49 protein-coding genes and 1 pseudogene (1 of these 50 cut by a window edge) are annotated in these 57,181 nt (G+C 64.4%); 24 read left to right on the forward strand and 26 right to left on the reverse strand.

The features are described from left to right. A pseudogene (locus CO664_RS00005) lies at positions 1-347 on the reverse strand (ABC transporter substrate-binding protein); the annotation flags it as partial. Positions 348-551: 204 nt separating this feature from the next. Here CO664_RS00005 and mepA point away from each other — a divergent pair. From mepA to CO664_RS00035, 6 genes are all read left to right on the forward strand, one after another. Beyond that, a complete protein-coding gene (gene mepA, locus CO664_RS00010; RefSeq protein ID WP_097537626.1) occupies positions 552-1,619 on the forward strand; it encodes a penicillin-insensitive murein endopeptidase in 1,068 nt (355 codons plus the stop codon). Positions 1,620-1,751: 132 nt separating this feature from the next. Beyond that, positions 1,752-2,132 (forward strand): methylglyoxal synthase, encoded by a 381-nt coding sequence (locus tag CO664_RS00015; RefSeq protein WP_037422647.1) that lies wholly within the window; start codon positions 1,752-1,754, stop codon positions 2,130-2,132. A 43-nt stretch (positions 2,133-2,175) separates the two neighbouring features. Next, the gene (locus CO664_RS00020; protein WP_097525411.1) at positions 2,176-3,195 is read left to right on the forward strand and encodes a glucokinase; all 1,020 of its coding nucleotides are present in this window, start codon (positions 2,176-2,178) and stop codon (positions 3,193-3,195) included. Between the two features lie 102 nt (positions 3,196-3,297). Beyond that, positions 3,298-5,103, forward strand: a complete 1,806-nt coding sequence (locus tag CO664_RS00025) for an ABC transporter ATP-binding protein (protein WP_037422641.1) — start codon at positions 3,298-3,300, stop codon at positions 5,101-5,103. Between the two features lie 18 nt (positions 5,104-5,121). Next, positions 5,122-5,940 (forward strand): 4-hydroxy-tetrahydrodipicolinate reductase, encoded by an 819-nt coding sequence (gene dapB / locus CO664_RS00030; RefSeq protein WP_037422638.1) that lies wholly within the window; start codon positions 5,122-5,124, stop codon positions 5,938-5,940. Positions 5,941-5,968: 28 nt separating this feature from the next. Continuing rightward, positions 5,969-6,604: a 2,3-bisphosphoglycerate-dependent phosphoglycerate mutase gene (locus CO664_RS00035; RefSeq protein WP_037422635.1), complete on the forward strand. Its 636-nt coding sequence runs from the start codon at positions 5,969-5,971 to the stop codon at positions 6,602-6,604. A gap of 53 nt (positions 6,605-6,657) precedes the next feature. On the opposite strand, the gene CO664_RS00040 is transcribed toward CO664_RS00035, so the two are convergent. Together CO664_RS00040 and CO664_RS00045 are read right to left on the reverse strand one after the other, a co-directional pair. After that, the gene (locus tag CO664_RS00040; RefSeq protein ID WP_097537627.1) at positions 6,658-7,530 is read right to left on the reverse strand and encodes a bifunctional helix-turn-helix domain-containing protein/methylated-DNA--[protein]-cysteine S-methyltransferase; all 873 of its coding nucleotides are present in this window, start codon (positions 7,528-7,530) and stop codon (positions 6,658-6,660) included. 64 nt (positions 7,531-7,594) lie between these two features. Continuing rightward, positions 7,595-8,092: a DUF2244 domain-containing protein gene (locus tag CO664_RS00045; RefSeq protein ID WP_097537628.1), complete on the reverse strand. Its 498-nt coding sequence runs from the start codon at positions 8,090-8,092 to the stop codon at positions 7,595-7,597. Between the two features lie 22 nt (positions 8,093-8,114). Between CO664_RS00045 and nth the strand changes: the two genes are divergently transcribed. After that, positions 8,115-8,891, forward strand: a complete 777-nt coding sequence (gene nth / locus CO664_RS00050; RefSeq protein ID WP_097537629.1) for an endonuclease III — start codon at positions 8,115-8,117, stop codon at positions 8,889-8,891. A 12-nt stretch (positions 8,892-8,903) separates the two neighbouring features. On the opposite strand, the gene CO664_RS00055 is transcribed toward nth, so the two are convergent. Then, entirely contained in the window at positions 8,904-9,497 is a 594-nt protein-coding gene (locus CO664_RS00055; protein ID WP_097525415.1) for a TetR/AcrR family transcriptional regulator, read from the reverse strand. A gap of 65 nt (positions 9,498-9,562) precedes the next feature. Between CO664_RS00055 and CO664_RS00060 the strand changes: the two genes are divergently transcribed. Both CO664_RS00060 and CO664_RS00065 read left to right on the forward strand, forming a co-directional pair. Then, positions 9,563-9,988: a VOC family protein gene (locus CO664_RS00060; protein WP_097525416.1), complete on the forward strand. Its 426-nt coding sequence runs from the start codon at positions 9,563-9,565 to the stop codon at positions 9,986-9,988. Between the two features lie 129 nt (positions 9,989-10,117). Further along, on the forward strand, positions 10,118-11,110 hold the full coding sequence (locus tag CO664_RS00065) for an adenosine kinase (protein ID WP_037422586.1): 993 nt from the start codon (positions 10,118-10,120) through the stop codon (positions 11,108-11,110). Between the two features lie 10 nt (positions 11,111-11,120). Here the strand turns inward: CO664_RS00065 and CO664_RS00070 are convergent, their stop codons facing one another. Further along, a complete protein-coding gene (locus tag CO664_RS00070) occupies positions 11,121-11,660 on the reverse strand; it encodes an SH3 domain-containing protein (RefSeq protein WP_037422623.1) in 540 nt (179 codons plus the stop codon). A 300-nt stretch (positions 11,661-11,960) separates the two neighbouring features. Between CO664_RS00070 and CO664_RS00075 the strand changes: the two genes are divergently transcribed. Continuing rightward, positions 11,961-12,965, forward strand: a complete 1,005-nt coding sequence (locus CO664_RS00075; RefSeq protein ID WP_037422583.1) for a D-glycerate dehydrogenase — start codon at positions 11,961-11,963, stop codon at positions 12,963-12,965. Positions 12,966-13,054: 89 nt separating this feature from the next. On the opposite strand, the gene CO664_RS00080 is transcribed toward CO664_RS00075, so the two are convergent. The 3 genes from CO664_RS00080 to recF all read right to left on the reverse strand — a co-directional run bounded on the left by CO664_RS00080 (position 13,055) and on the right by recF (position 15,482). Then, a complete protein-coding gene (locus CO664_RS00080; protein ID WP_097537630.1) occupies positions 13,055-13,525 on the reverse strand; it encodes a GNAT family N-acetyltransferase in 471 nt (156 codons plus the stop codon). 8 nt (positions 13,526-13,533) lie between these two features. Further along, positions 13,534-14,295 (reverse strand): molybdopterin-synthase adenylyltransferase MoeB, encoded by a 762-nt coding sequence (gene moeB / locus CO664_RS00085; protein ID WP_097537631.1) that lies wholly within the window; start codon positions 14,293-14,295, stop codon positions 13,534-13,536. 62 nt (positions 14,296-14,357) lie between these two features. Then, entirely contained in the window at positions 14,358-15,482 is a 1,125-nt protein-coding gene (gene recF / locus CO664_RS00090; RefSeq protein ID WP_097537632.1) for a DNA replication/repair protein RecF, read from the reverse strand. 215 nt (positions 15,483-15,697) lie between these two features. Between recF and CO664_RS00095 the strand changes: the two genes are divergently transcribed. The 4 genes from CO664_RS00095 (at position 15,698) to CO664_RS00110 (ending at position 19,031) form a co-directional block, all read left to right on the forward strand. After that, positions 15,698-16,342 carry a DUF47 domain-containing protein gene (locus CO664_RS00095; RefSeq protein WP_097537633.1) on the forward strand — a complete coding sequence of 215 codons (645 nt, stop codon included), beginning with the start codon at positions 15,698-15,700 and terminating at the stop codon, positions 16,340-16,342. Then, positions 16,342-17,346, forward strand: coding sequence for an inorganic phosphate transporter (locus CO664_RS00100; protein WP_037422568.1), 1,005 nt, complete (start codon positions 16,342-16,344; stop codon positions 17,344-17,346). Before CO664_RS00095 ends, CO664_RS00100 begins: the two co-directional genes overlap by 1 nt. Before the next feature lie 139 nt (positions 17,347-17,485). Then, positions 17,486-18,121 (forward strand): DUF1326 domain-containing protein, encoded by a 636-nt coding sequence (locus CO664_RS00105; protein WP_037422565.1) that lies wholly within the window; start codon positions 17,486-17,488, stop codon positions 18,119-18,121. 4 nt (positions 18,122-18,125) lie between these two features. Further along, positions 18,126-19,031 carry a DUF2182 domain-containing protein gene (locus CO664_RS00110; RefSeq protein WP_097537634.1) on the forward strand — a complete coding sequence of 302 codons (906 nt, stop codon included), beginning with the start codon at positions 18,126-18,128 and terminating at the stop codon, positions 19,029-19,031. 169 nt (positions 19,032-19,200) lie between these two features. Here CO664_RS00110 and dnaJ read toward each other — a convergent pair whose 3' ends face one another. From dnaJ to CO664_RS00125, 3 genes are all read right to left on the reverse strand, one after another. Continuing rightward, the gene (dnaJ, locus tag CO664_RS00115; protein WP_097537635.1) at positions 19,201-20,340 is read right to left on the reverse strand and encodes a molecular chaperone DnaJ; all 1,140 of its coding nucleotides are present in this window, start codon (positions 20,338-20,340) and stop codon (positions 19,201-19,203) included. 287 nt (positions 20,341-20,627) lie between these two features. Then, positions 20,628-22,553 (reverse strand): molecular chaperone DnaK, encoded by a 1,926-nt coding sequence (dnaK, locus tag CO664_RS00120; protein WP_097537636.1) that lies wholly within the window; start codon positions 22,551-22,553, stop codon positions 20,628-20,630. Between the two features lie 264 nt (positions 22,554-22,817). Further along, positions 22,818-25,040 (reverse strand): transglycosylase domain-containing protein, encoded by a 2,223-nt coding sequence (locus CO664_RS00125; protein WP_097525422.1) that lies wholly within the window; start codon positions 25,038-25,040, stop codon positions 22,818-22,820. A 317-nt stretch (positions 25,041-25,357) separates the two neighbouring features. Between CO664_RS00125 and CO664_RS00130 the strand changes: the two genes are divergently transcribed. From CO664_RS00130 to CO664_RS00140, 3 genes are all read left to right on the forward strand, one after another. After that, the gene (locus tag CO664_RS00130) at positions 25,358-25,834 is read left to right on the forward strand and encodes a pyrimidine dimer DNA glycosylase/endonuclease V (protein WP_097525423.1); all 477 of its coding nucleotides are present in this window, start codon (positions 25,358-25,360) and stop codon (positions 25,832-25,834) included. Between the two features lie 224 nt (positions 25,835-26,058). Then, positions 26,059-26,946 (forward strand): DMT family transporter, encoded by an 888-nt coding sequence (locus CO664_RS00135; RefSeq protein WP_097537637.1) that lies wholly within the window; start codon positions 26,059-26,061, stop codon positions 26,944-26,946. Positions 26,947-27,051: 105 nt separating this feature from the next. After that, positions 27,052-27,546 carry a hypothetical protein gene (locus CO664_RS00140; RefSeq protein ID WP_097537638.1) on the forward strand — a complete coding sequence of 165 codons (495 nt, stop codon included), beginning with the start codon at positions 27,052-27,054 and terminating at the stop codon, positions 27,544-27,546. 134 nt (positions 27,547-27,680) lie between these two features. On the opposite strand, the gene CO664_RS00145 is transcribed toward CO664_RS00140, so the two are convergent. The 3 genes from CO664_RS00145 to CO664_RS00155 form a co-directional block, all read right to left on the reverse strand. Next, positions 27,681-28,631 carry a YbhN family protein gene (locus CO664_RS00145; RefSeq protein WP_037422550.1) on the reverse strand — a complete coding sequence of 317 codons (951 nt, stop codon included), beginning with the start codon at positions 28,629-28,631 and terminating at the stop codon, positions 27,681-27,683. A gap of 268 nt (positions 28,632-28,899) precedes the next feature. Beyond that, entirely contained in the window at positions 28,900-30,291 is a 1,392-nt protein-coding gene (locus CO664_RS00150) for a M20/M25/M40 family metallo-hydrolase (RefSeq protein WP_097537639.1), read from the reverse strand. A gap of 97 nt (positions 30,292-30,388) precedes the next feature. After that, on the reverse strand, positions 30,389-30,832 hold the full coding sequence (locus tag CO664_RS00155) for a MarR family transcriptional regulator (RefSeq protein WP_097525647.1): 444 nt from the start codon (positions 30,830-30,832) through the stop codon (positions 30,389-30,391). Positions 30,833-31,288: 456 nt separating this feature from the next. On the opposite strand from CO664_RS00155, the gene polA reads away from it, so the two are divergent. Continuing rightward, complete coding sequence (gene polA / locus CO664_RS00160; protein ID WP_097537640.1) at positions 31,289-34,303, forward strand: DNA polymerase I; 3,015 nt, start codon at positions 31,289-31,291, stop codon at positions 34,301-34,303. Between the two features lie 118 nt (positions 34,304-34,421). Here polA and CO664_RS00165 read toward each other — a convergent pair whose 3' ends face one another. After that, complete coding sequence (locus tag CO664_RS00165; protein WP_097538543.1) at positions 34,422-35,432, reverse strand: chemotaxis protein CheB; 1,011 nt, start codon at positions 35,430-35,432, stop codon at positions 34,422-34,424. 251 nt (positions 35,433-35,683) lie between these two features. On the opposite strand from CO664_RS00165, the gene CO664_RS00170 reads away from it, so the two are divergent. Beyond that, entirely contained in the window at positions 35,684-39,172 is a 3,489-nt protein-coding gene (locus tag CO664_RS00170; protein WP_097537641.1) for a chemotaxis protein CheB, read from the forward strand. Beyond that, positions 39,156-39,542, forward strand: a complete 387-nt coding sequence (locus CO664_RS00175; RefSeq protein ID WP_037422544.1) for a response regulator — start codon at positions 39,156-39,158, stop codon at positions 39,540-39,542. Before CO664_RS00170 ends, CO664_RS00175 begins: the two co-directional genes overlap by 17 nt. 14 nt (positions 39,543-39,556) lie before the next feature. On the opposite strand, the gene CO664_RS00180 is transcribed toward CO664_RS00175, so the two are convergent. The 9 genes from CO664_RS00180 to CO664_RS00220 form a co-directional block, all read right to left on the reverse strand. Continuing rightward, entirely contained in the window at positions 39,557-40,189 is a 633-nt protein-coding gene (locus CO664_RS00180) for a TetR family transcriptional regulator (protein WP_097537642.1), read from the reverse strand. 51 nt (positions 40,190-40,240) lie between these two features. Further along, complete coding sequence (locus CO664_RS00185; protein ID WP_097537643.1) at positions 40,241-43,387, reverse strand: efflux RND transporter permease subunit; 3,147 nt, start codon at positions 43,385-43,387, stop codon at positions 40,241-40,243. 10 nt (positions 43,388-43,397) lie between these two features. After that, positions 43,398-44,603 carry an efflux RND transporter periplasmic adaptor subunit gene (locus CO664_RS00190; protein ID WP_097537644.1) on the reverse strand — a complete coding sequence of 402 codons (1,206 nt, stop codon included), beginning with the start codon at positions 44,601-44,603 and terminating at the stop codon, positions 43,398-43,400. Positions 44,604-45,001: 398 nt separating this feature from the next. Continuing rightward, positions 45,002-46,012, reverse strand: a complete 1,011-nt coding sequence (locus CO664_RS00195) for an ATP-binding cassette domain-containing protein (RefSeq protein WP_037422535.1) — start codon at positions 46,010-46,012, stop codon at positions 45,002-45,004. Positions 46,013-46,029: 17 nt separating this feature from the next. Continuing rightward, a complete protein-coding gene (locus CO664_RS00200) occupies positions 46,030-47,094 on the reverse strand; it encodes a Gfo/Idh/MocA family oxidoreductase (RefSeq protein WP_097537645.1) in 1,065 nt (354 codons plus the stop codon). Next, positions 47,091-47,930, reverse strand: coding sequence for a carbohydrate ABC transporter permease (locus CO664_RS00205; protein WP_097537646.1), 840 nt, complete (start codon positions 47,928-47,930; stop codon positions 47,091-47,093). The genes CO664_RS00200 and CO664_RS00205 overlap by 4 nt, the downstream gene beginning before the upstream one ends. Positions 47,931-47,942: 12 nt before the next feature. After that, positions 47,943-48,890: a sugar ABC transporter permease gene (locus CO664_RS00210; protein ID WP_097525432.1), complete on the reverse strand. Its 948-nt coding sequence runs from the start codon at positions 48,888-48,890 to the stop codon at positions 47,943-47,945. Between the two features lie 239 nt (positions 48,891-49,129). Next, complete coding sequence (locus CO664_RS00215; RefSeq protein WP_097537647.1) at positions 49,130-50,389, reverse strand: ABC transporter substrate-binding protein; 1,260 nt, start codon at positions 50,387-50,389, stop codon at positions 49,130-49,132. Positions 50,390-50,444: 55 nt separating this feature from the next. Next, positions 50,445-51,341, reverse strand: a complete 897-nt coding sequence (locus tag CO664_RS00220; RefSeq protein ID WP_097537648.1) for an N-acetylmuramic acid 6-phosphate etherase — start codon at positions 51,339-51,341, stop codon at positions 50,445-50,447. 198 nt (positions 51,342-51,539) lie between these two features. Between CO664_RS00220 and CO664_RS00225 the strand changes: the two genes are divergently transcribed. From CO664_RS00225 to nagA, 4 genes are all read left to right on the forward strand, one after another. After that, positions 51,540-52,424 carry an N-acetylglucosamine kinase gene (locus tag CO664_RS00225; RefSeq protein ID WP_097537649.1) on the forward strand — a complete coding sequence of 295 codons (885 nt, stop codon included), beginning with the start codon at positions 51,540-51,542 and terminating at the stop codon, positions 52,422-52,424. After that, positions 52,421-53,185, forward strand: coding sequence for a GntR family transcriptional regulator (locus CO664_RS00230; RefSeq protein WP_037422515.1), 765 nt, complete (start codon positions 52,421-52,423; stop codon positions 53,183-53,185). The genes CO664_RS00225 and CO664_RS00230 overlap by 4 nt, the downstream gene beginning before the upstream one ends. Before the next feature lie 69 nt (positions 53,186-53,254). Further along, a complete protein-coding gene (locus tag CO664_RS00235) occupies positions 53,255-54,277 on the forward strand; it encodes an SIS domain-containing protein (protein WP_097525650.1) in 1,023 nt (340 codons plus the stop codon). After that, positions 54,274-55,434, forward strand: a complete 1,161-nt coding sequence (nagA, locus tag CO664_RS00240) for an N-acetylglucosamine-6-phosphate deacetylase (RefSeq protein WP_097537650.1) — start codon at positions 54,274-54,276, stop codon at positions 55,432-55,434. Before CO664_RS00235 ends, nagA begins: the two co-directional genes overlap by 4 nt. Before the next feature lie 193 nt (positions 55,435-55,627). Here nagA and CO664_RS00245 read toward each other — a convergent pair whose 3' ends face one another. Both CO664_RS00245 and CO664_RS00250 read right to left on the reverse strand, forming a co-directional pair. Continuing rightward, entirely contained in the window at positions 55,628-56,365 is a 738-nt protein-coding gene (locus CO664_RS00245; RefSeq protein ID WP_097537651.1) for a copper homeostasis protein CutC, read from the reverse strand. After that, positions 56,362-57,181: the 3' portion of an ROK family protein gene (locus CO664_RS00250; protein WP_097537652.1), read on the reverse strand. Its footprint extends 92 nt past the window's final position; the window shows 820 of its 912 coding nt (coding positions 93-912); its start codon lies off the right edge, out of view; the stop codon is at positions 56,362-56,364. The genes CO664_RS00245 and CO664_RS00250 overlap by 4 nt, the downstream gene beginning before the upstream one ends.

Raw genomic sequence — 57,181 nt, forward strand, 5'->3', positions numbered from 1 at the left:
TCGGCGAGTAAGCCATAGGCTGTTGAAATTTCATCATCGGCCGGCTTCAACAGCGTATCGAAGACAAGCGACAGTCCCACGGCCGGCTCCCCCTTTGTCGCCAGGAGCGGATTGAAGCTGTCGAAGGTGCCGGTCTGCGAGAGTCTGATATCTCCCCCCTTCGGGGCATCGGGATTTGCATAGTCGAAATGCTTGAAACCGGGCGGATATTTGAGTTCGCCGATGAGCGATAGACCATGATGCCAAACGGGCTCTTCTTGAGCCTCTGCCAAGGGCACTGTGAACAGGGATATCGCCAGGAAAGCGGCTGCCAGCTTCATTCGTCCAAAACCGCCACAGTCCAGCATCCCGTCGTCTCTCCTCGTATTTTCAGTAATCCTTGAAACCAGAATAGGCCAAATCTGGGCAATTGACAGGACTTGCCCAAAATCAGGCGAAATTATTCAGTCACATCCGGGTGAGTCGCAAGGCTGATGCAACCGCGGCGAATCAGGATAGTATCGGCGGGATCGAGCCCGCCTGTTGCGCGTCGCTGCCGATGGGGGAATGGAATGGGATTTGACACGCGTGCCGCGCTTCGACGCTGCGGCTCCGCACTGCTGGCGCTGATGACGAGCACGGGTCTTCTCGCGACCGATGCCGCCTCGGCCGACGGCACGCCTGCCAAGGAGCTCTTCGGTGCCAGGGCCTTGCCGACCGCGGCGGCGCCGACGTCCTACGGCTTCTATTCCAAGGGCTGCCTTGCCGGCGGCATCGCCATTCCGACCGACGGCCCCACATGGCAGGCCATGCGTCTGTCGCGCAACCGCCGCTGGGGGCACCCCGAGATGATCGCTCTGATCGAGCGCTTCTCCAACGACGCGGCCGAAAAAATCGGCTGGCCAGGGCTGCTGCTCGGCGACATCTCGCAGCCGCGCGGCGGCCCGATGCTGTCCGGCCATGCCTCGCACCAGATCGGCCTCGACGCCGACATCTGGCTGACGCCGATGCCGCAGAAGACGCTCAGCTATGAGGAGCGCGAATCGATTTCCGCGACCTCGATGCTCGACAAGAGCAAGTTCCTGACGATCGACCGCTCCGTCTGGACGCCGTCCCATGCGCGGCTGATCATGCTGGCGGCGAGCTACCCCGAAGTCGAGCGCGTCTTCGTCAATCCGGCGATCAAGAAGAAACTCTGCGACACCTGGCGCGGCGATCGCGCAGCACTCGGCAAGGTGCGACCGATCTACGGCCACGACTACCATTTCCATATCCGCATCAAATGCCCGGCCGGCTCGCAAGGCTGCAAGGACCAGGCCGCAGTGCCCGCCGGCGACGGCTGCGACAAGTCGCTCGCCTGGTGGTTTACCGAGGCACCCTGGGCGAAGCCGAAGAAAAAACCCGGCGAGAAGCCGCCGAAGCCGAGGTTTGCGACGCTTGCCGACCTGCCGAAGGCCTGCGCGCTGGTGCTGAACGGCCCGGCTCCAGCCTCCGAGCAGCAGGCGACCTTCGGCACGGCCTACCGTGCTCCGGCCGCCATTCCCGCCGCCGCGACGAGCATCGAAGCCGTCATTGGGGCCGCGGCCGAGACGCCGTTTGCCGAGATCCCCGTGCCGCTGCCGCGTCCGGCGCTGCAATAAGGAAACATGTAGCAGTGTCTTTGCAATTTCACGGCACTCCTGTATAGCCGTTCAAATCGATTTAAATCGGGATCGAAGTGGGATTGCGCCGTGCTCTCCGCTCTGGCCCCGTGAGCTTGCCGGGGACGCCGCATGGCCGATCGCAGATGTCTCGCCCTGATCGCCCACGATCAGAAGAAGGATGATCTCGCCGCCTTCGCCAAGACGCACGAGGCCACGCTTTCTAGTTGGAAGATCGTCGCCACCGGCACGACCGGCGGCCGCGTTCTCGACGCCTGCCCCGGCCTCGACGTGACGCGGCTGAAAAGCGGGCCGCTCGGCGGCGACCAGCAGATCGGTGCCTTGATCGCGACCGGCGACATCGACTGCCTGATCTTCTTCGTCGACCCGCTGACCGCCATGCCGCACGACGTCGACGTCAAGGCGCTGATGCGTCTAGCCATCGTCTACGACATTCCGATGGCGCTCAACCGGGCGACCGCCGAGCAGTTGATCGACTTCAGGCGCAACTGATACATCTTCGGAAATTGTACGCGCGAGCCGGGACGAATCTGCCATGCTGACTGCGAATGACCAGAGCTTCTCCTTTCCGATCTTGATCGGCGATATCGGTGGCACGAACGCCCGCTTCGCACTGCTCGCCGACCCGTTCGCCGAGCCGCTGCAGCTGCCGCCGATCAAGACGGGAGACTTCGAGACGATTGAGGAGGCGCTCAAGAAGAGCATTCTCGATCATGTCTCCGAAAGACCCCGTTCGGCGATCCTCGCCGTGGCGGGGCCGATCAAGAGCGACGAGATCCCGCTGACCAATGCCGGCTGGGTGATCCGGCCGAAGGACATGCTGGCGAAGCTCGGGCTGCAGGACGTGCTGGTCATCAACGACTTCGAGGCGCAGGCGCTCGCGATCGCCGCTCCGGCCGAAGAGGATGTCGTGCAGATCGGCGGCGGCAGCGCCCGGCCGCGGAGTTCCCGCGCGGTGCTCGGCCCCGGCACTGGCCTCGGCGTCGCCGGTCTCGTCTTCGCCCAGGACACCTGGATCCCCGTACCGGGCGAAGGCGGGCATGTGGATATCGGTCCGCGCAGCGAGCGCGATTTCCACATATGGCCGTTCCTCGAGCCGATCGGAGGCCGCATGGCGGGGGAGCAGATCCTTTGCGGACGCGGCATCATGAATCTCTACCGCGCCGTCTGCGCGGCCGATGGCCTGGAGCCGTCGCTCAAGGATCAGGCGGAAGTGACGACCAGCGCGCTTTCCGGGCAGGATCCGGCGGCGGTCGAGACGGTGTCGCTGTTCTGCACCTATCTCGGCCGCGTCGCCGGCGACATGGCGCTGGTCTTCATGGCGCGCGGCGGCGTCTATCTCGCCGGCGGCATTTCGCAGAAGATCTTGCCGGCGCTGATGAAGCCGGAATTCCGCGCCGCCTTCGAGAATAAGGCACCGCATTCGGCGCTGATGCAAACCATACCGACCTTTGCGGTCGTCCATCCGATGGCGGCGCTTTCCGGGCTTGCCGCCTTCGCACGCGCGTCAAGAGACTTCGGTGTTGCAATGGAGGGACGGCGCTGGCGAAGCTGAGCGGCGGACCGATGCAAGGACTCGCCAAAGCAGCTTCAAACCACTATAGACCCCCGACACGTGGCGCCGACGTGCCACAGCAGGCCAGGGAAAACGGGCTTCTTGAACGCCACGAACAGAAAACAGCGCGCGATGGATTCCGAGACGATCACCGGAATTCTGCGGCGCGTCATCGCTGAGAACGGTCGCGACCACATCCGGGGCTATGCCTTCGCCATTTCCTGCCTGATCGTCGTCGCGGCAACGACCGGTTTCACCGCCTGGATCATGGAAACGGTCGTCAACGAGGCCTTCGCCAACAGGCGGGCGGATATCGTCCTGGTGATCTGCGCGGCCATTTTCGCCGCCTTCGTCCTGCGCGGCCTGGCGACCTACGGTCAAGCCGTCGCGCTGTCGAAGATCGGCAACAACATCGTGGCGCGCTATCAGCGCCGGCTTTACTCCCACATCATGGCGCTCAGCGTCGGCTATTTTCACGAGCATCGCTCGGCGCAGCTTGCGGCGAAGATCAGCCAGAACGTCAGTGGCATACGTGACGTGCTCAACATGACGGTCACGTCGATCGCCCGGGACTTCCTGACTCTGATCGGCCTGATCGGCGTCATGTTCAGCAAGGACTGGCTGCTGTCGCTGATCGTCTTCTTCGTCGCGCCGCCGCTGTTTCTCGGCCTGCGCTACATATCCAGACGTCTGCGTCTGGCGACACGCGAGGCCATCGAGGTCAACAGCCGGGTTCTCGGGGCGATGCAGGAAACGATCCAGGGCATCACCATCATCAAGGCCTTCACGATGGAGAACGAGCTCCGCCGCAAGGTCGAGACGATCATCGATCGGGCCGAGAACCGCGCCAACCGCATCGCACGCCTGAGCGAACGCACGGCGCCGATGACCGAAACCTTCGCGGGCCTCGCCATCTCCAGCGTGCTTGCCTATGCCGCCTTCCGGACGATCTACGGCAACGTGCCCCCGGGTGCTTTCTTCGCCTTCGTCACGGCGCTCTTGATGGCCTATGATCCGGCCCGCCGCCTCGCGCGGCTGCAGGTGTCGATGGAGCGCGCCGCCGTAAATGCCCGCATGATCTACGAGATCCTCGACACGATACCGCATCAGCGCGATCGCCCCGATGCGACCGAGCTCAAGCTCGGTGGGGCGACCGTCGAACTGCGCGATGTCCGCTTTTCCTATGCCAATGGCGACGAGATCCTTAAGGGTGTGAGCTTCCGCGCCGAGGGCGGTAAGACGACGGCGCTCGTCGGACCCTCCGGTGCCGGCAAGTCGACCATCATCAGCCTCATTCCGCGCTTCTACGATCCGCAGTCGGGCGAGATCCTGATCGACGGCCAGAACATCGCCGGCGTTACCAAGCAGTCGCTGCGCAACGGCCTCGCCTATGTCTCGCAGCAGCCGTATCTTTTCGAAGGCTCGATCCGCGACAATATCCGTTACGGCCGTCCCGATGCCACGGATCAGGAAGTCGAGGAGGCCGCACGGCTTGCCTATGCGCACGATTTCATTCTGGCTCAGCCGCAGGGCTACGACACGCCGGTCGGCGAGCATGGCGTGACGCTCTCCGGCGGCCAGCGGCAGCGCCTGTCGATCGCCCGGGCGCTGGTGCGCAACGCGCCCATCCTGCTTCTCGACGAGGCCACCTCGGCCCTCGACACCGAGTCCGAGGCCGCCGTGCAGAAGGCGCTCGATCAGGCGATGAGCGGGCGTACCGTGATCGTCATCGCCCACCGGCTCTCGACCGTCGTCAATGCCGACAAGATCGTCGTGATGAAGGACGGCAAGGTCGTCGAGGAGGGATCGCATGAGGAGCTTGCGCGGCGGCCGGACGGTCTCTACGCTCGCCTCCACAACCTCCAGGGCAACGGCGCGGACCTGCCTGACGAAGCGAAAATCCTGTAGATACGAGGAAATCTGGCGATGAGCGAAACGGACATGAAGCTCGTGGTGGTCGGCGCGGCCGGTCGAATGGGCCAGACGCTGATCCGGATCGTTCACGAGACGGCCGGCGTGCGGCTGCATGCCGCGATCGAGCGCTCGAATTCGCCTTTCATCGGCCGGGACGCCGGCGAGCTTGCCGGCCTCGGACCGATCGGCGTCCCCGTCACCGACAAGCCGCTCGAAGCCTTTGTCGAGGCGGAGGGAGTGCTCGATTTCACCGCGCCGGCGGCTAGCGTCGAATTCGCCGGCCTCGCGGCACAGGCGCGCATCGTTCATATCGTTGGCACGACCGGATGCTCCGCAGACGACGAGGCGAAGATCCGCGCGGCCGCCCGCCATGCACGCATCGTCAAGTCGGGCAATATGAGCCTCGGCGTCAATCTCCTGGGCGTGCTCACGGAGAAGGCGGCGCGCGCGCTAGGCCCTGCCGATTGGGACATCGAGATTGTCGAGATGCACCACAAGCACAAGGTCGACGCGCCTTCGGGCACGGCGCTCCTCATCGGTGAGGCAGCGGCGAAGGGACGCGGCATCGATCTTGCGGACCATTCCGTCCGTGTGCGCGACGGCCATACCGGCCCCCGCGCGCAAGGTACGATCGGCTTTGCGACCCTGCGCGGCGGCTCGGTCATCGGCGAGCATTCCGTGATTCTTGCGGGCGAAGGTGAACTGGTGACGCTGTCGCACAGCGCCACGGACCGCTCGATTTTCGCGCGTGGCGCCGTCACGGCGGCTCTGTGGGCGCGCAGCCAGAAGCCCGGCTTCTACTCCATGCTCGATGTTCTCGGGCTCAACTGACACGTCAAACTGCTGAAGGGAAATCGAAATGAGCGGCACTCTCGTCCTCGTCCGGCACGGCCAGAGCGAATGGAACCTGAAGAACCTTTTCACCGGCTGGCGCGATCCGGACCTGACCGAGCTTGGCGTCGAGGAAGCAAAGGCAGGCGGCAAGGCGCTCGCCGAATACGGCATCAAGTTCGACATCGCCTTCACCTCCGATCTCGTCCGCGCCCAGCGCACCTGCCAGATGGTGCTCGACGCCGTCGGCCAGTCGTCGCTGGAAACGATCCGCGACCAGGCGCTCAACGAGCGCGACTACGGCGATCTCTCCGGCCTTAACAAGGACGATGCCCGCGCCAAATGGGGCGAGGAGCAGGTGCATATCTGGCGCCGCTCCTATGACGTGCCGCCGCCCGGCGGCGAAAGCCTGCGCGACACCGGCGCCCGCGTCTGGCCGTACTACCTGACCGAAATCCTGCCGCGCGTGCTCGCCGGCGAGAAGGTGCTGGTCGCCGCCCACGGCAACTCGCTGCGCTCGCTCGTCATGGTGCTCGATCGCCTGACCAAGGAACAGGTCCTGAACCTCAACCTCGCGACCGGCGTGCCGATGGTCTACAAGCTGAAGGCGGATTCCACCGTCGCCTCCAAGGAAGTGCTCGGCGACATGTCGGCCGCGCATTGAGCGCCCACATCCTCGATCGAAGCAAAAGGGGCGCCGCGGCGCCCCATTTTGTTTCATGCCTTTCCCGCTTCCCAGCCGAGGATCGCCCGCTTTCGCGTCAGCCCCCAATGATAGCCGGTGAGTTCGCCGCCCTTGCCGAGCGCCCGGTGGCAGGGCACGACAAAGGAGATCGGGTTGCGGCCGACGGCCGCTCCGACGGCGCGCGACGCGGTCGGTTGGCCGATTTCGCCGGCGATCTTCGAATAGGTCGTCGCCTTGCCGAGCGGAATGTTCAACAGCGCCTGCCAGACCCGGATCTGGAAGTCCGAGCCGATCAGCACGATGTTGAGCGGCTCGTCGGCGCACCAGCGCTCCGGGTTGAAGATGCGGGCGGCATAGCGTGCCGTTGCCGCGCTGTCCTCGAAGTAATTGGCGTTCGGCCAGCGCCGGGCCATGTCCTCGAAGCTCGCCCGCTCCTCGCCGGCGTCGGCAAAGGCAAGGCCTGCGAGGCCGCGCTCGGTCACCATCACCAGCGCCGTGCCGAAAGGGGAAGGGTGGAAGCCGTAGCGGATCGTCAGCCCCGCGCCGCGCGCCTTCCACTCGCCGGGCGACATCGCCTCATGGGTGACGAAGAGATCGTGCAGCCGGCCGGGGCCGGAGAGCCCGACCTCGATGCTGGTCTCGAGCAGCGGCATCTCCTCCTGGCGCAGAAGCCGCTTGGCATGGTCGAGCGTCACCGCTTGCAGGAAGGCCTTTGGCGAAAGACCGGCCCAACGGGTAAAGACCTTCTGGAGCTGCGTCGGCGACTGGCTGAGGCGGCGGGCGATCGTTTCCAGCGACGGCTGGTCGCGGTAATCCTCGGTCAGCATCTCGATGACATGGCGCACCGTGTCGTAATCGGTGCCGTCCGGGGTGATGTCGGTGGGAATGGTTGTCACGACGTTCATGGATCATCTCCTGTCATGCCGCAGAAAACCATGCGGGAGACCGGATAACCACCCGATTCTTGATTCATCTCGACCGGGCCGTGGCGAGCGCGCGGGAGAAGGCGAGGGCGAAGGTTTCGCGATCGTCGCGGTTGAGGAACGAACCGATCTCAGTCTGCCGGCCGTCGCCGCTGATCCTCATCGAGACGATGCCGATCTCCTGGTGGCGCTTGATGCTGAAGCGCGCCCAGAAGGGGTTGAAGCGATGCTCGATCATGTTTCCCGATGGCGCGAACTTCCTCACCGACACGTCGGTGCGCGAGACGCTGACCTCCTCGCGGGCGCGCGCCGAATGGTAGTTGAGCCAAAAGGCGCCGAAGAGCAGCACGAAATCGAGGCCGAAGAAGAACACGATCGGCCAGGCGCCGATGACCAGGAACACCAGGACATGCACGGCGCTCATCGCAGCCGCGATCATCAGCAGGATCTTGAACCCTTTGAGGCCGAGCGAGCGGTAGGGGGTGAGTTCCGCCGAAAAGATCGGCGCGTCGTTGATGCTTGTCTCGGCGTTGCCTTCGGTCATAACCAATGACTATAGATGCAGCATGAAAAACGTGAAACGCAAATTGTCGCCGGGACCCGCGAAACCGCGCGCGGCAACGGCTGCCCGCCGATCCACGCGGCAGCGCAGTGTCTATAGCAAGGCGGAGATCGAGGAAATCTTTCGCCGCTTCTCGGTCCAGCGGCCGGAGCCGAAGGGCGAGCTCGAACATGTCAACGCCTTCACGCTGCTGGTGGCGGTGGCGCTTTCGGCGCAGGCGACGGATGCCGGCGTCAACAAGGCGACGCGGCCGCTCTTTGTCGTCGCCGACACGCCCGAAAAGATGATGGCGCTCGGCGAAGACAAACTGCGCGACTATATCAAGACTATTGGCCTTTACCGCAACAAGGCAAAGAATGTCATCGCGCTCAGCCAAAAGCTGATCGCCGATTTCGGCGGCGAGGTGCCGAAGACGCGCGAGGAGCTCAGGACGCTGCCGGGCGTCGGCCGCAAGACCGCCAATGTGGTGCTGCAGATGGCCTTCGGCCAATCGACCATTGCCGTCGACACGCATCTCTTCCGCATCGCCAACCGCATTCGCCTCGCACCCGGCAAGACGCCGGACGAGGTTGAGGCCAATCTGATGCGGGTCATCCCGGAGACATATCTCTACCACGCCCATCATTGGCTCATCCTGCACGGCCGCTATGTGTGCAAGGCGCGCCGGCCGGAATGCGAGCGCTGCATCATCGCCGACATCTGCAAGTCGCCCGAAAAGAGTTGCGACATTCCGGCGCCGCTTGTCGAATTGCCGCCACAGGTCCTTCCGGTCGCCGGCTGACGACCCAGCTCTTCATGGGTCGATCAAGCGATCGATCAGCCTGTCGATCGCATAGGCATAGTCGGCCCGCGCCGCACCGGCATCGATCTCGAGCGCTGCCCGGTCGAAGGCGGCGGACAAGAGGAAGGCCATCGCCTTGACCGCCTTCTCCTCGAGGCGGTGGGGAGCCATGGCCGCGCTCAATCCTTCTTCGAGAGTTCTGCCGCCATGCGCGGCGTCGATCGCCGCCATCTCGGTGACGCCGAGGACGGCCGGGCCGTCGAGCAGCAGCAGGCGCACCCGGCCGGGAACCGCCATCGCGTCGAAATAGGCGGCTGCCCCGGCGAGCAGCGCCTCGCGCGGCGCGAGGCCGTCGGGAGCGAACTGCTCGATCGTTGCGGCGACTTCGCGCGCCTCCCTTTCTATCACCGCCCGAAACAGCGACTTCTTGTCCTCGAAATGGTGATAGAGCGCGCCGCGCGTAAGCCCCGCCGCGGCGACGATCTCCGGCGTCGCCGTGTCGGCATAGCCCTTGTCGACGAAGAGTGCGTGTGCCGCGTCGATGATGGCGGCGCGGGTCGTGTCCGAGCGTTCGCGATTCGACCGGCGGCTTCTTTCCTGTTGCATACATGCAGCCTGTATGTTAATTAGATACATACAGATTGTATGATAATGATCGATGGAGGAAAAGCATGAAAACCACGAGCTACTATCCGGTGATCATGACCGCCGATGTGCGGGCTACAGCCGATTTCTATGTGAAGCATTTTCGCTTCGAGGCGCTTTTCGAGAGCGACTGGTACATGCATCTGCAGTCGAGCGAGGACGAACATGTCACGCTTGCCGTCCTCGACTACCGCCACGAGACCGTTCCGGAGCAACGTCGCGCCCCGGTTCAGGGTCTGCTTTTGAACTTCGAAGTCGAGGATCCCGACCGGCTCTATGCCGAGATGCGAGACGCTGGGCTTCCCATTCTCAAGGCCCTCTGTGACGAAGACTTCGGCCAGCGGCATTTCATCACCGCCGATCCGAACGGCGTGATGATCGATGTGATCAAGCCGATCCCGCCGAGCGCCGCCTTCGCAGACGCCTATGATGAAAGGGCGCTGCCGGCGTGATGGCGGCATTTTCGCAGCATTGTTAGAGCTCCGGCGCTACTCGCGCGCCTCAAAGGCGGTACGGCTCTTCCAAATGGTCGGAAAACCGCTATTAACGAACACCGGCCATTCAGGAACCGGACGGAGCTCATGACGAAATTCGATGTACTGACGATCGGCAATGCGATCGTCGATATCATTGCGCGCTGCGATGACAGCTTTCTCGTGCACAACGGCATCATCAAGGGCGCGATGAACCTCATCGATGCGGAGCGGGCGGAACTCCTTTATTCGCGCATGGGCCCGGCTGTCGAAGCCTCCGGCGGCAGCGCCGGCAACACCGCCGCGGGTGTGGCGAGCCTCGGCGGCCGCGCCGCCTATTTCGGCAAGATCGCCAGCGACCAGCTCGGCCAGATCTTTACCCACGACATCCGCGCACAAGGGGTGCATTTCCAAACCAGGCCGCTCGACAGCCTGCCGCCGACCGCGCGCTCTATGATCTTCGTCACCGAGGACGGCGAGCGCTCGATGAACACCTATCTCGGCGCCTGTGTCGAACTCGGTCCGGAAGACGTCGAGCCCGACGTCGTCGCTCAATCGACGGTCACCTATTTCGAGGGCTATCTCTGGGACCCGCCGCGGGCCAAGGACGCGATCCGCGAGGCGGCAAAAATTGCCCATGCGCACGGGCGCGAAACGGCGATGACTCTGTCGGACAGCTTCTGCGTGCACCGCTATCGGGACGAGTTCCTCGACCTGATGCGTTCCGGCACCGTCGATATCGTTTTCGCCAACAAGCAGGAGGCGCTGGCGCTCTACGAGACGGAGGATTTCGATGAGGCGCTTCGAATGCTCGCCGGGGACTGCAAGCTCGCCGCCGTGACCCTCAGCGAGGAAGGCTCGATCGTCGTTCGCGGCGAGGAAAGGGTGCGGGTCGGCGCGACGGCCGTCGCGCAGGTGGTCGACACGACCGGCGCCGGCGACCTCTATGCGGCCGGCTTCCTCTACGGCTACACGACCGGCAGATCGCTCGAAGACTGCAGCAAGCTCGGCAACCTGGCTGCCGGCATCGTCATCGGCCAGATCGGCCCGCGCCCAATGGTCTCGCTTGCCGGTGCCGCAAGGGAAGCCGCTCTTCTCTAGGGTTGGACAGCTACTTGAAGGCCTCGCCCGGATAGGCGCCCCAGATTTCGCTCTGGGCGATCCAGCCTTCCACCCCTTGCGTCTCGGCATGGCACCAGTCGCCATTGCACTCGCCGATATGCAAAAGCACGCCCGGCTGCATGCGGGCGACGATCGGTGCGGTGCTCTGCGGGTCGCGTCGCAGGTTGACGAAGACGCCTTCGCCCTTGCCGCGCATCCACGGTGCGGCAACGGCGGTGCGATCGCCGGAAAGCAGCGCCTGGTTGACCCAGCCTTCCGTGCCGTCGGCGTCCCGGATGCGGCGCCAGTTGTCATATTCCTGGATGATCTCGACGGGAACGCCGTTCTTCAGATAGCGGAAGGCGACGGCGTAGTCGAGGCTCGGCCCGATCCTGAGATTGACGCTCTTGGACTTGAGGCTGACGAAGCGGGGGAGCGGCAGACCGCTCGGACCCTTGGCCGCCTGGGCGAAGGCGGCGGAATTCATGCTGGCCGTTGCGAGGACCGTGGCCAGCAGCAATAGAGAGGCTTTGGAAATGAAGTGACGCATGACGAAGCCCATGTTCCGATCCTAAGCGAAGCCTTGCGGTGTCTCAGCGGAGCCGTTCGCCTTCTCAGACGCACAAGGCTCGCTGTGGCACGTTGAATTGCCGCATATTCCAAACCTCGGGTCGGTTCCGATCCGAAGAAGCACCCAGAGACGCGCCTCGCCGGGCGCGCGCCGCGAATCCTTTACCCGGACAGCGACTTTCAATTGTCTTCCCCACCGGGTCTGGTAGAAATTGCGGCTATAGGGGAGAACTATCACCCAACTTGGTTAAGGACCCGTCAACGAGGGCCGCTCGCAGGAATGACAAGCAAGAAGAAGCCAACCGTCTACATCACCCGGAAACTGCCGGAAGTCGTCGAAACGCGCATGCGCGAGCTGTTCGACGCGGAACTCAACATCGACGATACGCCGCGCAGCCAGCCGGAGCTGGTTGCTGCGGTGAAGAGGGTCGATGTGCTGGTTCCGACGCTGACGGACCGGATCGATGCGGCGCTGATCGAGCAGGCGGGCCCGCAACTGAAGCTCATCGCGGCCTTCTCGAACGGCGTCGACAATATCGATGTCGATGCCGCCGCCCGCCGGGGAATAACCGTCACCAACACGCCGAACGTGCTGACGGAAGACACCGCCGACATGACCATGGCCTTGATCCTAGCGGTGCCGCGCCGGCTTGCCGAGGGCGCGCAGGTGCTGACCGACCGCAAGGGCGAATGGGCCGGCTGGTCGCCGACCTGGATGCTCGGCCGGCGCATCGCCGGCAAGCGCATCGGCATCGTCGGCATGGGGCGGATCGGCACGGCGGTCGCCCGCCGCGCCAAGGCCTTCGGGCTGTCGATCCACTATCACAACCGCCATCGCGTCAAGCGGGAGACCGAGGAGATGCTGGAGGCGACCTATTGGGACAGCCTCGACCAGATGCTCGCCCGCGTCGATATCGTCTCGGTCAATTGCCCGTCGACGCCCGCCACCTATCATCTGCTCTCGGCGCGCCGGCTGGCGCTGATGCGCCCAGACAGCTACATCGTCAACACCGCCCGCGGCGACGTGATCGACGAGACGGCGATGATCAAGAGCCTGCGGGAGGGCAAGATCGCAGGGGCCGGCCTCGATGTCTTCGAGAACGAACCGGCCGTCAATCCCAAGCTCATCCGGCTTGCCGGCGAGGGCAAGGTCGTTCTCTTGCCGCATATGAGCTCGGCGACGCTCGAAGGCCGCATCGACATGGGCGACAAGGTGGTGATCAACATCCGCACCTTCTTCGACGGCCACCGCCCGCCGGACCGGGTGCTGCCGGGGCGGGATTGAGGCGGCTACCGGGTGTTTTCGGGTGCAGCCGCCGCGCAACGCCCCCACAAGGGGATCGTTGTGGGGAGCGGCAATACGGGACGCCGCCCTTATCGCAGCATCTTCCGCATCTCGATCGATGTCGGGCGGGTGAAGCCCGGATGGGCGGAGCGGCCGGTCTCGACGAAGCCCCAGGCCGCGAAGGTGGCGTGATTTTCGGTGAGTTCGATCCGCGTCTGGAGCCTCAGCGCCGGCAGTCCGAGGCTTCGGGCGGTCTCCTCCGCGGCGGTAAGCAGCTGTCGGCCGAGACCTTTGCCCTGATGGCCGGGATCGATGGCGAGCTTGCCGATATAGAGGCAGTCCGGTTCGGGCTTCAAGAACACGCAGCCAAGAAGATCGGCGCCGTTGGCGACGACGAAACCGACCTCGTCCCTCGATTTTTGGCGCAGGGACTCGACCGTCAGCGCATGGGCGGAGGAGGGCGGGTCGATCCGCCCGTCCATGGAGGCAAAGGATTTCAGGATCAGCGCCAGGAGCTCCTCGTAGCGATCGAAGCCCGGGTCGAGGCGGAGCGTTTCCATTCCGTCGCTCAAGCCCGGCCGCGCCGGTAGCGGATCGTGTTGAAAGTGGCGGCGAGGCCGTCATAGAGCAGCAGCCGGCCGATAAGCGGCTCGCCGATGCCGGTGATGAGCTTGATCGCTTCCATCGCCTGAAGCGTGCCGACGACGCCGGTCAGCGCTCCGACCACGCCGGCTTCGGCGCAGGCCGGCACCGCGCCCGGCGGAGGCGGCGTCGGGAAGAGATCGCGATAAGACGGATTGGGGTGCCCGCCGGCATCCGCCTCGTAAGGCTTCAACACGGTGACGGAACCGTCGAACCGCCCGACCGCGCCGGTGACGAGCGGAAGGCGCGCCGCCTCCGCCGCATCGGCCGCGAGGTAGCGCGTATCGAAATTGTCCGAACCGTCGACGACGAGGTCGTATTGCTGGAAGATCGCCTCTGCATTTTCGGATGCGAGGCGCAACGCGTGCGGCGCGACTTCCACATGCGGGTTGAGATTGGCAATTGCGGCGGCGGCGCTTTCGACCTTCGGCCGGCCGACATCGCCGGTGGCGTGGATGACCTGGCGCTGCAGGTTGGACAGCGACACGGCGTCATCGTCGACGATGCCGAGCCGGCCGACGCCAGCCGCGGCGAGATATTGCAGCACCGGGGCGCCGAGCCCGCCGGCGCCGATGACCAGCACGCGCGCGGCCTTCAGCTTCTGCTGTCCGGCGCCGCCGATCTCAGGGAGCACGATATGGCGCGCGTAACGGGCGATTTCCGATGAGTCGAGTGCTGCTGCGGTCATGTCCGTCTCCGTGGATGCCTGTCGGCGCCTTTTTTTAAAGCACGCCATGGAGCAGGCGGATGTCACTCCGAAACGCGGCCGTTTGCAACCGTCAGATGGCAGGCCCGTCCGCCGAGCGCCTCGAACATCGCCCGGTCCGTCCCGGTCATGAAGGCCTGACCGCCGAGCTCGTCGACGCGGTCGAAGAGAGCCGCCCGCCGCCCCTGATCGAGATGGGCGGCGATCTCGTCGAGCAGCAGCACCGGCGCGTGCCCGGTCAGGTCGCCGACGAGCCGCGCATGGGCGAGCACGAGCCCGACGAGCAGCGCCTTCTGCTCGCCGGTCGAGCAGCGTTCCGCCTCCATGTCCTTTTCCCGGTGGCGAATCAGGAGATCGCTGCGGTGCGGCCCTTCGAGCGTTCGCCCCGCCGCCGCATCGCGGATGCGGCCGTCGCTGAGCATCGAGAGATAGCGTTCTTCGAGGTCGTAGGCGGGCAGGCCGTGACAATCGTCGAGAAAGCCGGCAAGCGAAAGACCGGCGGACGGGAAGCTGCCGCCGCCTTGGCTGCGTTCCACAAGTGCCGTCAAAAGCCCAAGCATTTCCAGCCGCGCAAGCGCCATCGAGACGCCCAAGCCTGCCATTTCGCGCTCGATCGCGGTCAGCCAGGCGGGATCCGGCCGGAATTCCGAGAGCAGCCGGTTGCGGCTGCGCATCGCTCGGTCGAACTCGCTGGCGCGCCGGCCATGCTCGGGATCGAGCGACAGCACCAGCCGGTCGAGAAACCGCCGCCGATCCGAGGATGGACCGGTGAACAGCCCGTCCATCGCCGGCGTCAGCCACAACACGCGCAGATGGTCGGTGAGTTCGTCGACGGTGCGGGTCGGCGTGCCGTTGAGCCTCAGGCGGCGCGACTGCCCTTCCTCCGCACCCGCCGTGCCCGTGCCGATCTCCACCGGCCCGTCCATGCCCTCGACCGCCGCGAAAACCGAAAAACCGTCCGCCGCGCCCACCCGGGCGACATCCGCATAAGCCGCGCGACGCAGCCCCCGCCCCGGCGAGAGAAAGGAGATCGCCTCCATAAGGTTGGTCTTGCCCGCGCCGTTCTCGCCGGTCAGCACCACATGGCGCTGGTCGAGCTCGAGCGACAGCGCCGCGTAGTTGCGAAAATCACTGAGTTTCAGGCGGCTGAGATAGACCTTATGGGGCATTGCGGGTCCGCGTTCGACGTGCCTGTCAGGTAGGACGAAAGCCCGGCCGAGGCAAGCCGAAAGGCTCTCGCCCGAGGCGTGGACCGGTCACGTGGCCGGGCCCTGCGCCAAACCGCTGTGGGAAAGCCCCGTTTTTCCGCTGCTTCGGAACTTTTCACGGGCGTGCAGGTACAATATGACAGCGGCATGACAATCGACAACCGTATGGATCGCTGATGCTCGGCCTGTTTCGCAAGCTCCTCCCCCGTGAAGACCGGTTCTTCGATCTCTTCGAGCAGCACTCGCGCACCGTCTTGGAGGCGGCGGAGGCGCTGAAGGCGTTGCTCGCCGGCGGACCGGACATCGAACGTCATTGCGACCGCATCGTCCAGCTCGAGGACGAGGCCGACGGGATCACCCGGGAGGTCCTGCTCGCTGTGCGCCGCAGCTTCATCACACCCTTCGACCGCGGCGACATCAAGGATCTCATCCAGTCGATGGACGATGCGATCGACATGATGCACAAGACGGTGAAGACCATCCGGCTCTACGAGCAGCAGAGCTTCGATCCCGGCATGCGGGCGATGGGCGCCGCAGTCGTCGAGGCTGCCCACCTTGTCGCCGAGGCCATTCCGCTCCTCAACCGGATCGGCGTCAATGCGCATCGCCTGAGCACGATCGCAGAAGAGGTCACCCGCGTCGAAGGCCGTTCCGACGAGCTGCATGAGCAGGGCCTGAAGGACCTCTTCAAGCGCCATGGCAGCACCAATCCCATGGCCTATATCATCGGCAGCGAAATCTTTAGCGAGCTGGAGAAGGTCGTCGACCGCTTCGAGGATGTTGCCAACGAGATCAGCGGCATCGTGATCGAGAACGTCTGATGGACGCCACACTCGCCTTCCCGCTGCTTGTGGGCCTCATCGGAGTCGCCCTGTTCTTCGACTTTCTGAACGGATTGCACGATGCGGCGAATTCGATCGCAACGATCGTGTCGACGCGGGTGCTGCGGCCGCAATATGCCGTCATGTGGGCGGCTTTCTTCAACTTCATCGCCTTTTTGTTTTTCGGCCTGCACGTGGCCGAGACGCTCGGGAAGGGGATCATCAATCCCGGCATCGTTACGCCGCAGGTCATCTTTGCGGCATTGATCGGCGCAATCGCCTGGAACATCCTGACATGGGTCTTCGGCATCCCATCGAGTTCCTCGCATGCCCTCGTCGGCGGCCTTGTCGGCGCGGGCCTCGCAAAGGCCGGCTTCAGCTCCATCGTCTGGTCCGGCCTCCTGAAGACCGCCGGCGCCATCGTCATGTCGCCCGGCATCGGCTTCGTGCTCGCTCTCCTGCTGGTGCTGATCGTCTCCTGGCTGTTCGTGCGCCAGACGCCGTTTGCCGTCGACAGCACGTTCCGCGGCCTGCAATTCGTTTCGGCCTCGCTCTATTCGCTCGGCCATGGCGGCAATGATGCCCAGAAGACGATGGGCATCATCGCCGTGCTCCTGTTTTCGCAGGGCTATCTCGGGCCGGAATTCCATGTGCCCTTTTGGGTAGTCATCACCTGCCAGGCGGCGATCGCGCTCGGTACGCTGTTCGGCGGCTGGAGGATCGTCCACACCATGGGATCGAAGATCACAAAGCTCAATCCGATGCAGGGTTTCTGTGCCGAGACCGGTGGCGCCATCACGCTGTTTGCAGCGACCTGGCTCGGGATTCCGGTCTCGACAACGCACACGATCACCGGCGCCATCATCGGCGTCGGGTCGGCCCGGCGCGTCTCGGCCGTGCGCTGGGGGATTGCCGGAAACATCGTCGTCGCCTGGGTGATAACAATGCCCGCCGCCGCGCTGATTTCGGCCCTCTCCTATTACGCGGTCGACCTCGTCGGCTAGAGAGCGCGCGCAGCCGCCAGCACATGGACTGACCGACTCGCCCCGAAATGGTCGGCGCTCGGGGGCCGCCGCGACATTGGCAGTATTTCCGGCGGGGTGTATATATTCGTAGCCTGAGGAATTGTCTCTGGAGGGGACGATGACGGACGTCAAATGGACGATCAAGGGCCGCGAATTCATTCATTGCAATTGCGCCTATGGCTGCCCCTGCCAGTTCAATGCCCTGCCGACGCAAGGGCATTGCAGCGCCGTGGGGGTGATCGAGATCGAGGAAGGCCATCACGGCGATACGCGACTCGACGGCCTGAGGTGCGGGATGATCGTCGCCTGGCCGGGTGCCATCCACGAGGGCAGGGGCGAAGTCGTGCCGATCGTCGACGAGCGCGCCTCGGACGCCCAGCGCGAGGCGCTGCTGCGCATCATGAGCGGCCAGGACACCGAACCCGGTGCGACCTTCTTCCAGGTGTTCTCGACGACCTTCGAGACGTTCCACGATCCGGTCTTCGCGCCGATCGACTTCGAGGTCGACATCGAGAAGCGGACGGCGCGCGTCCGCGTACCGGGATGGATGGAGGCGCGCGGCGAGCCGATCCTCAATCCGGTGACCGGCGATTCGCATCGCGCCCGCCTTAACCTGCCGAACGGGTTCGAGTACGACACCTGCGAGATGGGGCGGGGCTGGGCCGACACGACCGGTGTCCTGCCGCTCTCGCTAGCGGACTCGCACGCCCATTTCGCCAGGATCCATATGACCGAACGCGGCGTGGTGCATTGACACCATGACCGACACCACGCTCGAAGCCCTGTTGCGCCGCGACCGGGCGATCGTCGCGGCGGCGATCGCCGCTCTGGCAGCGATCGCCTGGATCTACATCCTGTGGCTGGCCGCCGGGATGGACGGCATGCCGATGCCGGCGGCGGGTGGCGACGGAGCCATGTCCATGGAACCCGGCATGGACATGGATATGGACATGGACATGGACATGGGAGGCGGGACGAGCGCCGGTCCGCTCGACTGGGTGCTGGGGATGTCGCCACGTCCTTGGGGCACCGTCGAGGCCGGCATCACCTTGACCATGTGGGTGGTGATGATGGTCGGCATGATGCTTCCTTCGGCGTCGCCGATGATCCTTCTCTATGCCCGTGTCGGACGGCAGAGCCTACGCGACGGCAAGCCTTTCGCTTCGGCTGGCTACTTCACCGGCGGCTATCTCGCCGTCTGGGCCGGCTTTGCCCTGGTCGCTACGCTCGGGCAATGGCTGATCGAAGGCATCCTGCTGACCCCGGCGCTCGCAAGCGCCAGTCGTCTCTTCAGCGGCATTGTGCTGGTCGTCGCGGGCCTTTACCAATGGACGCCGCTCAAGGACGCCTGCCTGACCCAATGCCAGGCGCCGATCGTTTTCCTGCAGCGGCACGGCGGCTTCCGAAGCGATCCGGGCGGCGCCGCGAAGCTGGGCTTCCGCCACGGTCTCTATTGCGTCGGCTGCTGCTGGGCGCTGATGGGCCTCCTGTTCGTCGGCGGGGTCATGAATGTCTTATGGATCGCCGCGATCGCTGTCTTCGTGCTGGCCGAAAAGCTGCTGCCGGCCGGGCGCATCCTGTCGCGGATTGCCGGTTCGGCGCTTGTGATCTCTGGTATCTGGCAATTGGCTGCGGTGCTGGGCTGGCCTGCCGCTGCCATGTGAGAGTGGGTGTGTGTTGTGTGTGGCGCCCCTCATCCCGCTGCCGCGACCTTCTCCCATTTTGATGGGGAGAAGGGGTAAACCGCGCCCTCCAGTCCCCTCTCCCCGTCATGACGGGAGAGGGCTAGTCCCCGGGTTAAACCCGAGGAGAGGGGCAAATGTGAGAGGCGAACTAATCGCTCAGCGTATCGAAGAAATCCTTCATGCGAGAGAAGAAGCCCGCCGATTGCGGATTATTTTCCTTCGACGAGATCTGCTCGAACTCCTGCAGCAATTCGCGCTGGCGCTTGGTGAGCTTCTGCGGCGTCTCGATCTGGATCTGGATATAAAGGTCGCCCGTCTGGTTGGAGCGCAGCACCGGCATGCCCTTGCCCTTCAGGCGGAACTGCTTGCCGGCCTGGGTTCCCTCCGGCACGGTGACGCGCGATTTCGTGCCGTCGAGAGTGGTGACGTCGAACTTGCCGCCGAGGGCGGCCGTCGTCATCGAGATCGGCACGCTGCAGTAGAGATCCGCCCCGTCCCGTTGGTAGAACTCATGCGGCTTGACCGACAGGAAAATATAGAGGTCGCCGGCCGGGCCGCCGCGCAGGCCGGCTTCGCCCTCGCCGGAAAGGCGGATGCGGGTGCCGTCCTCGATGCCGGTCGGAATGTTGACCGACAGCGTGCGCTCCTCGGTGACCCGGCCCTGGCCATGGCATTTCGTGCAGGGATCGGTGATCGTCTGGCCGCGGCCGCCGCAGGTCGGGCAGGTGCGTTCGATCGAGAAGAAGCCCTGGGCGGCGCGGATGCGGCCTGAGCCCTGACAAGTGGCGCAGGTCTTCGGGCTGGTGCCCGGCTTCGCACCGGAACCGGTGCAGACGTCGCAGGTGACCGAAGTCGGCACGCGGATCTGCGCCGTCTTGCCGGAAAACGCCTCCTCGAGGGTGATCTCCATATTGTAGCGGAGATCGGCACCGCGTTCGCGGCCGCCTGAAGAGCGACGCTGCCGGCCACCCATCATCTCGCCGAAGATGTCTTCGAAAATGTCCGAGAAGCCGCCGGCGCCGCCGCCGGCAAAGCCATTGCCGAATCCGGCTCCCATGCCCCCCTGCTCGAAGGCGGCGTGGCCGTATCGGTCGTAGGCGGCCCGCTTCTGCGGGTCCTTCAGCGTCTCATAGGCCTCGTTGATTTCCTTGAAGGATTTTTCCGCTTCCTGGTCCCCGGGATTGCGGTCCGGGTGATATTTCATCGCCAGTTTACGGAAAGCGCTTTTCAGCTCCTTCTCGTCCGCGTTTTTTTGAACGCCAAGCGTTTCGTAAAGATCACGTTTCATGCTTCAACGGTTGTCCAGTTGACAAGGCTTGCCAGCGCGAAGGGTCCGACCCTGATTATCTTGCCACAGGATTTAGTAAACCTTGAAGCGCGATACCATAGCCCAAACGTCGTCCGCGTGGTTTTTTGACGGGAATAATGGTGTTCCCGCACCATTTCCCGTCCTTATCGCCTCGTGATGCCTTCGCCTACCCGCCTCGTCGGCCGGCTTTTCATGTCGCGGCGAGGTCTCGGTATACAGAAAAGCCCGGGATCGCTCCCGGGCCCTGTTCGTCCGAGGACGCGAACCTATGCCGACCGCTTGCGGTCGTCCTCGTCCTTGACTTCCTCGTAATCGGCATCGACGACATCGTCGCCGTCGCGCTTGGCGTCGGCGGCCGCATCCGCGTGCGCCGCTTCGGCCTGCTGGGCTTCATAGATCGCCTGGCCGAGCTTCATGGAGACTTCCATGAGCGTGTTGGTCTTCGCCTTGATGTCCTCGGCGTCCGGCTCGGACGCTTCGACGGCGGTCTTCAGCGCCGCGATCGCGTCGCTGATCGCCTTGCGATCCGTCTCCGAAACCTTGTCGCCATATTCCTTCAGCGACTTCTCGGAAGAATGGATCAGGCTTTCGGCCTGGTTCTTGGCTTCGACCCCTTCACGGCGCTTCTTGTCGGCCTCGGCATTGGCCTCGGCGTCCTTGACCATCTTCTCAATGTCGGCGTCGGAAAGGCCGCCCGAGGCCTGGATGCGGATCTGGTGCTCCTTGCCGGTGCCCTTGTCCTTGGCCGAGACCTGGACGATGCCGTTGGCGTCGATGTCGAAGGTCACTTCGATCTGCGGCATGCCGCGCGGTGCCGGCGGAATGCCGACGAGGTCGAACTGGCCGAGCAGCTTGTTGTCGGCCGCCATCTCACGCTCGCCCTGCGAGACGCGGATCGTCACGGCGGACTGGTTGTCGTCGGCGGTCGAGAAGACCTGGCTCTTCTTGGTCGGGATCGTCGTGTTGCGCTCGATCAGGCGGGTGAAGACGCCGCCGAGCGTTTCGATGCCGAGCGACAGCGGCGTCACGTCGAGGAGCAGCACGTCCTTGACGTCGCCCTGCAGCACGCCGGCCTGGATGGCAGCGCCCATGGCGACCACCTCATCCGGGTTGACGCCCTTGTGCGGCTCCTTGCCGAAGAGCTGCTTCACGGTTTCCTGGACCTTCGGCATGCGGGTCATGCCGCCGACGAGAACGACTTCGTCGATCTCGGCAGCCGAAACACCGGCATCCTTGAGGGCCGCCTTGCACGGCGCGATGGTCTTCTGGATCAGGTCCTCGACCAGGCTCTCGAACTTGGAGCGCGATAGCTTCATCGTCAGGTGCTTCGGACCGGACGCATCGGCGGTGATGAACGGCAGGTTGATCTCGGTCTGCTGCGAGGACGACAGCTCGATCTTCGCCTTTTCGGCAGCTTCCTTGAGGCGCTGCAGTGCGAGCTTGTCGTTCTTGAGGTCGATGCCCTGTTCCTTCTTGAACTCGGCAGCCAGGTACTCGACGAGACGCATGTCGAAGTCTTCACCGCCGAGGAAGGTGTCGCCGTTGGTGGACTTCACCTCGAAGACGCCGTCGCCGATTTCAAGCACGGAAATATCGAAGGTGCCGCCGCCGAGGTCGTAGACGGCGATCGTCTTGCCTTCCTTCTTGTCGAGGCCGTAGGCGAGTGCTGCCGCGGTCGGCTCGTTGATGATGCGCAGCACGTCGAGGCCGGCGATCTTGCCGGCGTCCTTGGTGGCCTGGCGCTGGGCGTCGTTGAAATAGGCCGGGACGGTGATGACGGCCTTCTCGACCTTCTCGCCAAGATAGGATTCGGCGGTTTCCTTCATCTTCTGAAGGATCATCGCGGAGATCTGCGACGGGGAATAGCTCTTGCCGTGCGCCTCGACCCAGGCGTCGCCATTGTCGGCCTTGACGATCTTGTAGGGGACCATCCCCTTGTCCTTCTGGGTGGTCGGATCCTCGAAGGTGCGGCCGATCAGGCGCTTGATCGCAAAAAGGGTGTTTTCGGGGTTGGTGACCGCCTGGCGCTTGGCCGGCTGGCCGACGAGACGTTCGCCGTCGTCGGAAAAAGCCACCATAGACGGGGTTGTGCGTGCGCCTTCGGCGTTTTCGATTACCTTCGCGTCCTTGCCGTCCATCACGGCGACGCAGGAGTTGGTCGTTCCGAGGTCGATACCAATAACTTTAGCCATGTCGTTCTCTCCTTGCAGCGGACTGTCGGAACCCGGTCAGGCATTCATGGGACAGCCCCTAACGGGATGGTCGTTTGCATTTCATCGCAGCCGCGGCTGCGCCGATGCGGCGTATATAAGGACCGGCGTTTCGGACTGCAAGGCATTCTGCGGGCGGATCAGGGGCAAAAGCAAGCCGCCTCTCCGCGGTCCTGAACAGGGCACCGGCGCGCGCGATAGGTGCGCCAGCGATCCGTCAGGCTGGCCTTGCGGTGTGCGCCGCGCTCAACCCCCGGTCAGGAGCTCGAAAAGCGTGGTACGCCGGGTCGCGCCGGTCGTCTCTCCGACGCCTGCCGGCGGGATGGGGCCGCCCGCCGGCTCTTCCATCGGGCGGGACTGATCGGCGGCGACTGCACCGTCCATTGTCGCTGGCCGTTCCGGGAAGGCTGCGGGATCACCAAAGCGGTCAGGCAGGGCCTCGCCGCCGGCGACGGGGCCGGTCTCGTCGAAGACCGGCTGGACACCGGTCGTGCCGAACAGCGGCGAAGGCGAAAGTCCCTGATGGGCGGCGACCATGAAATCGTGCCAGGCCTTGGCCGGCAGCCCGCCGCCGGTCACCTTCTTCATCGACTTGCCGTCGTCATTGCCGAACCAGACGCCGGTGGTCAAATTCGACGTATAGCCGACGAAGAGCGCGTCGCGGAAGGATTGCGTCGTGCCGGTCTTGCCGGCCGCCTCCCAGTCGGGCAGCCGCGCCTTCTTGCCGGTGCCGTCGGTCAGCACCCGCACCATCATCCGGTTCATCTCGCTGACGATCGCCGGGTCGAGCACGCGCGGCGGGTTGTCATAGGTGTTTTCGTAGAGCACCGTGCCGTCGGCGGTGGAGATGCGGCGGATGACATGCGGGGTCGCCTTGAAGCCGCCATTCATGAAGGGTGCGTAGGAGGAAGTGAGCTCGACGAGCGTGACCTCGGACGTGCCAAGCGCGATCGATGCATTGGCCTGCATTTCGGAATCGATCCCGAGGCGATGCGCGAGCTTGACGACGTTCGGCGGTCCCACCTCCATGACGAGCTGGGCGGCGATGGTGTTCAGCGAATTGGCCAGCGCATCGGCAAGGGTCACCTCGCCGCGATATTTCTGGTCGTAGTTCTCCGGCGTCCAATTGCCGATCCTGACCGGCGCGTCGTTCCTGACCGACATGGGGCTGCGGCCGATTTCGAGCGCCGCCGCATAGACGAAGGGCTTGAACGCCGAGCCCGGCTGGCGCTTGGCCTTGGAAGCCCGGTCGAACTGGCTCTCCGCATAGTCCCGGCCACCGACCAGCGCCCGGATCGCGCCGGTGCCGTCGATCGACACGAGTGCCGCCTGCGAGGCGTTGAGCTTGCCGCCCTCCCCGTCGAGGGTGGCGGCGATCACCTCCTCGGCCTTCTTCTCGAGCGTCAGATCGATGGTGGTATCGACGATCAGGTCCTGCTTGATCTCGCCGATCATGCCGGGAAGCTGGTCCATCACCATGTCGGCGACATAATGCTCGGCGCCCGACCAGAAGCTCTTCGCCCGGGTCGGCGTCTGCGACATCGCCGTCTTGATCTCGGCATCGCTGATGAAGCCTTCCTCGCGCATGGCGCCGAGCACCACCTGGGCGCGCGCTTCGGCGGCTTGAGGGTCGCGCGCCGGCGAAAGCCGCGACGGCGCCTTCAAGAGGCCGGCCAGCACCGCCGCCTCGCCGAGATTGACGTCGCGCGCCGACTTGTTGAAGTAGCGCCGCGACGCTGCCTCGACGCCATAGGCGTTGGAGCCGAAGAAGACGCGGTTGAGATACATCGCCAGGATCTGGTCCTTGGTGTATTTCTGCTCCAGCCAGAAGGCGAGCAGCACCTCCTGCACCTTTCGCTCGAGCGTCCGCTCCGGCGAGAGGAACAGGTTCTTGGCAAGCTGCTGCGTCAGCGTCGAGCCGCCTTGAACCATGCGGCCGCTCGTCAGATTGGTCAGCATGGCGCGCGCCAGCCCGAGCGGGTCGACGCCGAAATGCGAATAGAAGCGGCGGTCCTCGATGGCGATCACCGCCTGCGGGATGTAAGGCGACATGTCCTCGAGCGCCAGCGCCTCGCCGCCGGTGGCGCCGCGATTGGCGACGATGTCGCCGTTGACGGCGAGAATCTTGACGTTCGGCGGCCGTTCCGGGATCGACCAGCTCGTCGCGCTCGGCATGCGCGCGCCGTAATAGAGCACCAGCCCGCCGACGCCGATCGCCCCCCAGATGCCGAGCACGACGCACCAATAGGCAAGCCGCCGCAGCGGGGCGAAAAAGCCGCCGCCGGACCCGCCGCCGCGGCTGCGCCGGCTGCGCGTTTCGCGGCCGCCCTTGCCGCTCGGCCGTGCACGCGTGGCCTTGCGTCCGCTGCCGCTGACGCGATCGCTCGCATCGACCCGCAGATCGTCGTCGTCATCGTAGTCGCCGCCGAAGGAAGGCTCGATCCGCTGCCCTGAGTTTCTGCTCGCCATGCCGGAAGGATTGTCCCCTGAAGCCGAACCGGTTGATCGTCGCTCCAGGCGACACCGGCGGCGCGATTGTCGTGCGGCGCCGGTCCTGCCGCTCCGCTCCATGCCGATCCCTCGACTGTAAATGCGGCAATTTAAGGGGGAGTTAAGAATTGACGCTCGGGAAAAACCCAACGCCTTCAAAACCTTGGCGGCGCCGGCCGCGCTTCCTGCCATTGGCAGGGCCGCTGGGGCGGCCTTGTGCCCGACAGGCATAACACTAGATATGGAATGCGAGGACCGGCAGCGGCCCGGCGTTCCAGGAAAACGGATCGGCGCCAGTGACCAGAATAAACTGCATTCCACCTTCGGAACTGAGTGGCCCGCATCTGCTCGCCGAATATCGCGAACTGCCGCGCGTCTTTGCGCTCGTGCGGGCGGCCATCGCGCGCGGCGAGACCCCGGGCGATCCACGAAATCCGCCCGCCTATACGCTCGGCAAGGGCCATGTCCGGTTCTTCTACAGCCGGCTTTCCTACCTCGCCAAGCGGCAGGCGAGCCTGATCGCGGAAATGCAGCGGCGTGGCTATCGGCCGACCTATCGCGAGGCCGAAGACCTGCTCAGCGGTTTCCCCTCGGAATGGTGCAATGACTGGAATCCGACCTCCGAGGCCATGACAGTCAATCGCGAGCGTATCCGGGAGCGGCTGGCTGGAACAGCGCGCCGAGACGCCGGTCACGCGGCCGATGATTCGCCCGCCTTGCATTCACTGCAATGCTGCGATGCAACATTGTCGCTATTAAATCAGCCGGAATGACTTATGATCATCCTCATCGAAGCGCTGCACCTCCTCCCGCGGCGCCCGATGCGGGTCGGTTTCACTCCTCCTCCCAGGAACCGGCCAAGTTTGAAAGACCCCGACGCCACCTCCTCCCGGCTCGGGGTCTTTTTCTGTCAACGCACCCGCTTCTCGCAGCGACTGTGGCGCGCGCCCCGAGAAAGTCGTGGTTTAAGCTGCTGGACGCGTGTATCGACGAGCCCATGGGATCCAAGGCTAACGGCTACGTCTTCGCGCTGCTGGCGATCGTCATCTTCTCGATCCAGGACGGGCTTTCCAAACATCTCGGCTCCAACTATCCGCCGGTCTTCGTGGCGATGATCCGCTACTGGGCCTTTGCCGCCTTTGCCGTCACGCTGGCGTGGCGGTCGCCGGCAGGGCTCCGCGCCACCGCGGTGACGAAGAGGCCGCTGCTGCAAATATCGCGCGGCGTGCTGCTGCCGGCGCAGATCGTCGTGGTGATCACCGCCTTCACGGTCGTGGGCCTTGCCCATTCGCAGGCAATCCTGGCGGCCACGCCGATCTTCGTCGCCTTGCTGTCGATGCCGCTTCTCGGCGAGCGCGTCGGCTGGCGCCGCTGGTCGGCGATCACGGCCGGCCTCGTCGGCGTACTCTTGATCCTGAAGCCGGGAGAGGGAACGTTCGACGTCGATTTCCTCTTGCCGCTCGCCGGGGCGCTGATGTTCGCGGTCTATGCGATCACGACGCGGCTCGTCAGCCGCGAGGATTCGGCGATGACCAGCTTCTTCTACACCGGCGTCGTCGGCGCCGCGGCGATCAGCCTCGTCGGCCCGTTCTTCTGGGCGACGCTGTCCGATCCGGACTGGGTGTGGATGATCCTCCTCTGCGTCACCGGCAGCCTGAGCCACTATTTCCTCATCCGCGCCTACGACCTGCTCGATGCGGTGGCGGTGCAGCCGCTCACCTATCTTCAGCTCGTCTTCGCCTCGATCATGGGTGTGACGATCTTCGGAGAGACCCTGACGGCGAACATGATCCTCGGATCGCTGCTGGTAGTGGCGGCCGGCATCTTCACCGTCTGGCGCGAGCGGGTGGTCGCAAGGCGCAAGGCGGGACTGCCGCCGGCATAGGACGGTTCGGTCGCCTCAACTCAAAATCGTCGTGATCATGACCAATCCTACGGGCCTTTGGTCGGCGATTCGGCCGGCCATGTTCATCCTTGCGAAAGGAAGACGATGAGGCTTCGTTCGATCATGCTGCCATTATTGGCAGCAGCCCTGGCGGCGGTGAGCGCCGAGGTCAGGGCGCAAGAATCCATCCCTTATGTCGACGACCGTTCCGACGGGGCGGCGCTCGTTCGCTCGCTCTATAACGCCATCAACCGCAAGGAATATGCCAGGGCCTATGCCTATTTCGGCGATTCGAAGCCGGTCGGCGAGTTCAAGGCCTTCGCCGATGGTTACGCCAAGACCGAATCGGTTGACATCCGGATCGGAAAGGTGACGACCGAGGGTGCCGCCGGCAGCATCTACTCGGCCGTGCCGGTGGCGATCAAGTCGGTCGAGCAGCAAGGCAAGATCCGCTTCTTCTCCGGCTGCTATGTCGCACGGATCATCAATCCCTCGCCGCAGGTCCCGCCGTTCACACCCTACCAGATCGAGACGGCGCGCCTCGAGGCGGCAGAGGGACCGATCGACGAGGCGATTCCGGGAGAGTGCAACGCGCCGTGAGGGCGCTTGCATTTGCCGCTCACCCGTAATGACGGGAGAGGGAACGGAAGCCGGCGCGGCATACCCCTTCGACCCGCATGCAGGGAGAAGATCGCGCCAGCGGGATGAGGGGCAAGGCTCCCGATCCGGCGATCTCAGCTACGACCCTTCGCGTCCCGCTGCTCCAGAAAGCGCGAATGCTCGAAGACGAAGATGATGACAAGCGCCAAGACGAACGGGATCAAAAGATAAAGCAGCCGAAAGATTGCCAGCGCCGCCAGCACGTCGGCCGGATCCATCTCGGGCAGTGCGGCGATGAAGACGAGTTCGAGCACGCCGAGCCCCCCCGGCGCGTGGGAGAGCAGCGCCGCCGAGAAGGAGGCGAGGAAGATGCCGAGAACGACGACATAGCCGGGATTGCCGGCTTCCGGCAGCGCGAAGTAAATGATGCCGGCGGCGCCCAGCAGTTCGACCGGGGCGATCACCAGTTGCCGGAGCACGATCGCCGGCCGCGGGTAGTGAAGCTGGAACCATCGGGTGCGCAGCGGCCGAAGCCCGACCAGGCTCCCGAGGATGTAAAGACCGATAAACGTCAGGAGCAGGCCGCCCGTCGTCAGCGACATCTCGATCGGCAGCACCTCGGCAAAGCGTTCGATGATGTCCGGCTTGGCGAGCAGCACGATTGCCGACAGCATCAGCGTGCCGAGGGTGAACGTGAAGGAGCAGAAGGCGACGAGAATGCCGATCTCGCCGGGCGTCAGCCCCTTGGAACGGTAGGCGCGATAGCGCACCACGGCGCCGGAGAACACCGAGGCGCCGAGATTGTGCGACAGCGCATAGGTCGTGAACGAGCAGAGCGTGATGAACCAGATCGAGATGCGGTGGCCGAGATGGTCGAGCGCCAGCTTGTCATAGGCGGCAAGGGCCGCATAGGCGACGAGGGTCGAACCTATGGCCAGCGACCAGCTTCCGATCGAGATCGCTTGGAAACTGACAATGAACTCGTTCAGTGAAAGTCCACGCAGTTCATGGACCAGCGCACGCACCGAAAAAACGATTGCCGCCAGCCCCACGGCGGGCCAGAAATATGCCTTTAGCCGTGTCATGCTGGCGCCAGGGCGATGGATCGACCGCGGCTTGTGCAGGCATGAAGGGCGTTGCCAGAACGGGCATATCCGCCGTCGCAGAAAGAATCGCGCTGGAGACGCGATGCCTCGATACTCACCCTTGCCAACAGCCCATTCCCATTCTGTGCTTTTCAAAAGGGAAGCATTCCGGCGCGGTGAGGTCAAGCAGCGCTGGCCGGATATCTGATTGGATGTCCTTTCATTGAGGGTCAGCCGCCGCGAACGCCTTCGCAGCGGCTAACGAGAGTCATGCCGCAAGCGCATCAAGGATGCGGATCCAGGAGCGAATGCCTTTGTGGAAGGATGTCAGCTCGTACTTCTCGTTGGGCGAGTGGATGCGGTCGTCGGCGAGGCCGAAGCCGACGAGCAGCGATTCCATGCCGAGCATCTTCTGGAAGTCGCCGACGATCGGGATGGAGCCGCCCATGCCGACGACGATCGCCGGCTTCGGCCATTCGGCGGAGAGCGCCGTCTTGGCGGTGGTGAGAAGCGCCGAGTCGTAGGGAAGATGGATAGCCGGCGAAGCACCATGGCCGAGGAACTCGACCGAGCAGTCCGCAGGAATCTTCGAGCGGACATAGGCGCGGAAGCTCTCGCGAATCTTTGCCGGATCCTGGTCGCCGACGAGGCGGAAGGAGACCTTGGCGGAGGCTTGCGCGGCGATCACCGTCTTGAAGCCTTCGCCGGTATATCCGCCGGTGATGCCGTTGACCTCCGCAGTCGGGCGCGCCCAGGTCAGTTCCAGCACCGAGCGCCCGTTCTCGCCGGAGGGAATGGAAAGACCGACATCGCCAAGGAATTTCTCCGCCGTGCGGCCGAGCATTTCCCAGCTCGCCTTGATCTCGGCCGGCGTCTCCTCGACGCCGTCATAGAAATTGTCGAGTGTCACGCGGCCGGTTTTGTCGTGCAATCCGGCCAAGATGTCGGTGAGAATGTGGATCGGGTTGGCCGCGGCCCCGCCGAAAAGGCCCGAGTGCAGGTCGCGGTCCGCCGCCTTGACGATGATCTCTTCGCCCACGAGACCGCGCAGGCCCGCCGAGATCGCCGGCGTCTCGCGGTCCCACATGCCGGTGTCGCAGATCAGCGCATAGTCGGCCTTGAGCTCGGCGGCATTCGCCTCGAGGAAGGGTTTCAGCGAGGGCGAGCCGGATTCCTCTTCGCCTTCGAAGAGAATGGTGATGCGGCAGGGAAGCGCCCCCTGCGTCTCCTTATAGGCTCGCACTGCCTCGACGAAGGTCATAAGCTGCCCCTTGTCGTCGGAGGTGCCGCGACCGGTGATCACTTTCCGGCCGGGCTCGAGTTCCTTGATCCCCGGCTCGAAGGGAGGAGCCTCCCAGAGGTTGAGCGGATCGACCGGCTGGACGTCGTAGTGGCCGTAGAAGAGCAGATGCGGGGCGCTCGCTTTTGCGGCGGCATGATGGGCGACCACCATCGGATGGCCGGGCGTGTCGCGCACCGCGGCTTCGAAGCCGAGAGCTTGGAGTTCGGCCACCAGCCATTCGGCCGCCCTGCGGCACTCGGCCTTGAAGGCGGGGTCGGTCGAGATGGACTGGATGCGGACGAGATCGAATAGCCGCTCAAGGCTCTCAGGAAGGTTTGCGTCGGCGCGCTCGAGCACGGGGGTGATGTCTGCCATCATGCGAATCCTTTGTGGGTTTCGCGGGCGAACCTAGAATCGAATGGAGGCGGCTTTAAGCGAAATCTTTTGATGCAACGACAAATTGTCCGGATGGCAGTCAGGAGGCGTCGCCGCTGCGCGCCGCATTGGCGAGCGCCATACGCATATATTCGAGCATGAGCTCCTTCTCGAAGCGCCGGAAGCCGGAGAGCAGGGATTGCTCCGCCGCCAGTGCCGCCTCCTTCGCCGCCGCCTCCATGCCCCGGGCCTGCTCCGTCAGGAAGATCTGCTGCGAGCGCCGGTCGTTCGGATGCTTGCGGCGGATGACGAGTCCGTCGCGCTCCATACGGGCGAGCGTATTGGCCATGGTCGCCTGTTCGATGTCGAGGCGGTCGAGAAGCTGCTTCTGAGTCAGCCCGTCTACGGCCCACAGTTCCAGCAGAATGGGAAACTGCCCCGGGGCGAAACCGAGCTTCTGTGCCCGCTGCTGCAGCGCGCGCGAGAAGCTCCTTGCCAGCAGGCTGGCCAGATATGTCGCGGAGTCCATACGATCGAAGGCCATGCCCATGCGTAGGCCCGAATCGGCATGAAGACAAGTTACAAAGCAGGCGATGGAGTGGGATCTACAGCGGCGCGCGTCTTATCAGCCGCGCAAAGGTCGCTGTAGCACTTTGGATTGCTGCATGTCTTTCTCCTCGGTCGATCCAAGGAGACATGCAGTAACCCCAAACAAAAACCGCCACGGCGCGGAGGCGGCGCCGTAGCGGCTTCGTGAAAGCGGGACAAAGGCCCGGAGAGGGGGATGAGGCCTTTGTCCACATCTGGTGCGGGCGGGGGACAGGCCAATCACCAGACGACGGCATCGTTTCAGTGCCGCTCACCCTGATTTGAGGATTCAAATGTGGCTTTTCAAGGATTGTCCGGCCCGCCCGCACATTACAAATGCGTAACGTTTCCGTGAGGCTTCGGGCGAAAACCGCAATGGACCTTTGCCTCCCCCCGCGCTATCCATGGCCGCATGAAAAACGGTGATCATCTCTTCCTCGTCGACGGCTCGGGCTTCATCTTCCGGGCGTTCCACGCCATCCCGCCGCTCAACCGCAAGTCGGACGGGCTTCCGGTCAATGCGGTGGCAGGCTTCTGCAACATGCTCTGGAAGTTGCTGACCGATGCGCGCGACACGTCGGTCGGCGTGACGCCGACCCATTTCGCGGTGATCTTCGATTATTCCTCCAAGACCTTCCGAAACACGCTTTACGACCAGTACAAAGCGAACCGCACGGCGCCGCCGGAGGACCTGATCCCGCAATTCGGGCTGATCCGCCACGCCACCCGCGCCTTCAACCTGCCCTGCATCGAGAAGGAAGGCTACGAGGCCGACGACCTGATCGCCACCTATGCGCGGCTCGCCGAGGAAGCGGGCGCCGGCGTCACCATCGTTTCCTCCGACAAGGACCTCATGCAATTGGTGACCGCCAATGTGTCGATGTACGACAGCATGAAGGACAAGCAGATCACCATTCCCGACGTCATCGAGAAATGGGGCGTGCCACCCGAGAAGATGATCGACCTCCAGGCGATGACCGGCGATTCCACCGACAATGTTCCGGGCATTCCCGGCATCGGCCCGAAGACGGCGGCCCAGCTCCTCGAAGAATATGGCGACCTCGACACGCTGCTTTCGCGGGCCGGCGAGATCAAGCAGCAGAAGCGGCGCGAGGCGATCATCGCCAATGCCGAGAAGGCGCGCCTGTCGCGCGAGCTCGTCACCCTGAAGAAGGACACGCCGCTCGACGTGCCGCTCGAGGATCTGCGGCTCGATTCGCAGGACGGACCGAGGCTGATCGCCTTCCTGAAGACGATGGAATTCAACACTTTGACGCGCCGCGTCGCCGCGGCGACCGAGACGGATGCGGAGGCGATCGAACCGGCGCATGTGCCGGTCGAATGGGGCGCCGAGGCGCACGGGCCCGATCTCGACGTCGGCGAGGCGGCCGGTCCGCCGCCGACGCCGGCATCGTCGAGCGCTTCGCCGCCGCGCGGCACTGCCGCCAAGGCTGCGGTTTCCTTCCTCACGGGCAAGGGTGACGCCTATGTCACCGGAGCGACGCCCCAGGAGCTGGCGCAGGCGCGCGCCGACTATTTCGCCAAGGCGCCTTTCGACCATTCGGCCTATGTGACGATCCGCGATCTCGCAACCCTCGACCGCTGGATCGCCGATGCCCGTGAGGCGGGCGTCCTCGGTTTCGATGCGGAAACCAACTCGCTCGACCCGATGCGGACGGAGCTCGTCGGCCTTTCGATGGCGTTTGCCGATTACGGCAACAATCCCCTGGGCGGCACCATCCGCGCCGCCTATATGCCGCTGATCCACAGGAACGGCGTCAGCGATCTGTTGGGCGGCGGCCTGGTGGAAAACCAGGTGCCGGCGCGCGAGGCGTTGAGCCGGCTAAAGGTCCTGCTGGAAGACCCGTCGGTGCTCAAGGTCGCCCAGAACCTGAAATACGCCTATCTGGTCATGAAGCGGCACGGCATCGTCCTGCAGAGCTTCGACGACACCATGCTGATGTCCTATGTGGTCGATGCCGGCAATGGCGGGCACGGCATGGATTCGCTTTCCGAGCGTTGGCTCGGCCACGTGCCTATCCCCTACAAGGACGTCACCGGCACCGGCAAGGCGTCGGTGAGCTTCGATTTCGTCGACATCGACAAGGCGACCGCCTACGCCGCCGAGGACGCGGAGGTGACGCTTCGTCTCTGGCATGTATTGAAGCCGCGGCTGGCCGCCAAAGGCCTGACGCGCGTCTATGAACGCCTCGAGAGGCCGCTGGTCGCTGTCTTGGCGCAGATGGAGGAGCGCGGCATCACCGTCGACCGCCAGATCCTCTCGCGCCTTTCGGGCGAACTGGCGCAGGGCGCCGCAGCGCTCGAAGACGAGATCTACCGGCTGGCCGGCGAGACCTTCACGATCGGCTCGCCGAAGCAGCTCGGCGACATCCTGTTCGGCAAGATGGGCTTGCCGGGCGGCTCGAAGACGAAGACCGGTCAATGGTCGACCTCCGCTTCGGTGCTCGAAGAGCTTGCCGCCGTCGGACACGAACTGCCGCGCAAGATCGTCGACTGGCGCCAGCTCACCAAGCTGAAATCGACCTATACCGACGCCTTGCCCGGATTCGTGCATCCGGAGACGAAGCGCGTCCACACCTGCTACGCGCTCGCCGCCACCACGACGGGGCGGCTTTCCTCCTCCGAGCCGAACCTGCAGAATATTCCGGTGAGGACCGCCGAGGGCCGCAAGATCCGGACTGCCTTCATCGCGACCCCGGGCCACAGGCTGGTGTCGGCCGATTACAGCCAGATCGAGCTGCGGGTCTTGGCGCATGTGGCCGAGATTCCGCAGCTTCGCCAAGCCTTTGCCGATGGCGTCGACATCCATGCGATGACCGCATCGGAGATGTTCGGCGTGCCGGTGGAGGGGATGCCGAGCGAGATCCGCCGCCGCGCCAAGGCGATCAATTTCGGCATCATCTACGGCATCTCGGCCTTTGGGCTCGCCAACCAGCTTTCGATAGAGCGCTCGGAAGCGGGCGAGTACATCAAGAGATATTTCGAGCGCTTCCCCGGCATTCGCGACTATATGGAGAACACCAAGGCTTTTGCCCGCGAGCACGGCTATGTCGAAACGATCTTCGGCCGCCGCGCCCACTACCCAGATATCCGCTCCTCCAATCCCTCGCACCGCGCTTTCAACGAGCGCGCGGCGATCAACGCGCCGATCCAGGGCTCGGCCGCCGACATCATCCGCCGGGCGATGGTGAAGATGGAACCGGCGCTGGAAGCGGCGAAGCTTTCCGCCCGCATGCTGCTCCAGGTCCACGACGAATTGATCTTCGAGGTCGAGGAGAGCGAAATCGAGCGCACTCTTCCGGTGATCGTCTCGGTGATGGAGAATGCCGCAATGCCGGCGCTCAACATGAAGGTGCCGCTGAAGGTCGACGCGCGCGCCGCGCAGAATTGGGACGAGGCGCATTAGGAGCCTTTGACAGCCGCTGCCGGGTCGCCCTCCGCACAAGGGCCCCTCACCCTAACCCTCTCCCCGCCTGCGGGGAGAAGGTGCCGGCAGGCGGATGAGGGGCAGCCTCGTGGCAGTGCTACGCATCCTCGACCTCGTCGGCCGCGCCGGCGGTCTTGCCGAGAATGGCACGGCGCAAGGTTTCCGCATGCTCGCGGCCTTCGTCGGCCCGCCGGGTGTTGGCGGCGGCTGCGGCGTCTCGACCGCTGCGCCGCGCATCGTCGGCCATCTTTTCGCAGAGTGTCACCCTTTCCTCGATGATCCGCAGCGCCACCCGCATCGCCTCGTCGACGGAACCCTCGGACTCGGCCGCCAGCGTATCTGACGTATAGGCATGACCGACCTGACAACGGAAGCGGAGCGGCGGCCAGCTCTTCATCTGTGAAAGAACGCCTCCGCAAGCGGGGCAGGACAGGGGAACGGCGTCGGCAATGGTGGCGATCGCTTCAGGGTCGATCTGCCGGCCCAGCGCAATATCGACCTCGAGTCTGAGGTCATCCGGTATAGCAACCGGCGGCCCGGCCGCCTCGCTCGTGAGCTGGACGAGCAGCTGAGGCAGATCCGCAAGCGAAGCGCGATAGTCGACGTCGCTCGCCTTCAGGGCTCCGAGCGGCATGTCGGGTGCAGCCGCATCCTGCGGGTTCTGCACCACGGTTACGCCGCCGCAGCGCTTGAGATCGGCAAGACCCGCCGCGCCGTCGTTCAACATCCCCGTCAGGACCACTCCGACGGCTCGGGTGCCGTAAGTCATGCCAACCGATCTGAAGAGCGGGTCGACCGCCGGTCGAGCCAGATTCTCGCGCGGTCCTCGGCCGAGCCTGACGATACCGTCTACGATGAGAAGATGATGGTCAGTGGGCGCGACATAGACATGACCGGCTTCGATCCGCTCGCCGTCGCTCGCCGTCGTCACTGGAACGGCGATGTGTTCCTTGAAGATCTCTGAGAGCAGGTTCTTTCCGCGCGCGCCGACATGAATGACGATGAATAGGGTGGCGGCGAATTCGGGAGGAAGCGCGCGAAGCAGCTGCTTGACGGCGCCAATTGCCCCCGTCGACCCTCCAATAGCAATTACGTCGCGGCTGCCCATGGCATGCTCCATTCTTCCCACAACGTTCCACGTGCGGATAGGTTCGACGGTCGGATTGTGCCGTGCCCCATGGCAGGAGTAAGGGGGAAGATTTTCCCAACACCTCTGTTGGGCCGCTTGATCCGCTGTTATAACAAATTACGCTGGAGTCGCCGTTCGAAGTAGAATGGCCGCAAAATCCGAATCCGGAGTGGAAGACACGTCGAGCCAAGAGCGTGGCTGATCGGGCAACGTTGTCGGGGAGATTGAGCATGGATCAGAAATTCGATCCGCCGATAGTTGGCATCGGAGCCTCGGCAGGGGGCGTGCAGGCACTTCAGACCTTCTTCGAACACATGTCGACCGATACCGGTGCGGCCTTCGTTGTCATCATCCACCTTGATCCGCGATCCCGGAGCGAACTGGCCAGCATCCTGGCGTCTCGCACGCAGATGCCTGTGACGCAGATCGAGGACCATGCGGAACTGGAAAGCAACCACGTCTATGTCATCCCGCCAAATCGGCGGCTGAAGATCGCCGACGGCTCCATCTCCGCGCTTCCATTCGAGCAGCCCCGTGCAGCCCGCGCTCCGATCGACGTTTTCTTTCGGTCGCTTGCCGAGCAGCACGGAACCGGTTTCGCCGTCGTTCTCACCGGCGCAGGGGCGGATGGTTCGATCGGCGTCAAGGCCATCAAGGAGGCCGGCGGCATCGTGCTCGTGCAGGATCCGCGCGAGGCGGAATATGCTTCGATGCCTCGCAATGCCATCGCCACGGAAGTCGCCGACTTCGTCCTTCCCATCCGCGAACTTCCCGAGAGGCTCAGCGAACTGCTGGCCAGCCGCGACCACCTTCCTCCCGGCCATGTGCTATCCGGCGATGAAGATCTCCTCGGGCGGATCCTGGCGCATGTGCGCGTGCGGACCGGACATGATTTCTCGCAGTACAAGCGCGCCACCATTCTTCGGCGCATCGGACGGCGGGCGCAGGTGACCAGGAAGGAGACGCTCGCCGATTACTACGCCTATATGCGCGAGAACGTGGAGGAAGCGCAGGCGCTGTTCAGCGACTTTCTAATATCGGTTACGACATTTTTTCGCGATCCGGAGGCCTTCAAATCGCTTGCGAATAAAGTCATTCCGCAATTGTTTGACGGAAGGGAGGCCGGTGACAGCATCCGGGTCTGGGTTCCCGGCTGCGCGACGGGGGAGGAGACCTATACGATTGGCATCCTCCTCCTCGAGGAGGCGGCGCGTCGCGAGCTCGCGCCGGAGATTCAGGTTTTCGGCTCGGATCTCGATGCAGGCGCTCTCGCGATCGCCCGTGAAGGGCGCTTTCCCGTGACGATCGAAACCGACCTTAGCGAGGAAAGACTGCGGCGGTTCTTCCAGCGTGAAGGCGATCACTACCGGGTGCGCCGCGAACTGCGCGATGTCGTTCTGTTTGCCAGCCACAGTCTGCTCCGAGACCCGCCCTTTTCCCATCTCGACATGATTTCCTGCCGCAACCTCATGATCTATCTCGATCGACAGCTCCAGCAGCAGGCATGCACCATCTTTCACTACGCCCTCAATCCGGGAGGCTTCCTTTTCCTCGGATCGTCGGAAAGCGCCGACAACCCGAACGGGCTCTTCCGCATGGTCGATCGCGAGGCACGCATCTACAGGTCGGTGCCAGGCGCCGGCGACCGGCGTCCGGTTCTACCCGTTTTGGTCGGTCCCCACCATGGGCTGGAGCGAGCGCCGAGTAGCGCGCGGCCGCCGATGCCGACCGGCAGGATCGGCGACGTCGCTTTGCACAGGCAGATGCTCGAGAAGATCGCTCCGCCGAGCATGCTCGTGGATGAAAGCCATCGCGCCATACATCTTTCCGAGAACGCCGGGCGCTTTCTACGGCCATCGGGCGGGCCGGTCAGTACCGATGCGACGGACCTCGTGCGCGAGGAGTTCCGATTCGACCTTCGGGCAGCGCTCCACCGCGCCTTCGAGCGGAACGAAGCGACCCTGAGCATGCCGATCCTCGCCCAACTCGACGGGCAGCCGCATCGTGTCTACGTTCAGGTGAAGCCGGTCCTCCACGGAAGCGACCCGACCCGGCATGCCCTGGTGCTGTTCATCGAAGGCGATGTGATCGACCCATCCGCAGGTCCCGCCGAGAGGGTGGACGGCCATCCTCCGTCCACGCAGGCCGTGCGGCAACTGCAGGAAGAACTGCAACTTGCGCAAAGTCGGCTTCGCGCGACGAGGGAAGAATCGGAGGCGGCCACGGAGGAACTGCGTGCAGCCAACGAAGAACTTCAGTCGATGAATGAGGAGTATCGGTCGACGGCGGAAGAGCTCGAGACGAGCAAGGAGGAACTGCAGTCGATCAACGAAGAGCTGCAGACCGTCAACAACGAGCTCAAGCTGAAGCTCGAAAGCGTTTCGCGAGCCCATAGCGACCTGCAGAACCTGATGTCGGCAACAGACGTCGCGACGCTCTTCCTCAACCCGTCGCTCCGTATCAAGCGTTTCACGCCGCGCCTGATGGAGATTTTCAACGTCACCCAGAATGACGAAGGACGGCCGATCACCGACTTTACCCATCATCTGAAATATGACGGCCTGGCCGAGGATGCGCGCTCGGTTTTGGAGAACCTTGCGCCGATCGAACGCGAGATCAAGAGCAACGGCAACGGCTGGTATCTTGTGCGAATGCGTCCCTATCGCACGATCGACGACAAGATTGATGGCGTCGTCGCGACCTTTGTCGACATTTCCGAGCGCCGTCATGCCGAAGCGGCAGTGAGGGAAAGCGAACAGCGCCTCGACCAGGAAATGCGCCTGGTCGAGCTGTCTCGCTCGCCAATATTCGTCTGGGACTTCGACGACGGCATCAAGCAGTGGAACCGCGGCAGCGAAGAGCTCTACGGCTATTCGCGCGAGGAAGCCCTCGGCAAGCAGAAAGAACAGCTCCTCAAGACTGCCGTTCCGGGCTCATCCTTCGACAAGCTGAGGAAAACCCTGCTCGAAACCGGCCGCTGGAGCGGCGAATTGCATCACACGACGAAAGACGGCCAGGTGCTGACGGTGGAAAGCCAGATCGAGCTCGTTCCGCTCGGCGACCGTCGGCTCGTCCTGGAAAGCACCCGCGACATCACCGATCGCAAGCGCTGGGAACGGCGCCGGCAGCTGTTGCTGAACGAATTGAGCCATCGCGTGAAGAACACGCTCGCCGTCGTGCAATCCTTGGCGCGCCAGACCTTGCGCACCACTCATTCGAGCGAGGACTTCGTCGAGCGTTTTGAAGGGCGCCTCGACGCCTTGGCGAGCGCTCACAAGCTTCTCGTCGATTCGGAATGGAGCGGGGCCGAGCTCGGCGCCCTGGCACTCAGCCAGCTCGAGGCCTACACGGGCACCGACGGGCGCAGGCTGCAGATAGAGGGAGAGCCGGTCATGCTGACGCCGGATATCGCCACGCCCTTCGGTCTCGTCCTTCACGAGCTTGCCACTAACGCTGCCAAATACGGCGCTTTCGCCACGGCAGACGGGCAGGTCAGCCTCCGCTGGAAGGTGGGGAACAATGACCGGCGGCTGGCGGTTACTTGGGAAGAACGCGGTGGTCCGCCGGTCGAATCGCCGGCCGAACAGGGTTTCGGCGGCGTGTTGATCGAAAAGAGCTTGCCAGGAGCGACGGTGCACCGTGATTTCCGGCCAGACGGCGTCGTCTGCACAATCGAGATCAAGCTCCCGGAGAGCCCGCAAAATGGAGCGGAAAGCTGATCATAACCTGCCTCTTGCCGGCGCCAGAATTCTGGTCGCCGAGGACGAGCTTCTGATCGCGCTCGACATGGAGGCCGCATTCCGCGACGCCGGCGCCGACATTGTCGGGCCATGCATGACGCTGGAAGCCGCCTTGGATGCGGCCAGAAACGAGCCGCTCTCTCTCGCCGTGCTCGATATACGCCTCGGGAATGCGACGACTGAGAATGTCAGCGATCTGCTGGCCGAACGCGGCATCCCCTTCCTGTTCTACAGCGGACAAGCTCTGCCCGACGCGATGCAACGGAAATGCGACGGCGCGGTGGTGGTCGACAAGCCGGCTACCCAGCAGGACCTCGTTGGCGCCGCCGCAAGCATGCTGACGGCCTGAGGTTTCTGTTCGCTTCAGGCGGCGGACTGGGCGGGAAGAGTCTGCCGGAAGCTGTCGAAGAGGCGCTTGAGGGCGTCGCGGCCCTCGGTTGCGAGATCGAAACAGCGGCCGAAGAGCAGCCATTCGGTACAGAGGCCCGTCATCATCCAGTGCAACGTGCGGACGGCGGAAGTCGGCGTCCAGTTGTCGCGCAATTGCCCGCGCTCGAGCGCGCGGGCGAAGGCGAGTTCGAGCATGGCGGTGTGGCGCTCCTTCATCTCCTTCTGGCGGTCGAGCACGGCGGACATTTCATTGTCGTAGTCGCACCGGAGCATGATTGCGAGAACGCGCTGCCGCTGCTCGTCTACCGCAAGCATTTCGAGCCAGTCGCCGGTCGCTGCCTCGACGATCGCCAGCGTGTCGGAGGCCTCGGTCTCGATCTCACGGGCGATCATGTCTTCCTGCGGCAAAGGCACCGCATCGTAGAGCGCCAGGAAAAGATCGGTCTTATTGGCGAAATGCCAGTAGATGGCGCCGCGGGTCACGCCCGCTTCGCTGGCAACCTTGTCGAGGGTCGTGCCCGAAACACCCTTCTTGTAAAAGACGCGCTCGGCGGCGCTCAGGATCTTCTTTCGGGTTTCCTCGGCATCGGCCTTGGTTCGGCGCATGTCATTCTCCTTGCTGGACGGCCCGCCGGTGAGGGCGGGCCGTTGATACGCTTACTCGGCGGGTGTGGCACTCTCGGATGCGGCCACAGGTGCCGCGCCCCTTGCTTTTCTCCACCCGAAGATCTTCATGACGAACACGAAGAACACCGGCACGAAGAAGATCGCCAGCACCGTTGCCGAGATCATCCCGCCCATGACGCCGGTGCCGATGGCGCGTTGGCTGCCGGAGCTCGCGCCCGTCGCGATCGCGAGCGGCAAGACGCCGAGGGTGAAGGCGAGCGAGGTCATCAGGATCGGGCGGAAGCGCAGATGCACGGCTTCGAGCGTCGCCTCGATCAGCGGCTTGCCCTGTTCGCGCAGCTCCTTGGCGAACTCGATGATCAGGATGGCGTTCTTCGCCGAAAGCCCGATGATCGCGATCAGGCCGACCTTGAAGTAGACGTCGTTCGGCATGTCGCGCATCATCACCGCCAGCACCGCGCCGATGACGCCGAGCGGCACGACCATGATGACCGAGACGGGGATCGACCAGCTCTCGTAGAGCGCCGCAAGGCACAGGAAGACGAGCAGGCAGGAGAGCGCAATCAACAGCGGTGCCTGTGAGCCCGACTGGATCTCCTGCAGCGATTGTCCGGTCCATTCATAGCCGAAGCCTGGCGGAAGCTCAGCCACCAGCCGCTCCATCTCGGTGATCGCATCGCCGGAGGAGTAGCCCGGAGCCGCCTCGCCGCTGATGCGGACCGCCGGATAGCCATTGTAGCCGACCGTCTGCGTCGGTGCCTTGACCCATTCGATATTGGCAAAGGCCGACAGCGGCACCATGCCGCCGTTCGAGTTGCGGACATTGAGGTTCAGGAGATCGGCCGTCTGCATGCGCTGGTTCTCGTCCGCCTGCACCGTCACGCGCTGCATGCGGCCGGCATTCGGGAAGTCGTTGACATAGGACGAGCCGAGATTGGTCGATATCGTCGAGTTGATGTCGGCAAAGGTCACGCCGAAGGTGTTGGCCTTCTCGCGGTCGATGTTGACGCTGACCTGGGCCGCGTCCGGCATGCCCTCGAAGCGAACGCCCGTCACCACCTTGCTCTGGGCGGCAAGACCGAGAAGCTGGTCGCGTGCCTCAGCCAGCGCCGCTTCGCCGAGCCCGGCGCGGTCCTGCAGCCGGAAGGAGAAGCCGCCGGTCGTGCCGAGGCCCTGGATTGCCGGCGGCGACAGCGCGAAGCTGATCGCGTCCTTGATCTGGCTCATCGCCATCGTCGCGCGGCCGGCGATCGACTGCGCCGCGTTGTCCGCATCGCGCTCGCTCCAGTCCTTGAGCGTCACGAAGGCCAGGCCCGCGTTCTGGCCGGTGCCGAAGAAGGAGAAGCCGTTGATGGCGACAATCGTGTCGACCGCCTTCTCCTGGCCGAAGATATGCTCCGCCTGTTCAATGACCTCGGTCGTCCGGTTTCCGGTCGCTTCCGACGGCAGCTGCATCATGACGATGACGAAGCCCTGGTCCTCGTCCGGCAGGAAGGAGGAGGGGAGCTGCATGAAGGCCCAGGCGAGGCCGCCGAGCAGTGCGAGGTAGATGATCATGAAGCGGCCGGTGCGCGTCACCAGGCGTCCGACCATGCCGGTATAGCCGCGCGAGGTCCGGTCGAAGCTGCGGTTGAACCAGCCGAAGAAGCCGCGCTTGGCGTGATGATGGCCCTTAGGGACCTGCTTCAGGAAGCTCGCGCAGAGCGCCGGCGTCAGCGACAGGGCGAGGAAGGCCGAGAACAGGATCGAAACCACCATGGTCAGCGAGAACTGGCGATAGATCACACCGACGGCACCCGGGAAGAAGGCCATCGGAATGAACACCGAGGCGAGCACCAGGGTGATGCCGATCACCGCGCCGGTGATCTGCTTCATCGCCTTGCGGGTCGCCTCCTTCGGCGTCAGCCCTTCCTCCGACATGATGCGCTCGACGTTCTCGACGACGATGATCGCATCGTCGACGAGAATGCCGATCGCCAGCACCATGCCGAACATGGTCAAGACGTTGATCGAGAACCCCATCGCCAGCATGACCGCGCAGGTGCCGAGCAGGGCGACCGGCACGACCAGCGTCGGGATGATCGTGTAGCGGATGTTCTGCAGGAACAGGAACATCACCAGGAAGACGAGCACCATGGCTTCGACGAGCGTCTCCACCACCTTCTGGATCGAGACGGCGACGAAGGGCGAGGTGTCGTAGGGGATTGAATATTCGAGCCCCGGCGGGAAGAACTCGGCGAGCTCGTCCATGCGCGCCTTGATCGCCTGCGAGGTCGAGATCGCATTGCCGCTCGGCGAGAGCTGCACGGCGATGGCGGCCGAGGGCTTGCCGTTGAGGCGGGTCGAGAAGGAATAGCTCTCGCCGCCGATTTCGATGCGGGCGACGTCGCGCAGCCGGACGGCGGAGCCGTCGGCGTTCGCCCGAAGCACGATGGCGCCGAATTCCTCCGGCGAGGAAAGCTGGCCCTTGATCACCACGGGGGCGCTGATCTGCTGGGTGATCGGGTTCGGCTGGGCGCCGATCGAGCCCGAAGCGATCTGGGCGTTCTGCGCCTGGATGGCCGCGGTCACGTCGGCGGCGGTCAGGTTGAGGCCGAGCATCTTGTCCGGATCGAGCCAGACGCGCATCGAGCGCTCGGTCGCGAACATCTGGGCGCGGCCGACGCCCTGGACGCGCTGGATTTCGCTCAAGACGTTGCGGCTCAGATAGTCGCCGAGACCGATCGCGTCCATCGATCCGTCGGTCGAGGTCAGCGAGATGATCAGAAGGAAGCCGGAGCCGGCCTCGTCCACCTGGACGCCCTGCTGCTTCACCGAATCGGGCAGCCGCGGCTCGACGCGTTGCACCCGGTTCTGGATGTCGACCGAGGCTTGGCTGGGGTCGGTGCCCGGCTCGAAGGTCGCATTGATCTCGACGGAGCCCGACGCGCTCGAGGTCGATTCGAAGTACAGCAGGCCCTCGACGCCGTTCAGCTCATCCTCGATCAGCCGCGTGACGCTCTGATAGGTGTCCTGCGACGAGGCGCCGGGATAGGTGGTGTTGATCGAGATCTGCGGCGGCGCGACATCCGGATATTGCGAAACCGGCAGGAGCGGGATCGCAATGATGCCGGCGACCATGATGAAGATCGCCACCACCCAGGCAAAGATCGGCCTGTCGATGAAAAAACTGGGCATGGATAGGCTCTCACTTCACTGCGGTGGCGGGCTTGTCGCCGGCGGCCGCGGCACTCTGCTGCTCGGTGCCGGGCTTGGCGCCCGGCTTCCAATCGGTGGGTTCGACGGGAGCGCCGGGGCCGATCTTCTGGAAGCCTTCGACGATCACCTTTTCACCGGCCTTGAGGCCGGCGGTGACCTGCCACCGCTCGCCGACGGTCCGTCCCAGCGTGACGTTGCGGAACTCGATCTTCTTGTCGGGAGTGACGACATAGACCTGCGACTGGCCGGCATTGTTGCGCTGTACCGCCTGCTGCGGAACGGTGATCGCGTCCTTTTCCAGCCCTTGCTGGATCTGCACGCGCACATACATGCCCGGCAGCAGATCGTTGTTGGGATTGGGAAACTCGCCGCGCAGCGTCACCTGGCCGGTGGTCGCGTCGACCGCCGCTTCGGAGAACAGCAGCCGGCCCTTTAAGCCATAGGGCGTGCCGTCGTCGAGGATCAACTGCACCTCCGCTTCGTTCTTGCCGCTGATCAGCTGGCCGTCCTGAAGTGCCTTGCGCAGCCGGATGAGGTCGGTCGCCGACTGGGTGAAGTCGGCATAGACGGGATCGAGCTGCTGAATGGTTGCGAGGTTCTGTGTGTCGCTCGCGCTAACCAGCGCACCCTCGGTGATCAGCGCCCGGCCGATGCGGCCGCTGATCGGCGCAGTTACATTGGCGTATTGGAGGTTGAGCTTCGCCTCCGCGAGGCCCGCCTCGGCAATGCCGATGTCGGCCTCGGCCTGGGCGAGCGTCGCGATCGCGTCGTCATATTGCTGGACGGCCGCGACCTGCGCCTCCTTCAGCCGCGACTGCCGATCGGCGGTCTGCTTGGCCTGGTCGCGCACGGCAATTGCCCGCTTCAGCGTCGCCTCGGCACTGTCGACCTTGACCTGGAACGGCGCCGGATCGATCCGGTAGAGCACGTCGCCTTCCTTGACCATCGTGCCCTGCTCGAACACCCGTTCGACGACGATGCCGGAAACGCGCGGCCGAACCTCGGCGATTCGCGTCGGCGTGATGCGGCCGGGCAGCTCGTTGGTGATCGGCAAAGGCTCCGCCGCGGTCGTGAAAACGGCGACCGCCGCCGGAGGAAAAGCCGGGGCCGCGGCCTGCTCGTCGTTCTTCTGGCAGCCGGCGAGAAGCAGCACGGCTGTCAGCGAGGCGGCCAGTATCGGTCGGGTCATATGCATCGCAATGTCCAATGTGCAAAGGGACCGTCTCGCGGCGCCTGCCGCGCGGTCCGGTCAAGGAGATGAAGCGGAGCCGGAATCGAAGGAAGATACCGGAAAGCTAATATACAAACAGGAATGTATGTTAATTTCGGGCGCAGTGCAACCGCCTGGGACGACAGGCGGGGAACCGCAGAAAAGCCAATTGCCCCAGGCTCTTCGTCGCTTCGGCCCTCGGTTGATCACGCATGTGTGATTGCTTCAGAGCGACCCTCCCCAGGAGGGGCACGCATCTGCTGCCACGCCAATGTCGTCTTAGGCCCCCGAGAATGCGGACCCGCCTGAACGGGGCGAGCGCGGTATCGCATGCCCCTCCCTCTTGAACCCCGAGCCGCTTTCGAGCGTAACTTGGATTGCGCCTACTGCCCGGAATTGATCACCCGCCCCTCGCTGTCGAAGCGGTGCATGCCGCCGATCACCGGGGTGGCATGGACGATGTCGTCTGCCGCGTAGCGGTGTTCGCCGAAGAGCCGCACCGTCAGCGGTCCGACCTCGTCGGATTCGAGATAGACGATGGTGTCGGCGCCGAGATGCTCGACATGGATCACCTTCGCCTTCCATTTGCCGCTCTCGCGCGACAGGCCGATATGTTCGGGGCGAATGCCGACGGTCTTGGCCTCGCCGTCGCCGAACCGCTCGCCGTCGATGAAGTTCATCTGCGGCGAGCCGATGAAGCCGGCGACGAAGAGATTGGCGGGCCGGTTATAGAGCTCCATCGGCGAGCCGACCTGCTCGATGCGTCCGCCGTTCAGCACCACTATCTTGTCGGCGAGCGTCATCGCCTCGACCTGGTCGTGGGTGACATAGATCATCGTCGCCTTAAGGCTGCGGTGCAGCCGGGCGATTTCGAGGCGCGTGTTGACGCGCAGCGCCGCATCGAGGTTCGACAGCGGCTCGTCGAAGAGGAACAGCTTCGGCTCGCGCACGATGGCCCGGCCGATCGCGACGCGCTGGCGCTGGCCGCCTGAAAGCTCTGCCGGACGGCGGGCGAGATAGGGCTCTAGCGACAGCATGCCGGCCGCCTTGCCGACCTTCTCCTCGATCTCGGGTTTCGGCACGCCGGCCTGCTTTAAACCCAGGCCCATATTGTCCTTCACCGTCAGGTGCGGGTAAAGCGCGTAGGACTGGAAGACCATGGCGATGCCGCGTTTGGCCGGCGCCACATGGCCGACCTCGACGCCGTCGATCTGCACGCTGCCGGAGGTCGCGTCCTCGAGACCGGCGATGGTGCGGAGCAGGGTCGACTTTCCGCAGCCCGACGGGCCGACGAAGATGACGAATTCGCCGTCCTTCACCTCGAGGTCGATGCCCTTCAGCACCTCATGGCCGCCATAGGCCTTGCGGATGGATTGGAGTTGCAGTGATCCCACGTGTCGCCCTCTTCAAATTAAAGCTTGACCGGCCTGCCGCTGCGAACGCTTTCGTCCGCCGCCAGGCAGATCTTCAGCGATTGCACCGCATCATCCATGTGCCGGTCGAGATTGATGTTTTCGCGAATGGCCTTGAGCACGAAGGCCTGCTCGCTGTCGCAGAGCTCCTGATGGCCCGGTTCGCCCTCCATAACGAGGTCCTCGTCGGCCTTGACAAAACGTCCGTCCGGACCGGTCGCCGCACTGTGCAGGCGGATGACCGCGGTCTTAGTGTGGACGTCGATGTCGTCCGACTTGGCGGCCTGATCCATGACAATCGACACCGACCCGTTCGGCGAGATCACGTCCTTCACGAAAAAAGCAGTCTCGGAGATCATCGGTCCCCAGCCGGCCTCGTACCAGCCGACCGAACCGTCCTCGAAGATCACCTGCAGGTGACCGTAATTGTACATGTCGGCGGCGATCTCATTGGAGAGCCGCAGGCCCATGCCGCGTACCTCGACGGGTTTCGCGTCGGTGATCTGGCACATGACGTCGACATAGTGGACACCGCAATCGACGATCGGCGCCGTCGTCTGCATCAGCGACTTGTGCGTCGCCCAGGTCGCCCCGCTCGACTGCTGGTTCAGGTTCATGCGGAACACGTAAGGTGGCCCGAGTTTCCGGGCCTCGGCGATCAGCAGCATCCAGGATGGATGGTGGCGCAGGATATAGCCGACGATGAGCTTTCTGCCGTTGGCCCGGGCGCAGGCGACGACCCGCTCCGCATCGGCGACCGTCGTCGCCAGCGGCTTCTCCACGAAGACGTGGCAGCCGGCCTCCATGGCGGTGACCGCATAGGCCGCGTGGCTGTCCGAATAGGTGTTGATCGAGCAGAGCTCCGGCCGGAGTTCGAGCAGCGCCTCGTTGAACGAGGGCAGGATCTCGTAACCGGCAAGCGCTTCCGGCAATTCCACCTTCGAGCGGTTGACCAGGCCGGCGATCTCGAAGCCGGGATTCTCGTGATACGCCAGCGCATGGCTGCGGCCCATATTACCGAGGCCCGCGACGAGCACGCGGATCGGATTTGCGGAAGAACTCATTTGACCGCTCCTGCCGTGATGCCGCGGATCAACTGCCGCGAGAAGATGACGTAGAGGACGAGGACAGGGAAGATCGCCAGCGACAGCGCCGAGAGGACAGCGTTCCAGTTGGTGACGAACTGGCCGATGAAGATCTGCGAACCGAGCGTGACGGTTTTGGTGGTTTCGGCCGGTGCCAGGATCAGCGGGAACCACAGGTCGTTCCAGATCGGGATCATGGTGAAGACGGCGACCGTCGCCATGGCTGGCCTTATGAGCGGCAGCACCAGCCGGAAGAAGATCGCATATTCGGAGAGCCCGTCTATGCGTCCGGCATTCTTCAGGTCGTCCGAGACGGTGCGCATGAATTCCGACAGGATGAAGACGGCGAGCGGCAGGCCCTGGGCCGTATAGACGAGAATCAGCGCCGTCAGCGTGTTGACAAGGTTCGCCGCCACCATGCCCTGCAGGATCGCCACCGTGCCGAGCCGGATCGGAATCATGATGCCGAGCGCCAGATAGAGGCCCATCAGCGTATTGCCGCGGAAGCGGTATTCGGACAGCGCGAAGGCGGCCATGGCGCCGAACAGCAGCACCAGCGCGATCGACACGACGGTGACGACGACGCTGTTCTGGAAGTAGCCGATGAAATCGCCCTGCTTCAGCACCGTCTCGTAGCCGATCAGGCTGAAGGTCTCCGGTGTCGGCACCGCCAGCGGTTCGCGGAAGATCGCATTTCGGCTCTTGAACGAGTTGGCGATCGTCAGGAACACCGGGAACAGCGCCACCAGCGTATAGGCGATCAGCGCTACATGGACGGCGCCGGTCCGGGCTATGGAGCTACGTGCTTTCGACATCGTTGATCTCCCTCAGAACTGATAGCGGCGCATGCGGCGCTGGATGACGAAGAGGTAGAGCGAGACGCCGGCCAGGATGATCAGGAACATGATCGCCGCGATCGTCGCGCCCATCGAGCGGTCGCCAAGCTGGAGCTGGAAGCCGAAGAAGGTGCGGTAGAGCAGCGTGCCGAGGATGTCCGTCGAGCCGTCCGGGCCTGCAAGCGCGCCCTGAACCGTGTAGATCAGGTCGAAGGCATTGAAGTTGCCGACAAAGGTTAGGATCGAGACGATACCGATTGCCGGCAGGATCAAGGGCAGCTTGATCTTCCAAAACTGGCTCCAGCCGGTGACGCCGTCGAGCTCCGCCGCCTCGATCACCTCGTCGGGAATGTTGAGGAGGGCCGCATAGATCAGCATCATCGGGATGCCGACATATTGCCAGACCGAGATCAGCGACACGGCGATGAGCGCCGAGTCCGGCCGGCCGAGCCAGGGCGCGAACAGCCATTTGAGGCCGACGAGATCCATGAGAAAGGGCGCCACGCCCCAGATCGGCGAAAGGATCAGCTTCCAGATGAAGCCGACGATGACGAAGGAGAGCAGCGTCGGCAGGAAGATCGCCGTGCGGTAGAAGGCGCTGAAGCGCAGCTTCGGGATCGACAGCATGGCGGCGAGCGCAATGCCGATCGGATTCTGCACCGCCATGTGGATCAGGAAGAAGACGAAATTGTTGCGGAGCGCGTTCCAGAAATCCGCCGCCCAGCGCGGGTCGCCGAACAGCACCTTGAAATTGCGCAGGCCGACGAAGGTATATTGGCCGTCGACGGTGTTATAGAAGGATTGCCGCAGCGTCTCGATCAGCGGCAGGATCATCACCGCCGTGTAGACGATGAGCGCCGGCAGCAGAAAGACGAGGATGTGCCAGCGCCGCGGACGCTTGAGCTCGCCGACTTCCATTGGGGTTTCGCGTGGTTTCATCGGCCTCTGGCCCGTTCTCAATGGCTGGCTCCATGAGCGCAGCCCCATTTCGCTCGAAATGCCGCATTCCATACCGCCACGGGCTTCATCAAAAGCTCTTGTGGTCTCCGGCAAGCCGGCTGTCGGTCACGTCCCGGCCTGGCGCCGGTATCAACAAAACTGCGGCGTCGTCTGCCGCGCGGTTCGCGCGGGGCATAGGGAGCGCACGGGCCGGCAGGGCCGCGCGCTCCTTTTCGATCTTACTTGGCCGGCTTATACCAGCTGTCGAGACCTTCCTGCAGCTTCTTGGCAGCGTCTTCCGGCGTGCTGGTGCCGTTGATGACGTTGGCCGATGCCACCCAGGTCTCGTTTTCGAGGTTCGGCGTGCCGCGCGACAGGATCTGATAGGTCGAGCGGATCGTCGGCTTGCACTTCTCGCGCCAGGAGACGAATTCCTGCGCCAGCGGATCGGTCATCTTCACCGCCGTCGAGTTCAGGCTGAAGAAGCCGGGAAGCGCATTGGCGTAGATTTCCGCGAATTCCGGCGAGGCGACCCAGGTCAGGAAGGTCTTGGCGGCATCCGCATTCGGGCTCTTGGCATTGAGGCCGATGCCGATGTCGTTGTGGTCGGAGATGTAGCAGGTATCGCCGGCTTTCTTCACCGGCGGCGGAAAGGCGCCCATCTTGAACTGCGCCTGGGTGTTGAAGCCGGAGATTTCCCAGGAACCGGCCGGATAGATCGCGGCGCGGCCGAGCGTGAAGAGGTTCTGGCTGTCAGGATAGGTCTGGGCCTCGAAACCGTCGCCGAGATAGTCCTTCCACTTGGCGAGCACGCGGTAGGGTTCGACCCAGGCCTCGTCGGTCAGCTTCTGCTCGCCCTTGATCAAGGCCAGACGGCCTTCCTCGCCCTTCCAGTAGTTCGGCCCGATGTTCTGGTAGCCCATGGTTGCGGCTTCCCAAAGGTCCTTGGTGCCCATCGCCATCGGGATGTAGTTGCCGTCCGCCTTGATCTTGTCGAGGGCGGCAAAGAACTCCTCTTCGGTGGTCGGCACGGCGAGCTTGAGCTGTTCAAAGGCATCCTTGTTGTAGATGAAGCCGTGGATGACCGAAGCCATTGGCACGCAGAAGGTCGCCTTGCCGTCATCGGTCGTCCAGGCCGACTTGGCGACGTCGGAGAAGTTCTCCATGCCCGCCAGGCCGGTGAGGTCGGCGAGGTGCTTCTTGTTGTAGAGTTCGAGCGATGCGTCGAACGGGCGGCAGGTGATGAGGTCGCCGGCCGAGCCTGCGTCGAGCTTGGCGTTGAGAGCGGCGTTGTATTCCGTCGGCGCGGACGGCGAGAACACCACCTTGATGCCGGGGTTCTTGGCCTCGAAGGCGGGGATCAGCTTTTCCTGCCAGATCGCCAGGTCGTCATTGCGCCAGCTCTCGATCGTCAGCGTCTTATCCTGTGCATGCGCAAGCCCGGCCGAGCCGAGAATGCTCGATGCGAGCAGCAAGCCTTTGATTGTCGTGCGGGTCATTCAGGTTCTCCCTCTTATAGGCGCCGCCACGGCGCGGTTTGGATCCCAGTTTTCTTCAGGTCGAGACGATGGCGATCGCCCGGCGCAAATTCTGATTGGCATTGGCAAGCGCTGCTTCGGCCGCCGGCAGATCCTCAGCGCCAAAAGCGAGCAGGATCGCCAGCTTGACCGATCCGGAGGCGGCACGGATCAGCCTTTCGGCTTCGCCGGCAGGAACGCCGGTGATGTCGGAGACGATCCGGATCGCACGGCCGCGCAGCTTGATATTGTCGGCCCTGAGATTGACCATGTGGCCGTCGAGCACGTGGCCGAGATGGATGCCGATCAGCGTCGAGAACATGTTGAAGGCGATCTTCTGCGCCGTGCCGGCGCCCATGCGCGTCGAGCCGGAGATGACCTCTGGCGGCGTCTTGAGCAGGATGGCGACATCGGCGCGTTCGAAAAGCGGCGCGTCGGGATTGTTGGCGACCGCAATGACCTTGGCGCCGCGCTTCCTCGCTTCTTCGGCGGCAGCGAGCGCATAGGGCGTCGAGCCGCTGGCGGAAACCGAGATCAGGCAGTCGCCGGCTGCAATCCCCGCCTCGCGGACATCGTTGCGGGCGAGTTCCGTGTCGTCCTCGTAGCCGCCGGCGAGATCGCCGAGGCTCGCGGCGCCGCCCGCCAGAAGAATGACGATCTGCTGCTGCGAAATGCCATAGGTGCCCGGCAGTTCGAGTGCGTCTGCCATGGCCATCAGGCCCGAGCTGCCGGCGCCGGCATAGGCAAGCTTGCCGCCCGCGGAAAGGATGCTTGCGGCAAGTGCCGCCGCGCATGCGATCGGTTCGATCGCCGCATCGACGGCCTTGGCTGCGGCCTGCTGACCGGAGGCGAGCACGCGCAGCGCAAGCGCCGGGTCCATCAGGTCCAGGCCTTTGGCTTCGTCGTGGCGCTCCTCGGTCTTCATTGCCGGCATCGCGTCGTTCTCCTCTTTTCCAAATTAATGCCAAAAAAATACCAATTGTCTAGAAGAAATTTAACGTCTGCCTAAATAAAAAACGCCTCGCCAAAAATATATCCATAAAATCAAACATATAACATAAATGGCGGCGTGCTCATGGAATCGCGCTTGGTTAATGGTATTTTTTTGGTATGTTAGACGGCGGAGGTGCCAATGACATCCTATCTGATCGGAATCGATGGCGGCGGGACGAGCTGCCGGGCGGCCGTCGCCGGTTCGGACGGTCGTATCCTGGGCCGCGGCAAATCCGGTGCCGCCAATATTCTGAGCGATCCGGAAACGGCGCTGCAGAATATTGCCGATGCCGCCCGCGCGGCATTCGAGGATGCGCGCCTGGACCCCGGCGGCATTATCTCGGCGCGTGCGATTGTCGGCGTCGCGGGGCATAATGTCGGCGATGCCGTCCACTATGTGAAGCGGCGCTTGCCCTTCGCCGCGGCCGATATCGAATCGGATGGACTGATCGCGCTTCAGGGCGCGCTCGGCGACAAGGACGGGGCCGTCGCCATTCTCGGAACCGGGACGATCTATATCGCCCGCCAGGGTGAAGTGGTCAGCTATATCGGCGGCTGGGGCTTTACCATCGGCGATCACGGCAGTGGTGCCCGCATCGGCCATGCCCTGCTGCAGGAGAGCCTGCTTGCCTATGACCGGATCCACGAAGCCTCACCGGTGACCGATTCCGTCCTCTCCGAATTCAACAACGATCCGCGCGACGTCGTCGATTTTGCGCGGCTGGCGAAGCCCGGCGAGTTCGGCCGCTTCGCCCCGCGTGTCTTCGACCATGCCGGGCGCGGCGATCCCGTGGCGACACGCCTGTTGATGGCGGCCGCGACGACCGTGGACGAGGCGCTCGACGCCGTTGTCTCCAGGGGCAGCCGGACGATCTGCCTGCTCGGCGGATTGGCGCCGCTTTACCGGCCCTGGCTGGCCGAACGGCATCAGCCGCTCTTCGCCGAGGCGGAAGCCGACGCGCTGACCGGAGCTGTTGCCCTTGCCGCCGCCCGCTTTGGAACTGGGCCGGAGGCGGTTCTATGAACCAGCAGCTTGCCGCCATCCTGCCGCTCGAAAGCCTCCAGTCGGGCGGTGCCGGCCCGCTTTACCTCAAGCTCCGGCAATCGCTGGAAGAGGCGATCCTGTCGGGCAAGCTCAATCATGGCGATGCGCTGCCCGCCGAGCGCGACCTTGCCGACTACGCCAATGTCAGCCGCGTAACCGTCCGCAAGGCCGTCGACGACCTGGTGCGCGACGGGCTGCTCGTGCGTCGCCACGGCTCCGGCACCTTCGTCGTCCGGCCGGTCTCCCGCGTCGAGCAGTCGCTGTCGCGGCTCACCTCCTTTACCGAGGACATGGCGCGGCGTGGCCTCAACACCCGCGCGGAATGGCTGGAGCGGGGGCTTTTCCATCCGTCACCCGACGAGATGATGACGCTCGGCCTTCCCGCCGATGCGCTGGTTGCCCGCCTCGGGCGGCTGCGCCTTGCCGACGATATGCCGCTTGCCATCGAGCGCGCCTGCGTTTCGGCCGAGTTCGTCCCCGATCCGCTGGCGGTGACCTCGTCGCTGTACGCCGCGCTAGAAAAATCGCATGCCCGGCCGGTGCGGGCGGTGCAGCGCATCTCGGCCTGCAACATCAAGAACCCCGATGCGACTATGCTCGGCGTCGCCGTCGGGGCGGCCGGTCTGTCGATCGAGCGCGTCTCCTATCTTGCTTCGGGACGCGTCGTGGAATTCACCCGCTCGCTCTACCGGGGCGACACTTATGACTTTGTCGCGGAGCTGACGATCCCTGAAAGCTGAGCCGACTTATCGGCGAAAGTGTAAGCGGCTCGCTCTTCGCTCTGAACCTATTCAGGAAAGGACCTGATGATGCAGACCAACATGCGGCGAGAAATCGACGAGATTCCTGAGGCCGTCGCACGATTGCTCGACCGCTCGGCCGCCGCCGTCGCCGCCGCCGGTACCGCACTGCGCGCCAAGGATCCGGCCTTTCTGGTGACGATCGCCCGCGGCTCATCCGATCACGCGGCCCTGTTCCTGAAATATGCGATCGAGCTCACGGCCGGACGCCCGGTTGCCTCGCTCGGGCCCTCGCTTGCCTCGATCTACGGCGCCGAACTGAAGCTCGGCGGTGCGGCGGCGATCGCCATCTCGCAGTCCGGCAAAAGTCCGGATATCGTCGCAATGGCCGAGGCCGCAACGCAGGCCGGTGCCGTCTCGATCGCGCTGACGAACACGCTGCCTTCGCCGATCGCCGACGCCTGCAGCCATCCGCTCGATATTCTCGCCGGCCCCGAACTCGCCGTGGCAGCGACCAAATCCTATGTTAACTCTATTGTCGCGGGCCTCGCCGTGCTCGGCGAATGGAGCGGGGATGCAGGCCTGAAACGCGCCGTCGCCGACCTGCCGAACCAGTTCGCCAAGGCGGTGAAGCTCGACTGGCAGGATTTTGCCGGCGATCTCGGCGAGGCCGAATCGCTCTATGTGCTCGGCCGCGGCCCGGCATTGGCGATCGCCAGCGAAGCGGCGCTGAAGTTCAAGGAGACGTCCGGCATGCATGCCGAAGCCTATTCCGCGGCGGAAGTGCTGCACGGTCCGGTGGCGCTCGTCGGCGCCCGCTTCCCGGTTCTGGTGCTTGCCGCCCGCGACGCCGCCGAGGGCTCGGTCGCCGAGATCGCCGACGGCATGAGCGCCAAGGGAGCGGTGGTGCATGTCACCTCGGCCCGGGCCAAAAAGGCAAAGCGCCTGCCCTTCGCCGAGACCGGCCACCCGCTCACCGACGCACTGGCGCTGATCCTGCCGTTCTACGGCTTCGTCGAAGCCTGGTCGCGCTCTCGCGGCTTGAACCCGGATGCACCGGCGAGCCTGAAGAAGGTAACAGAGACACGATGACTGGCAAAAGGAAGATCACCGGAGCGCGGATTTTCGACGGCATCGACTGGCACGACGGATGCGCGCTTCTCATCGAGGCCGGGCACGTCAAGGGTATCGTCGCGAGCGGCGCCGCTCCCGGCGATGCCGAGACGATCGACGCCCGCGGCCTGCTGCTGGTGCCGGGCTTCATCGACCTGCAGGTGAACGGCGGCGGCGGCGCGCTGCTCAACGAAGTGCCGACCCTCGACGGCATCCGGCAAATCTGTGCGGCGCATGCGAAATTCGGCACGACGGCGCTGCTGCCGACGCTGATCACCGACACGCGCGAGATGCGCACCAAGGCGATCGAGGCCGGCGTCGCGGCCAGGGCCGCGGCGATGCCCGGCTTCCTCGGCCTGCATCTGGAGGGCCCGCATCTCTCTGTTGCCCGCAAGGGCGCGCACGATCCGGCGCTGATCCGCCCAATGGAGGATGCCGATCTCGCCGAGATGCTTGCCTGCGTCAACGCGCTCGGCTCATTGATGGTCACCGTCGCCCCGGAGAACACCACGAAGGAACAGGTGCGCGCCCTTGCCGGAGCCGGCATCGTCGTCAGCCTCGGCCACACCGATGTCGGCTTCGATATAGCCTGCGCCTATGCGAAGGCGGGTGCCCGAACCGTCACGCATCTCTTCAACGCCATGAGCGGCCTCGGCCACCGCGAGCCCGGCGTCGTCGGCGCCGCGCTTGCGACCGGCACGCTGCATGCCGGGATGATCGCCGACGGCTTCCATGTCGACCCGGCATCGATGGGCATCGCGCTGCGCGGCAAACGGGGACCGGGGCAGATCTTCCTGGTGACCGACGCCATGTCGCCGATCGGCACCGCCATGACGAGCTTCCAATTGAACGGCCGCGAGATCCTGCGCAAGGATGGGCGCCTGACGCTCGCCGACGGCACCCTTGCCGGCGCCGATATCGACATGCTCTCCTCCGTCCGCTTCGTGCACGAAAAGCTCGGCCTGCCGATCGAGGAAGCGATCCGCATGGCCTCTGCCTACCCTGCCGACGTCATGGGCATCGCCTCACACAAGGGCCGTCTCCTGCCGGGCACCGACGCCGACTTCGTGCTGCTGACGCCGGAGCTCGGCATGAAGTCGACCTGGATTGGGGGAGAGGTAGTCTTTACTGCTTAACGCGTGTCGTCGGGATGCAGCGGGTTGCGTCAATCCACCAGTGGCAGAGTGCCCCTCACCCTAGCCCTCTCCGAGGGGACCGGAGGGCGCGGCATGTCCCTTCTCCCCGTTAGAACGGGGAGAAGGTGCCGGCAGGCGGATGAGGGGCGGACGCTAGAGAACGGCCTCTCTTGCCCCTTACATTCAATGCGTTTCAGCGTCTCGCCAGGATGGCGTCCAGCCGCGCCTTCATCGCGCTGACTGTCGTCGCATCCGTGTGGCGACGTTCCGGCGGCGCGAAGCCCAGCTCCACTAACCCCTTGTCAGTAGCTGGCTCACGAATAGAGCAGGACGAGTGAACCTCGGCGACGCCAAGCCTCGGCAGGAGCCGATCGATCGTATCGATGGTGACGCCGGATCCTGGCATGATCGAGAGCCGGCCGTCTGACAGTTCCACGAGCTCTGCCAGCGTGTCGACCGCCTCCGGCGCGGTCCTGGCGCCACCCGAGGTCAGGATGCGCTCGAAGCCGAGCGCGACGGCGATCGAGATCGCCTCGGCGAAATCCGGCACCAGATCGAAGGCCCGGTGCAGCGTCAGCCCGAGGCCGGAGGCATGGCGCGTCAGGTCGGCGAGTGTTGGCACGTCGAGCCGCCCGCCCGGCAGCGATGCACCGAGCACGACGCCGGCGAGGCCCGCATTGCGCGCCGCATCGACGTCGCGCCGCATGATGTCGAGTTCGGCGGCGTCGAAGACGAAGTCGCCGGGACGCGGCCGGATCATCGCGTAGGCCGGCAACGGTGTGCGGGCCGCGAGCGCCATCAGTCCGGCGCTCGGGGTCAGCCCGCCCACGGCGAGTGCCGAGCAGAGTTCGATGCGGTCGGCGCCGCCCTCGACCGCTGCCGCCAAGCCCCTGGCATCGTCGACGCAAACCTCGAGCAGGATGCCGCTCATCGGCCCAGCCCTCCGAAGCCGAGCAGCGCGGCGCCGATCAGGCCCGGCTCCACCCGGCATTCGCCGCGCACCACCAGCGGCCGGTCGAAGCGACGGAGGATGCGTTGACGTACCGCCTGGTCGATCTCGGCAAGAAGCGCCTCGGAATTGGAGAGGCCGCCGCCGACGGGCACGACCGTCGCGCCGGTGATGTTGACAACGAGCGCCAGAGGCGAACTGACGAGGTCGACGAAAATGGTGATCGTCCGCGCCGCCTCGGCCTCTCCGCTCTGCCAGGCGCCAATGATTTCGTGGCTGGAAAGCGTCCTGCCATGGATCGTCGCGTGCAGGCGCTCGAGCCCGCGCGCGCCCCCGATCGTGTCGACGCAGCCGCGTTGGCCGCAGCCGCAGTCGAAGGTGGGAATGGCCATGGGCGGGTGCCCCGCATGGGTCGCGGCGACCGGTCCATGGCCCCATTCACCGGCAAAGCCGCCATCGGCATTGATCAGCCTGCCGTCGACCACCAGGCCGCCGCCGACGCCGGTGCCGAGGATCGCGCCGAAGACGATGCGGTGGCCACGGCCGGCGCCGATCCCCGCTTCCGCGAGCGCGAAGCAGTCGGCGTCATTGGCGATCACCACAGGCAGATGCAGCGCTGCCTCGAGCTCGGCCGCCAGTTCGCGGCCGTCGATGCAGGGTATGTTGGCGCATTTGATCCGCCGCGTTTCAGGGTCGATGACGCCGGTGATCGAGATCGCGACCCGATCGGGAAGGCCGCCCGCCTCGTCGAGCACCGATTCCATCGTTTCGACGAAGCGGCGGAAATCGTTGAGCGGC

Origin of the sequence: Sinorhizobium sp. NG07B, assembly GCF_002532005.1 — a bacterium.
In the GTDB taxonomy this organism is placed as follows: Bacteria; Pseudomonadota; Alphaproteobacteria; order Rhizobiales; family Rhizobiaceae; genus Sinorhizobium; species Sinorhizobium fredii_C.

Coding starts and splice junctions, on each gene's coding strand:
- mepA (WP_097537626.1), top strand. CDS start 552: ATGGGATTTGACACGCGTGCCGCGCTTCGACGCTGCGGCTCCGCACTG.
- CO664_RS00015 (WP_037422647.1), top strand. CDS start 1,752: ATGGCCGATCGCAGATGTCTCGCCCTGATCGCCCACGATCAGAAGAAG.
- CO664_RS00020 (WP_097525411.1), top strand. CDS start 2,176: ATGCTGACTGCGAATGACCAGAGCTTCTCCTTTCCGATCTTGATCGGC.
- dapB (WP_037422638.1), top strand. CDS start 5,122: ATGAGCGAAACGGACATGAAGCTCGTGGTGGTCGGCGCGGCCGGTCGA.
- CO664_RS00035 (WP_037422635.1), top strand. CDS start 5,969: ATGAGCGGCACTCTCGTCCTCGTCCGGCACGGCCAGAGCGAATGGAAC.
- CO664_RS00040 (WP_097537627.1), bottom strand. CDS start 7,530: ATGAACGTCGTGACAACCATTCCCACCGACATCACCCCGGACGGCACC.
- CO664_RS00045 (WP_097537628.1), bottom strand. CDS start 8,092: ATGACCGAAGGCAACGCCGAGACAAGCATCAACGACGCGCCGATCTTT.
- nth (WP_097537629.1), top strand. CDS start 8,115: ATGAAAAACGTGAAACGCAAATTGTCGCCGGGACCCGCGAAACCGCGC.
- CO664_RS00055 (WP_097525415.1), bottom strand. CDS start 9,497: ATGCAACAGGAAAGAAGCCGCCGGTCGAATCGCGAACGCTCGGACACG.
- CO664_RS00060 (WP_097525416.1), top strand. CDS start 9,563: ATGAAAACCACGAGCTACTATCCGGTGATCATGACCGCCGATGTGCGG.
- CO664_RS00065 (WP_037422586.1), top strand. CDS start 10,118: ATGACGAAATTCGATGTACTGACGATCGGCAATGCGATCGTCGATATC.
- CO664_RS00070 (WP_037422623.1), bottom strand. CDS start 11,660: ATGCGTCACTTCATTTCCAAAGCCTCTCTATTGCTGCTGGCCACGGTC.
- CO664_RS00075 (WP_037422583.1), top strand. CDS start 11,961: ATGACAAGCAAGAAGAAGCCAACCGTCTACATCACCCGGAAACTGCCG.
- CO664_RS00080 (WP_097537630.1), bottom strand. CDS start 13,525: ATGGAAACGCTCCGCCTCGACCCGGGCTTCGATCGCTACGAGGAGCTC.
- moeB (WP_097537631.1), bottom strand. CDS start 14,295: ATGACCGCAGCAGCACTCGACTCATCGGAAATCGCCCGTTACGCGCGC.
- recF (WP_097537632.1), bottom strand. CDS start 15,482: ATGCCCCATAAGGTCTATCTCAGCCGCCTGAAACTCAGTGATTTTCGC.
- CO664_RS00095 (WP_097537633.1), top strand. CDS start 15,698: ATGCTCGGCCTGTTTCGCAAGCTCCTCCCCCGTGAAGACCGGTTCTTC.
- CO664_RS00100 (WP_037422568.1), top strand. CDS start 16,342: ATGGACGCCACACTCGCCTTCCCGCTGCTTGTGGGCCTCATCGGAGTC.
- CO664_RS00105 (WP_037422565.1), top strand. CDS start 17,486: ATGACGGACGTCAAATGGACGATCAAGGGCCGCGAATTCATTCATTGC.
- CO664_RS00110 (WP_097537634.1), top strand. CDS start 18,126: ATGACCGACACCACGCTCGAAGCCCTGTTGCGCCGCGACCGGGCGATC.
- dnaJ (WP_097537635.1), bottom strand. CDS start 20,340: ATGAAACGTGATCTTTACGAAACGCTTGGCGTTCAAAAAAACGCGGAC.
- dnaK (WP_097537636.1), bottom strand. CDS start 22,553: ATGGCTAAAGTTATTGGTATCGACCTCGGAACGACCAACTCCTGCGTC.
- CO664_RS00125 (WP_097525422.1), bottom strand. CDS start 25,040: ATGGCGAGCAGAAACTCAGGGCAGCGGATCGAGCCTTCCTTCGGCGGC.
- CO664_RS00135 (WP_097537637.1), top strand. CDS start 26,059: ATGGGATCCAAGGCTAACGGCTACGTCTTCGCGCTGCTGGCGATCGTC.
- CO664_RS00140 (WP_097537638.1), top strand. CDS start 27,052: ATGAGGCTTCGTTCGATCATGCTGCCATTATTGGCAGCAGCCCTGGCG.
- CO664_RS00145 (WP_037422550.1), bottom strand. CDS start 28,631: ATGACACGGCTAAAGGCATATTTCTGGCCCGCCGTGGGGCTGGCGGCA.
- CO664_RS00150 (WP_097537639.1), bottom strand. CDS start 30,291: ATGATGGCAGACATCACCCCCGTGCTCGAGCGCGCCGACGCAAACCTT.
- CO664_RS00155 (WP_097525647.1), bottom strand. CDS start 30,832: ATGGCCTTCGATCGTATGGACTCCGCGACATATCTGGCCAGCCTGCTG.
- polA (WP_097537640.1), top strand. CDS start 31,289: ATGAAAAACGGTGATCATCTCTTCCTCGTCGACGGCTCGGGCTTCATC.
- CO664_RS00165 (WP_097538543.1), bottom strand. CDS start 35,432: ATGGGCAGCCGCGACGTAATTGCTATTGGAGGGTCGACGGGGGCAATT.
- CO664_RS00170 (WP_097537641.1), top strand. CDS start 35,684: ATGGATCAGAAATTCGATCCGCCGATAGTTGGCATCGGAGCCTCGGCA.
- CO664_RS00175 (WP_037422544.1), top strand. CDS start 39,156: ATGGAGCGGAAAGCTGATCATAACCTGCCTCTTGCCGGCGCCAGAATT.
- CO664_RS00180 (WP_097537642.1), bottom strand. CDS start 40,189: ATGCGCCGAACCAAGGCCGATGCCGAGGAAACCCGAAAGAAGATCCTG.
- CO664_RS00185 (WP_097537643.1), bottom strand. CDS start 43,387: ATGCCCAGTTTTTTCATCGACAGGCCGATCTTTGCCTGGGTGGTGGCG.
- CO664_RS00190 (WP_097537644.1), bottom strand. CDS start 44,603: ATGCATATGACCCGACCGATACTGGCCGCCTCGCTGACAGCCGTGCTG.
- CO664_RS00200 (WP_097537645.1), bottom strand. CDS start 47,094: ATGAGTTCTTCCGCAAATCCGATCCGCGTGCTCGTCGCGGGCCTCGGT.
- CO664_RS00205 (WP_097537646.1), bottom strand. CDS start 47,930: ATGTCGAAAGCACGTAGCTCCATAGCCCGGACCGGCGCCGTCCATGTA.
- CO664_RS00210 (WP_097525432.1), bottom strand. CDS start 48,890: ATGAAACCACGCGAAACCCCAATGGAAGTCGGCGAGCTCAAGCGTCCG.
- CO664_RS00215 (WP_097537647.1), bottom strand. CDS start 50,389: ATGACCCGCACGACAATCAAAGGCTTGCTGCTCGCATCGAGCATTCTC.
- CO664_RS00220 (WP_097537648.1), bottom strand. CDS start 51,341: ATGCCGGCAATGAAGACCGAGGAGCGCCACGACGAAGCCAAAGGCCTG.
- CO664_RS00225 (WP_097537649.1), top strand. CDS start 51,540: ATGACATCCTATCTGATCGGAATCGATGGCGGCGGGACGAGCTGCCGG.
- CO664_RS00230 (WP_037422515.1), top strand. CDS start 52,421: ATGAACCAGCAGCTTGCCGCCATCCTGCCGCTCGAAAGCCTCCAGTCG.
- CO664_RS00235 (WP_097525650.1), top strand. CDS start 53,255: ATGCAGACCAACATGCGGCGAGAAATCGACGAGATTCCTGAGGCCGTC.
- nagA (WP_097537650.1), top strand. CDS start 54,274: ATGACTGGCAAAAGGAAGATCACCGGAGCGCGGATTTTCGACGGCATC.
- CO664_RS00245 (WP_097537651.1), bottom strand. CDS start 56,365: ATGAGCGGCATCCTGCTCGAGGTTTGCGTCGACGATGCCAGGGGCTTG.